At 53.1% G+C, this 57,671-nt stretch carries 50 protein-coding genes, 7 tRNA genes and 1 pseudogene (1 of these 58 running past the window's edge); 25 read left to right on the top strand and 33 right to left on the bottom strand.

Annotated features, from left to right (window positions below; all coding sequences use genetic code 11):
• The 4 genes from corC to miaB all read right to left on the bottom strand — a co-directional run.
• Positions 1–229 carry the 5' portion of a CNNM family magnesium/cobalt transport protein CorC gene (gene corC / locus HV041_RS13870; RefSeq protein ID WP_048212288.1) on the bottom strand. It extends 650 nt beyond the left edge of the window, so the window shows 229 of its 879 coding nt (coding positions 1–229); its start codon is at positions 227–229; its stop codon lies off the left edge, out of view.
• Positions 230–325: 96 nt separating this feature from the next.
• Complete coding sequence (gene ybeY, locus HV041_RS13865) at positions 326–793, bottom strand: rRNA maturation RNase YbeY (protein ID WP_121584360.1); 468 nt, start codon at positions 791–793, stop codon at positions 326–328.
• Positions 790–1,836 carry a PhoH family protein gene (locus HV041_RS13860; RefSeq protein ID WP_168216319.1) on the bottom strand — a complete coding sequence of 349 codons (1,047 nt, stop codon included), beginning with the start codon at positions 1,834–1,836 and terminating at the stop codon, positions 790–792. Before HV041_RS13860 ends, ybeY begins: the two co-directional genes overlap by 4 nt.
• Before the next feature lie 206 nt (positions 1,837–2,042).
• A complete protein-coding gene (gene miaB, locus HV041_RS13855) occupies positions 2,043–3,473 on the bottom strand; it encodes a tRNA (N6-isopentenyl adenosine(37)-C2)-methylthiotransferase MiaB (RefSeq protein ID WP_121584363.1) in 1,431 nt (476 codons plus the stop codon).
• Positions 3,474–3,618: 145 nt separating this feature from the next.
• Here miaB and ubiF point away from each other — a divergent pair, with 145 nt between their 5' ends.
• Positions 3,619–4,794 (top strand): 3-demethoxyubiquinol 3-hydroxylase, encoded by a 1,176-nt coding sequence (ubiF, locus tag HV041_RS13850; RefSeq protein WP_121584364.1) that lies wholly within the window; start codon positions 3,619–3,621, stop codon positions 4,792–4,794.
• A 121-nt stretch (positions 4,795–4,915) separates the two neighbouring features.
• Here ubiF and HV041_RS13845 read toward each other — a convergent pair.
• The 12 genes from HV041_RS13845 to nagB all read right to left on the bottom strand — a co-directional run bounded on the left by HV041_RS13845 (position 4,916) and on the right by nagB (position 11,969).
• Positions 4,916–4,990 (bottom strand) — tRNA-Gln (locus HV041_RS13845).
• A gap of 36 nt (positions 4,991–5,026) precedes the next feature.
• Positions 5,027–5,101 (bottom strand) — tRNA-Gln (locus HV041_RS13840).
• Positions 5,102–5,144: 43 nt separating this feature from the next.
• Positions 5,145–5,221 (bottom strand) — tRNA-Met (locus tag HV041_RS13835).
• A 21-nt stretch (positions 5,222–5,242) separates the two neighbouring features.
• Positions 5,243–5,317, bottom strand: a tRNA-Gln gene (locus tag HV041_RS13830).
• A 37-nt stretch (positions 5,318–5,354) separates the two neighbouring features.
• Positions 5,355–5,429 (bottom strand) — tRNA-Gln (locus HV041_RS13825).
• Between the two features lie 23 nt (positions 5,430–5,452).
• Positions 5,453–5,537: transfer RNA gene (locus HV041_RS13820), tRNA-Leu, on the bottom strand.
• Between the two features lie 8 nt (positions 5,538–5,545).
• Positions 5,546–5,622 (bottom strand) — tRNA-Met (locus HV041_RS13815).
• A 223-nt stretch (positions 5,623–5,845) separates the two neighbouring features.
• Positions 5,846–7,510: an asparagine synthase B gene (asnB, locus tag HV041_RS13810; RefSeq protein ID WP_003835552.1), complete on the bottom strand. Its 1,665-nt coding sequence runs from the start codon at positions 7,508–7,510 to the stop codon at positions 5,846–5,848.
• Between the two features lie 301 nt (positions 7,511–7,811).
• Positions 7,812–8,564: a ribonucleotide monophosphatase NagD gene (gene nagD, locus HV041_RS13805; protein WP_003022792.1), complete on the bottom strand. Its 753-nt coding sequence runs from the start codon at positions 8,562–8,564 to the stop codon at positions 7,812–7,814.
• Positions 8,565–8,730: 166 nt separating this feature from the next.
• Positions 8,731–9,951, bottom strand: a complete 1,221-nt coding sequence (locus tag HV041_RS13800) for an N-acetylglucosamine repressor (RefSeq protein ID WP_121584365.1) — start codon at positions 9,949–9,951, stop codon at positions 8,731–8,733.
• An 8-nt stretch (positions 9,952–9,959) separates the two neighbouring features.
• Positions 9,960–11,108, bottom strand: coding sequence for an N-acetylglucosamine-6-phosphate deacetylase (gene nagA, locus HV041_RS13795; RefSeq protein WP_061067522.1), 1,149 nt, complete (start codon positions 11,106–11,108; stop codon positions 9,960–9,962).
• 60 nt (positions 11,109–11,168) lie between these two features.
• A complete protein-coding gene (gene nagB / locus HV041_RS13790; protein WP_003022803.1) occupies positions 11,169–11,969 on the bottom strand; it encodes a glucosamine-6-phosphate deaminase in 801 nt (266 codons plus the stop codon).
• A gap of 350 nt (positions 11,970–12,319) precedes the next feature.
• On the opposite strand from nagB, the gene nagE reads away from it, so the two are divergent.
• The 4 genes from nagE to chiQ all read left to right on the top strand — a co-directional run bounded on the left by nagE (position 12,320) and on the right by chiQ (position 18,352).
• The gene (nagE, locus tag HV041_RS13785; protein ID WP_048212281.1) at positions 12,320–14,269 is read left to right on the top strand and encodes a PTS N-acetyl glucosamine transporter subunit IIABC; all 1,950 of its coding nucleotides are present in this window, start codon (positions 12,320–12,322) and stop codon (positions 14,267–14,269) included.
• Between the two features lie 187 nt (positions 14,270–14,456).
• The gene (gene glnS / locus HV041_RS13780; protein ID WP_119921950.1) at positions 14,457–16,124 is read left to right on the top strand and encodes a glutamine--tRNA ligase; all 1,668 of its coding nucleotides are present in this window, start codon (positions 14,457–14,459) and stop codon (positions 16,122–16,124) included.
• A gap of 439 nt (positions 16,125–16,563) precedes the next feature.
• Positions 16,564–17,970 (top strand): chitoporin, encoded by a 1,407-nt coding sequence (chiP, locus tag HV041_RS13775; protein WP_048212279.1) that lies wholly within the window; start codon positions 16,564–16,566, stop codon positions 17,968–17,970.
• 49 nt (positions 17,971–18,019) lie between these two features.
• On the top strand, positions 18,020–18,352 hold the full coding sequence (chiQ, locus tag HV041_RS13770) for a ChiQ/YbfN family lipoprotein (protein ID WP_005121405.1): 333 nt from the start codon (positions 18,020–18,022) through the stop codon (positions 18,350–18,352).
• Positions 18,353–18,403: 51 nt separating this feature from the next.
• On the opposite strand, the gene tcuB is transcribed toward chiQ, so the two are convergent.
• From tcuB to ybfF, 8 genes are all read right to left on the bottom strand, one after another.
• Positions 18,404–19,516 carry a tricarballylate utilization 4Fe-4S protein TcuB gene (tcuB, locus tag HV041_RS13765; protein WP_061067525.1) on the bottom strand — a complete coding sequence of 371 codons (1,113 nt, stop codon included), beginning with the start codon at positions 19,514–19,516 and terminating at the stop codon, positions 18,404–18,406.
• Positions 19,503–20,906, bottom strand: a complete 1,404-nt coding sequence (tcuA, locus tag HV041_RS13760) for an FAD-dependent tricarballylate dehydrogenase TcuA (protein ID WP_048212277.1) — start codon at positions 20,904–20,906, stop codon at positions 19,503–19,505. The genes tcuB and tcuA overlap by 14 nt, the downstream gene beginning before the upstream one ends.
• 97 nt (positions 20,907–21,003) lie before the next feature.
• A complete protein-coding gene (tcuR, locus tag HV041_RS13755) occupies positions 21,004–21,930 on the bottom strand; it encodes a tricarballylate utilization LysR family transcriptional regulator TcuR (RefSeq protein WP_182294232.1) in 927 nt (308 codons plus the stop codon).
• 128 nt (positions 21,931–22,058) lie between these two features.
• Positions 22,059–22,505: a ferric iron uptake transcriptional regulator gene (gene fur, locus HV041_RS13750; RefSeq protein ID WP_003022836.1), complete on the bottom strand. Its 447-nt coding sequence runs from the start codon at positions 22,503–22,505 to the stop codon at positions 22,059–22,061.
• Entirely contained in the window at positions 22,498–22,584 is an 87-nt protein-coding gene (locus tag HV041_RS13745; RefSeq protein WP_100247215.1) for a ryhB-regulated fur leader peptide, read from the bottom strand. The genes fur and HV041_RS13745 overlap by 8 nt, the downstream gene beginning before the upstream one ends.
• A 210-nt stretch (positions 22,585–22,794) precedes the next feature.
• Entirely contained in the window at positions 22,795–23,325 is a 531-nt protein-coding gene (gene fldA, locus HV041_RS13740) for a flavodoxin FldA (protein WP_003022839.1), read from the bottom strand.
• A gap of 155 nt (positions 23,326–23,480) precedes the next feature.
• The gene (gene ybfE / locus HV041_RS13735; RefSeq protein WP_005121400.1) at positions 23,481–23,768 is read right to left on the bottom strand and encodes a LexA regulated protein; all 288 of its coding nucleotides are present in this window, start codon (positions 23,766–23,768) and stop codon (positions 23,481–23,483) included.
• A gap of 128 nt (positions 23,769–23,896) precedes the next feature.
• Complete coding sequence (gene ybfF, locus HV041_RS13730) at positions 23,897–24,670, bottom strand: esterase (RefSeq protein WP_061068807.1); 774 nt, start codon at positions 24,668–24,670, stop codon at positions 23,897–23,899.
• A 196-nt stretch (positions 24,671–24,866) separates the two neighbouring features.
• Here ybfF and seqA point away from each other — a divergent pair, with 196 nt between their 5' ends.
• Complete coding sequence (gene seqA, locus HV041_RS13725) at positions 24,867–25,409, top strand: replication initiation negative regulator SeqA (protein ID WP_003022848.1); 543 nt, start codon at positions 24,867–24,869, stop codon at positions 25,407–25,409.
• A 24-nt stretch (positions 25,410–25,433) separates the two neighbouring features.
• On the top strand, positions 25,434–27,074 hold the full coding sequence (pgm, locus tag HV041_RS13720) for a phosphoglucomutase (alpha-D-glucose-1,6-bisphosphate-dependent) (RefSeq protein ID WP_048212274.1): 1,641 nt from the start codon (positions 25,434–25,436) through the stop codon (positions 27,072–27,074).
• 99 nt (positions 27,075–27,173) lie between these two features.
• Here pgm and kdpE read toward each other — a convergent pair whose 3' ends face one another.
• Genes kdpE through kdpF form a run of 6 tightly spaced genes read right to left on the bottom strand, consistent with a single transcriptional unit; the run spans position 27,174 to position 34,955 of the window.
• Positions 27,174–27,851 (bottom strand): two-component system response regulator KdpE, encoded by a 678-nt coding sequence (gene kdpE, locus HV041_RS13715; RefSeq protein ID WP_005121396.1) that lies wholly within the window; start codon positions 27,849–27,851, stop codon positions 27,174–27,176.
• A complete protein-coding gene (gene kdpD / locus HV041_RS13710; protein ID WP_048212273.1) occupies positions 27,848–30,532 on the bottom strand; it encodes a two-component system sensor histidine kinase KdpD in 2,685 nt (894 codons plus the stop codon). Before kdpD ends, kdpE begins: the two co-directional genes overlap by 4 nt.
• A gap of 10 nt (positions 30,533–30,542) precedes the next feature.
• Positions 30,543–31,109: a potassium-transporting ATPase subunit KdpC gene (kdpC, locus tag HV041_RS13705; protein ID WP_048212272.1), complete on the bottom strand. Its 567-nt coding sequence runs from the start codon at positions 31,107–31,109 to the stop codon at positions 30,543–30,545.
• A gap of 8 nt (positions 31,110–31,117) precedes the next feature.
• On the bottom strand, positions 31,118–33,166 hold the full coding sequence (kdpB, locus tag HV041_RS13700) for a potassium-transporting ATPase subunit KdpB (RefSeq protein ID WP_121584366.1): 2,049 nt from the start codon (positions 33,164–33,166) through the stop codon (positions 31,118–31,120).
• A 20-nt stretch (positions 33,167–33,186) separates the two neighbouring features.
• Positions 33,187–34,866, bottom strand: coding sequence for a potassium-transporting ATPase subunit KdpA (kdpA, locus tag HV041_RS13695; protein WP_121584367.1), 1,680 nt, complete (start codon positions 34,864–34,866; stop codon positions 33,187–33,189).
• The gene (kdpF, locus tag HV041_RS13690; RefSeq protein ID WP_001670793.1) at positions 34,866–34,955 is read right to left on the bottom strand and encodes a K(+)-transporting ATPase subunit F; all 90 of its coding nucleotides are present in this window, start codon (positions 34,953–34,955) and stop codon (positions 34,866–34,868) included. The genes kdpA and kdpF overlap by 1 nt, the downstream gene beginning before the upstream one ends.
• Positions 34,956–35,263: 308 nt before the next feature.
• Between kdpF and HV041_RS13685 the strand changes: the two genes are divergently transcribed.
• The 4 genes and pseudogenes from HV041_RS13685 to HV041_RS13670 all read left to right on the top strand — a co-directional run bounded on the left by HV041_RS13685 (position 35,264) and on the right by HV041_RS13670 (position 38,634).
• Complete coding sequence (locus HV041_RS13685) at positions 35,264–35,470, top strand: YbfA family protein (RefSeq protein ID WP_003022870.1); 207 nt, start codon at positions 35,264–35,266, stop codon at positions 35,468–35,470.
• Between the two features lie 97 nt (positions 35,471–35,567).
• The gene (locus tag HV041_RS13680; protein ID WP_048212269.1) at positions 35,568–36,122 is read left to right on the top strand and encodes a DUF1722 domain-containing protein; all 555 of its coding nucleotides are present in this window, start codon (positions 35,568–35,570) and stop codon (positions 36,120–36,122) included.
• An 18-nt stretch (positions 36,123–36,140) separates the two neighbouring features.
• Positions 36,141–37,559, top strand: a complete 1,419-nt coding sequence (phrB, locus tag HV041_RS13675; RefSeq protein ID WP_048212268.1) for a deoxyribodipyrimidine photo-lyase — start codon at positions 36,141–36,143, stop codon at positions 37,557–37,559.
• A gap of 160 nt (positions 37,560–37,719) precedes the next feature.
• Positions 37,720–38,634 (top strand): annotated as a pseudogene (locus HV041_RS13670) (Rpn family recombination-promoting nuclease/putative transposase).
• A 52-nt stretch (positions 38,635–38,686) separates the two neighbouring features.
• On the opposite strand, the gene dtpD reads toward HV041_RS13670, so the two are convergent.
• Positions 38,687–40,168: a dipeptide permease DtpD gene (gene dtpD, locus HV041_RS13665; protein WP_121584369.1), complete on the bottom strand. Its 1,482-nt coding sequence runs from the start codon at positions 40,166–40,168 to the stop codon at positions 38,687–38,689.
• Positions 40,169–40,457: 289 nt separating this feature from the next.
• On the opposite strand from dtpD, the gene ybgI reads away from it, so the two are divergent.
• Genes ybgI through nei form a run of 8 tightly spaced genes read left to right on the top strand, consistent with a single transcriptional unit; the run spans position 40,458 to position 46,751 of the window.
• Entirely contained in the window at positions 40,458–41,201 is a 744-nt protein-coding gene (ybgI, locus tag HV041_RS13660) for a radiation resistance protein YbgI (RefSeq protein ID WP_101742420.1), read from the top strand.
• 15 nt (positions 41,202–41,216) lie between these two features.
• Positions 41,217–41,873, top strand: a complete 657-nt coding sequence (gene pxpB, locus HV041_RS13655; RefSeq protein ID WP_048212264.1) for a 5-oxoprolinase subunit PxpB — start codon at positions 41,217–41,219, stop codon at positions 41,871–41,873.
• The gene (gene pxpC / locus HV041_RS13650; protein WP_061067535.1) at positions 41,867–42,799 is read left to right on the top strand and encodes a 5-oxoprolinase subunit PxpC; all 933 of its coding nucleotides are present in this window, start codon (positions 41,867–41,869) and stop codon (positions 42,797–42,799) included. The genes pxpB and pxpC overlap by 7 nt, the downstream gene beginning before the upstream one ends.
• Positions 42,789–43,523 carry a 5-oxoprolinase subunit PxpA gene (gene pxpA / locus HV041_RS13645; RefSeq protein ID WP_048212262.1) on the top strand — a complete coding sequence of 245 codons (735 nt, stop codon included), beginning with the start codon at positions 42,789–42,791 and terminating at the stop codon, positions 43,521–43,523. Before pxpC ends, pxpA begins: the two co-directional genes overlap by 11 nt.
• Before the next feature lie 53 nt (positions 43,524–43,576).
• Positions 43,577–44,299, top strand: a complete 723-nt coding sequence (locus HV041_RS13640; RefSeq protein ID WP_005122560.1) for a DUF969 domain-containing protein — start codon at positions 43,577–43,579, stop codon at positions 44,297–44,299.
• Complete coding sequence (locus tag HV041_RS13635; RefSeq protein WP_048212260.1) at positions 44,296–45,291, top strand: DUF979 domain-containing protein; 996 nt, start codon at positions 44,296–44,298, stop codon at positions 45,289–45,291. The genes HV041_RS13640 and HV041_RS13635 overlap by 4 nt, the downstream gene beginning before the upstream one ends.
• 9 nt (positions 45,292–45,300) lie before the next feature.
• The gene (gene pcp, locus HV041_RS13630; RefSeq protein ID WP_115600763.1) at positions 45,301–45,945 is read left to right on the top strand and encodes a pyroglutamyl-peptidase I; all 645 of its coding nucleotides are present in this window, start codon (positions 45,301–45,303) and stop codon (positions 45,943–45,945) included.
• Positions 45,946–45,959: 14 nt separating this feature from the next.
• Positions 45,960–46,751, top strand: a complete 792-nt coding sequence (gene nei / locus HV041_RS13625; RefSeq protein ID WP_121584370.1) for an endonuclease VIII — start codon at positions 45,960–45,962, stop codon at positions 46,749–46,751.
• On the opposite strand, the gene HV041_RS13620 is transcribed toward nei, so the two are convergent.
• Together HV041_RS13620 and HV041_RS13615 are read right to left on the bottom strand one after the other, a co-directional pair.
• On the bottom strand, positions 46,748–47,794 hold the full coding sequence (locus HV041_RS13620) for an AbrB family transcriptional regulator (RefSeq protein ID WP_121584371.1): 1,047 nt from the start codon (positions 47,792–47,794) through the stop codon (positions 46,748–46,750). The two genes, nei and HV041_RS13620, sit on opposite strands and share 4 nt — an antisense overlap.
• Before the next feature lie 174 nt (positions 47,795–47,968).
• Positions 47,969–49,252, bottom strand: coding sequence for a citrate synthase (locus tag HV041_RS13615; protein ID WP_048212256.1), 1,284 nt, complete (start codon positions 49,250–49,252; stop codon positions 47,969–47,971).
• A 697-nt stretch (positions 49,253–49,949) separates the two neighbouring features.
• Between HV041_RS13615 and sdhC the strand changes: the two genes are divergently transcribed.
• From sdhC to odhB, 6 genes are all read left to right on the top strand, one after another.
• The gene (gene sdhC / locus HV041_RS13610) at positions 49,950–50,354 is read left to right on the top strand and encodes a succinate dehydrogenase cytochrome b556 subunit (protein ID WP_003831406.1); all 405 of its coding nucleotides are present in this window, start codon (positions 49,950–49,952) and stop codon (positions 50,352–50,354) included.
• Complete coding sequence (gene sdhD, locus HV041_RS13605) at positions 50,348–50,695, top strand: succinate dehydrogenase membrane anchor subunit (RefSeq protein WP_061067540.1); 348 nt, start codon at positions 50,348–50,350, stop codon at positions 50,693–50,695. Before sdhC ends, sdhD begins: the two co-directional genes overlap by 7 nt.
• Entirely contained in the window at positions 50,695–52,461 is a 1,767-nt protein-coding gene (gene sdhA, locus HV041_RS13600) for a succinate dehydrogenase flavoprotein subunit (RefSeq protein WP_003022919.1), read from the top strand. The genes sdhD and sdhA overlap by 1 nt, the downstream gene beginning before the upstream one ends.
• A gap of 15 nt (positions 52,462–52,476) precedes the next feature.
• A complete protein-coding gene (sdhB, locus tag HV041_RS13595) occupies positions 52,477–53,193 on the top strand; it encodes a succinate dehydrogenase iron-sulfur subunit SdhB (RefSeq protein WP_032948848.1) in 717 nt (238 codons plus the stop codon).
• 364 nt (positions 53,194–53,557) lie between these two features.
• Entirely contained in the window at positions 53,558–56,359 is a 2,802-nt protein-coding gene (gene sucA, locus HV041_RS13590; RefSeq protein WP_048212254.1) for a 2-oxoglutarate dehydrogenase E1 component, read from the top strand.
• A gap of 14 nt (positions 56,360–56,373) precedes the next feature.
• Complete coding sequence (gene odhB, locus HV041_RS13585; RefSeq protein ID WP_003022925.1) at positions 56,374–57,597, top strand: 2-oxoglutarate dehydrogenase complex dihydrolipoyllysine-residue succinyltransferase; 1,224 nt, start codon at positions 56,374–56,376, stop codon at positions 57,595–57,597.
• The last annotated feature ends 74 nt before the right edge of the window (positions 57,598–57,671 follow it).

Below are 57,671 nucleotides of genomic sequence, written 5' to 3'. Positions count from 1 at the left end.
AGCGAGGGATCATAATGTCGCGTACGCGTTGGTCCGCAATATCCATCACCCCTTCGAGCATATCGCGCGTATCTTCATCGATAAGGTCGTTTTGCCCGGAATCACGGATCAGCTCCAACAGTTCGTCGCGGTTTTTCGGTTCACCGTGGAAAAGTTGGCTCAGTAACAGGGAAAAAAATCCCTTTTTGCTGTTTAAGGTGTCACTACTGTGTGAATTGTCGTCGCTCATGGCGTCGTATGGGTTCTCATGTTAGTTAACAGGTCGCTCAATGCGCGTAAACTCAGCGCACGGCTTTATGGGAAGCCCGGGCAGATGCCCGACGGCTTATTCCTTCTCGGCAATGTACGGATCCTCATAGCCCAGAGCAAGCATAATCTCTGTTTCGAGGGATTCCATCTCTTCCGCTTCATCGTCTTCGATATGGTCGTAGCCGAGCAAATGCAGGCTACCATGCACCACCATGTGCGCCCAGTGGGCTTCAAGCGGCTTACCTTGTTCCTGCGCTTCTTTCTCAACGACCTGACGGCAGATGATCAAATCACCCAGCAGCGGCATCTCAATGCTTGGCGGGGCTTCAAACGGGAAAGAGAGTACGTTGGTTGATTTATCTTTCCCGCGATAGGTCAGGTTCAGCTCGTGGCTTTCAGCATCGTCGACCAACCGAATCGTTACCTCTGACTCTTCCTGAAACTGCGGGATCACGGCATCCAGCCATCTCTGAAACTGACTTTCTGGTGGTAAGCCGGATTCGTTTTCGCATGCCAGCTGTAAATCGAGAATAACCTGACTCATTTTTGTTCCTGCTCCTGAGCTTCGCGCTTGCGTTCTGCCGCCAGCTCGGCTTTGCGTTTTTGTTCTGCTTCTTCCCAGGCTTCATACGCCGTGACGATACGGGCAACCACCGGATGGCGAACCACGTCTTCGCTATGGAAGAAATTAAAACTAATTTCGTCGACTTCAGCCAGCACTTCAATGGCATGACGCAGACCGGACTTGGTGCTGCGCGGCAGGTCAATCTGTGTGATATCGCCGGTGATAACCGCTTTGGAGTTAAAGCCGATACGAGTCAGGAACATTTTCATCTGTTCGATGGTGGTGTTCTGGCTCTCATCAAGAATGATAAACGCATCGTTTAACGTACGGCCACGCATATAGGCCAGCGGCGCAACTTCAATGACGTTACGTTCAATCAGCTTTTCAACCTTCTCAAAACCGAGCATTTCGAACAGCGCGTCATACAGCGGTCGTAAATAGGGATCGACTTTCTGGCTCAGATCGCCTGGCAGGAAACCCAGTTTTTCACCGGCTTCAACCGCTGGACGGGTTAGCAGAATACGGCGGATCTCCTGACGCTCTAGTGCATCGACCGCAGCGGCAACAGCCAGATACGTTTTACCTGTACCCGCAGGGCCAACACCAAAGGTGATGTCGTGGTCGAGGATATTCGCAATGTACTGTGCCTGATTCGGCGTGCGCGGTTTAATCACTCCGCGCTTGGTTTTGATATTCACCGCTTTGCCAAATTCCGGCACGCTGTCTGCGCTTTGCTCAAGCACACGCGCTTCTTTAATCGCAAGGTGAATTTGTTCTGGCTCGATGTTCTGTGTCTGGCCGCGCATTGGGGCCGTATCGACATACAGGCTGCGTAAAATATCTGCCGCAGCGGTGACGCAAATTGGGCGACCGGTCAGTTTAAAGTGGTTATCACGGCGGTTAATTTCGATGCCGAGGCGACGTTCCAGCTGTTTGATGTTGTCATCAAAGGGGCCGCAAAGGCTCAACAGGCGGGCGTTGTCTGCGGGTTCAAGGGTGATTTCGCGAGTGTCTATGTTCAAACTGTTCCTCTTATGCATGTCTCGCCGGACGCTGAACATTTACCGGCATCTAAGGAAATTATTCACGCCATGGGGGAAAGGCGCAAGCATTGCAGCAAATATGGGGATGCCAGGGCTGATTACAAGGCCCGCCGGGACAGCGAGCCCAGGATTGTAGGCCCGATAAGTGTAGCGGTATCGGGCCTTTTTTACGTCTTTCAGCAGGATTAAGGCTGATAAATACCCACGCCCAGATCGTTTTCTTTGCGGGTACGCGCAATGACCGACTCAGGGGATTCTGCGATGCGCAGGCCCATTTCGTCTTCGGTACGCACCACTTTGCCGCGCAGTGAGTTGGTCCAGACATCGGTAATTTCAACATCAACAAACTTACCGACCATATCCGGGGTACCTTCAAAGTTCACCACGCGGTTATTTTCGGTACGCCCTGACAGTTCCATCACGCTTTTCCGTGACGTACCTTCGACCAGAATGCGCTGGGTCGTGCCGACCATACGACGGCTCCAGGCCATGGCTTGCTGGTTAATACGCTCCTGCAGGATGTATAAACGCTGTTTTTTCTCTTCTTCCGGTACGTCGTCAACCATATCGGCGGCAGGGGTGCCAGGACGCGCAGAGAAGATAAAGCTGTAGCTCATGTCGAAATTGACATCAGCGATCAGCTTCATGGTCTGCTCGAAGTCCTGGGTGGTTTCACCCGGGAAGCCGACGATGAAGTCGGAGCTAATCTGGATATCCGGACGTGCTGCGCGCAGTTTACGGATGATTGCTTTGTATTCCAGCGCGGTATGGGTACGACCCATCAGGTTCAGTACACGATCCGAACCACTCTGTACCGGCAGGTGCAGGAAGCTCACCAGCTCTGGCGTATCGCGATAAACTTCAACGATATCATCGGTGAATTCGATCGGATGGCTGGTGGTAAAACGGATACGGTCAATGCCGTCGATCGCTGCGACCAGACGCAGCAGATCGGCGAACGAGCCGGTGGTGCCGTCGTAGTTTTCACCGCGCCAGGCGTTGACGTTTTGCCCCAACAGGTTTACTTCACGCACGCCTTGGGCTGCAAGCTGGGCGATTTCAAACAGAATATCATCCGCCGGACGGCTGACTTCCTCACCGCGGGTGTAGGGAACCACGCAGTAAGTACAATATTTATTGCAGCCTTCCATGATGGACACAAACGCGCTTGGCCCTTCAGCACGCGGTTCTGGCAGGCGGTCGAATTTTTCGATCTCCGGGAAACTGATATCAACTACCGGGCTACGGGTGGTGCTTCCACGCACTTTGTTGATCATTTCCGGCAGGCGATGCAGGGTTTGCGGCCCAAAAATAATATCGACGTAATGCGCGCGTTGGCGAATATGATCGCCTTCCTGAGACGCAACACAGCCACCAACACCAATGATGAGCTTGGGATTCTTCTCTTTTAACAGCTTCCAGCGACCTAATTGATGGAAGACTTTTTCCTGAGCCTTCTCGCGGATTGAGCAGGTATTCAGCAGCAGCACATCCGCTTCTTCCGCCACGTCGGTCAGTTGATACCCGTGAGTGGCATCCAGCAGATCGGCCATCTTCGATGAATCGTATTCGTTCATCTGACAGCCCCAGGTTTTAATATGGAGTTTTTTGGTCATCGACTTGCTCTTGCGAAATTGTGGCTGAAATGCAGGGCGCATAGTGTACTGCTTTGGCGCGGTTGTGACCAGTATGACGGATGTCAGCCTCAAGGGGTAAAAAATCCTGTAAACTTACACAATACATGTAACTGGAAAATTGACCATGACAAATCAACCAACGGAAATTGCCATTGTCGGCGGGGGGATGGTCGGCGGCGCGCTGGCGCTGGGACTGGCGCAGCATGGATTTTCGGTAACGGTGATTGAACATGCCGCTCCTGCGCCGTTTGTGGCTGATGGACAGCCGGATGTCAGAATTTCGGCCATTAGCTCCGCCTCCGTGTCGTTGCTGAAAGGGCTGGGCGTCTGGGATACGGTTCAGGGAATGCGTAGCCATCCTTACCGTCGACTGGAAACGTGGGAGTGGGAAAATGCCCATGTGATGTTTGATGCCGCCGAGCTTAAGCTGCCTTTACTGGGCTATATGGTGGAGAACACGGTCCTGCAACAGGCGCTCTGGCAGGCGCTGGAAGTTCATCCTGACGTGACGTTGCGCGTGCCCACCTCGCTGATTTCTTTACATCGACATAATGACCGGCATGAACTTGAGCTGGCAGACGGTGAAAAAATCAATGCGAAGCTGGTGATCGGTGCTGATGGTGCCAACTCTCAGGTACGCAAAATGGCCGGGATTGGCATCCATGCCTGGCAATACGCGCAATCTTGTATGCTGATAACTGTCCAGTGTGAAAACGCACCCGGAGACAGCACCTGGCAGCAGTTTACCCCTGACGGCCCGCGCGCGTTTTTACCGCTGTTTGATAACTGGGCCTCGCTGGTGTGGTACGACTCACCAGCTCGCATCCGCCAATTGCAAGCGCTAAATATGCCGCAACTGCAGGCGGAGATCGCTAAACATTTCCCTTCACGACTCGGCAGCGTTACGCCTGTGGCGGCGGGGGCATTCCCGCTTACGCGTCGTCACGCGCTGCAATATGTGCAACCGGGGCTGGCGCTGGTAGGTGATGCCGCGCATACCATTCACCCACTGGCGGGGCAGGGCGTTAATCTGGGTTTTCGTGATGTCGATGCGCTGATTGATGTTCTGGTGAGCGCCCGCAGCTATGGTGAGGCGTGGGCCAGTCAACCGGTACTGAAGCGTTATCAGAATCGTCGTATGACCGATAACTTCATTATGCAAAGTGGGATGGATTTGTTCTACGCCGGTTTTAGCAACAACCTGCAGCCGCTGCGCATCATGCGTAATCTCGGGCTTATGGCCGCAGAGCGCGCAGGTGTGCTGAAGCGTCAGGCGCTGAAGTATGCGTTAGGGCTGTAGCTCGAGTGGTGCCTGATGGCGCTACGCTTATCAGGCCCTACAAGTCATGTAGGTCGGGTAAGTCTTGCCATCACCCGGCGTTAGAAAAGCAAAAAGCTCGCCGAAGCGAGCTTTTTTAATATGGCTGGGGTACGAGGATTCGAACCTCGGAATGCTGGTATCAGAAACCAGAGCCTTACCGCTTGGCGATACCCCAACGGGTGCACCCACAGAGTGGACGACTTTTTGAAATTGGCTGGGGTACGAGGATTCGAACCTCGGAATGCTGGTATCAGAAACCAGAGCCTTACCGCTTGGCGATACCCCAACAATTTTTTGGATTTACCGAACGAGTCGATACGTCCTTAATATGGTGGCTACGACGGGATTCGAACCTGTGACCCCATCATTATGAGTGATGTGCTCTAACCAGCTGAGCTACGTAGCCTGATACTATCATATTCTTCGATGGCTGGGGTACCTGGATTCGAACCAGGGAATGCCGGTATCAAAAACCGGTGCCTTACCGCTTGGCGATACCCCAATGACCGTCGCGGTGAACCGCTATATCGAAGAAAAAATGGCTGGGGTACCTGGATTCGAACCAGGGAATGCCGGTATCAAAAACCGGTGCCTTACCGCTTGGCGATACCCCATCCGTGCAACGCTTACGGGTGAATGGTGCGGGAGGCGAGACTTGAACTCGCACACCTTGCGGCGCCAGAACCTAAATCTGGTGCGTCTACCAATTTCGCCACTCCCGCAAAAAAGATGGTGGCTACGACGGGATTCGAACCTGTGACCCCATCATTATGAGTGATGTGCTCTAACCAGCTGAGCTACGTAGCCATCTTTTTTTCGCGTAACCTTATCGGCGTTGCGGGGCGCATTATGCGTATTGAGCCTTGAAGCGTCAACCCCTTTTTCATTGAAAATAGCTGGAATGTGACTGTTTGGTTAGGTTGCGAACAGCATGACGCAATATTCGGCAATTATTAGTTATTAATTGTTTTTTAGCACAGAAAACAGACATAAAAAAAGAGCCCCGCAGGGCCCTTTTCTAAGGATTAACTTATTTATAAGCGGACTGGTGTACGCCAACCGCGCGACCAGACGGATCGTTCATGGTTTTAAACGCTTCATCCCATTCGATCGCTTTGGCGGAAGAACAGGCAACAGAAGGGCCGCCCGGAACACATTCCGCAGCGCTGGCAACCGGGAACAGTTCTTCGAAAATCTCACGATACAAATACGCTTCTTTCGACGATGGCGTGTTGTACGGGAAACGGAAGCTGGCGGTTTCCAGTTGTTGGTCGGAAACTTGCTCTGCAGCGACTTCTTTCAGCGTGTCAATCCAGCTGTAACCGACGCCGTCAGAGAACTGCTCTTTCTGCCGCCATGCGACGCTCGCTGGCAGGTAGGATTCAAAACATTCGCGCAGAACATGTTTTTCCATTTTGCCGTTGCCGCACATTTTATCCTGCGGGTTGATGCGCATCGCCACATCAAGGAATTTTTTGTCCAGGAAGGGCACGCGAGCCTCCACGCCCCAGGCTGACATGGCTTTGTTGGCACGCGCACAGTCGAACATGTGCAGCGCCTGCAGTTTACGCACGGTTTCTTCATGCAATTCTTTCGCGTCTGGCGCTTTGTGGAAGTAGAGATAACCGCCAAACACTTCGTCTGACCCTTCGCCCGACAGCACCATTTTAATGCCCATTGCTTTAATTTTGCGCGACATTAAGTACATCGGCGTCGAGGCACGAATGGTTGTAACATCGTAGGTTTCGATGTGATAAATCACGTCGCGGATAGCATCCAGACCTTCCTGCACGGTGAAGTGGATCTCGTGGTGCACGGTACCCAGATGGTTTGCTACTTCTTGTGCGGCTTTCAGATCCGGTGCGCCTTCGAGGCCGACGGCGAAGGAGTGCAACTGCGGCCACCAGGCTTCACTGCGTTCCTGATCTTCAACACGACGCGCGGCGTATTTTTTGGTGATTGCGGAAATGACCGAAGAATCCAGACCGCCGGACAGCAATACACCATAAGGAACATCTGACATCAGGTGGCTTTTCACCGCATCTTCCAGCGCCTGACGCAGCTCGTTTTTATCGGTAACGTTGTCTTTTACCGCATCGTATTCAAACCAGTCGCGCTGGTAGTACTGACGAATTTCGCCGTCTTTACTCCACAGATAGCTACCGGCCGGGAATTCTTTAATCGTACGGCAAACAGGAACCAGTGCTTTCATTTCAGACGCAACATAGAAGTTACCGTGTTCGTCGTAGCCCATATACAGTGGGATGATCCCGATGTGATCGCGGCCAATCAGGTAAGCGTCCTGCTCGCTGTCGTACAGCGCGAAGGCAAACATGCCTTGCAGGTCATCCAGGAACTCTGGGCCTTTTTCCTGATACAGCGCGAGGATAACTTCACAGTCGGAACCTGTCTGGAACTGATAGCGATCGCCGTATTCAGCGCGCAGCGCCTGGTGGTTATAAATTTCACCGTTAACCGCCAGGATATGCGTTTTCTTCACGTTGTACAGCGGCTGAGCACCGGCGTTGACGTCGACGATGGACAGACGTTCGTGTGCCAGAATGGCGTTATCACTGGCGTAAATACCCGACCAGTCCGGGCCGCGATGGCGCATCAGACGGGACAATTCCAGAGCCTTTTTACGCAGTTCAACTGCGTCTGTTTTAATATCGAATACGCCAAAAATAGAACACATAACCTTCTCCGTTAACCTGTTGCGTGATGCTTTTTAAGTTTGCTTGATAAAGAAAATGCCGCAAAGCCGCTGGGGGCGCAAGGAGTTTGGTGTGCTGAAAATAAAAAACTCAATGAGGATTGTTGAATGGTGAAAAAAGACTACGTAATGAGTGCATTTATTGATGGATCATCAATAATATGGCGATTTCATTAGATAGCGGGATTTCTGTGGGGCGAATAAGGCGCTTACACTGTCATCCGGCGTCCACTCCGCAATATTGCCGGATGGTGACGCGAGTGCGTCTTATCCGGCCTGGGGATTAAATCACATCAATCTCTGCAACGGAGGGGTAGATCCAGCTTGGTCTGAATGGCATGTTGTCAATATCGTCAAGCTTGGATACGCCAGACAGTACCAGGATAGTTTCCAGACCCGCCTGGAAGCCCGCCAGAATATCGGTACGCAGGTTGTCGCCAACGATAACCGTCTCTTCCGAGTGTGCCTGCATTTTGTTGAGCGCTGCGCGAATAATCCACGGGCTGGGTTTCCCCACATAAAACGGCTTACGGCCAGAGATTTTTTCGATACCGGCGCACAGCGCGCCGCAGGCAGGATAAAAGCCGCGACCGTGCGTATCCGGATTTGTGGCGATGAAACGCGCGCCGTTAGCCACAAAATAGGCTGCTTTATGCATCATGTCCCAGTTATAGGAACGCGTTTCGCCAACAATCACAAAATCCGGGTTCACGTCGGTAATGGTAAATCCGGCTTTATACAGTTCGTGAATTAACGCCCCTTCACCTACCACATAGGCCTTTTTTCCTTCCTGGCGACGAAGAAAATCAGCGGTAGCCATCGCAGAAGTATAAAAGACGCTATCAGGGACATTCACTCCCGCGGTGGCGAAGCGGTTGGCCAGATCTTGCCCGGTCTGTGAAGGGTAGTTAGTCAGCAAAACGAGCGGCAGACCTTTTTCCAGAATCCCGGTCAAAAATTCAGCCGCACCCGGTACGGCAACATTGTCGTGCATCAGCACGCCGTCAATATCACAAATTACATTCTTAATGGCCATGGACAATCCGACATTAAAAAAAGAAGGCATTACTATACACAAAATACACTACATCATTCGAGTTGCATCAAGGCGGCAAGTCTGCGAACCCCTGGCGCTTACTGAAGTAAGTGACCGGGGGGAGCAGATGCAGCTAACGCAGAGGCAGCCTGAAGGATGACGTGTATTAGCTTTCCAGCAAACGTTGCAGCAAAGTCCCGTTGAGCATCGCGCGCTTCACCAGCGCAAAGGCGCCAATGGCGGAACGATGATCCAGCGTGGAACGAACCACAGGTAAATTGTGGCGAAACGCCTTCAACGCCTGGGTGTTGATACAGCTTTCTATGGCAGGCAGCAGCACTTTATCCGCCTCGGTAATTTCGCCCGCAATGACGATTTTTTGCGGATTAAACAGGTTGATGGCGATAGCAATGGTTTTACCCAGATGGCGACCAACGTGCTCGATGACTTCTGCTGCCAGATTATCGCCCTTATTCGCTGCCCTGCAGATGGCTTTGATACTGCAGTCATCCAGCGTGAGCCGGCTTGGATAGCCCTGTTTTAGCAAGTTTTGTACGCGGTGTTCGATAGAGGCATTGGCCGCAATGGTTTCCAGACAGCCGAAATTACCGCAGTGACAGCGCTCACCCAGCGGTTCTACCTGAATATGACCAATCTCACCCACGTTGCCATTGCGGCCGATAAAAATGCGGCCATTGGAAATAATTCCCGCGCCAGTTCCGCGGTGAACACGCACCAAAATGGAGTCTTCGCAATCCTGACTTGCCCCGAAATAGTGCTCGGCCAGCGCCAGGCTGCGAATATCATGACCGACAAAGCAGGTGACCTTAAAGCGTTTTTCAAGTGCTTCGACCAGACCCCAGTTTTCAACCTGAATGTGTGGCATATAGCGGATAACGCCGCTTTCAGGATCGACAAGGCCTGGCAGGATGACAGAAATTGCGATCAACTCGCGGATTTTCCGCTGGCAACTGTCAATAAAGGTGGCAATCGTATTGAGCAGCGCATATTCCAGCGTTTCCTGGGTGCGCTCCGGGAGAGGGTAATGCTCTTCGGCGACCACTTTGCTGCTCATATCATAGAGCGTCAGCGTGGTGTCGTGGCGGCCAAGACGCACGCCAATTGCGTGGAAATTACGGGTTTCGGTGACGATGGAGATAGCGCGGCGGCCCCCGGTGGAGGCCTGCTGATCGACTTCTTTGATCAGCCCGCGTTCGATCAGTTGACGCGTAATTTTGGTTACGCTGGCGGGGGCAAGCTGGCTTTGCTCGGCAATCTGAATTCGCGAGATTGGCCCATGCTGGTCAATCAGGCGATAAACCGCCGCGCTGTTAAGCTGTTTTACGAGATCAACATTACCTATTTGAGCTTGTCCGCCTGGTGTCATTCTTTCTCTTACTCAGTAACGACCTCGTTGCCATTAACGATGGTCTTGATAATTTTAAAGTCGTGCGTGAACGCGGTCAGGTTGGCTACTTTGCCTGGCGCGATGCTGCCGAGTTGTTTGTCGACGCCAATGGCGCGAGCAGGGTAGAGCGTTGCCATGCGCAGGACTTCGTCCAGTGCGATACCGCAATGTTCAACCAGATTGCGTACACCTTCGATCATGGTTAATGATGAACCGCTCAGCGTGCCGTTCTCATCAACACACAGTCCATTGCGGTAGTATATTGTTTTACCAGCGAAAATGAACTGCTCAATGTTTGCCCCCGCCGGCGCGGTCGCGTCGGTGACCAGGCACAGCTTGTCGCCTTTCAGGCGTTTAGCATTGCGGATGTTGGCATAGTCAACATGCATGCCATCGGCGATGATACCGCAATAAATATCTGCCTCATCCAGAATCGCGCCTGCCAGACCTGGTTCGCGACCGGTAATATAAGGCATCGCGTTGAACAGATGTGTTGCAAAGGAAATGCCTGCACGGAAACCGATTTTTGCTTCCTTCAGCGTCGCGTTAGAGTGGCCCGCAGACACCACGATACCGGCATTCACCAGTTGGGTGATCACTTCGACAGGAACCATTTCAGGCGCCAGCGTCACTTTGGTGATGACATCCGCATTATCGCACAGGAAATCGACAAGTGCAGCGTCCGGTTGACGCACAAATCCCGGATTATGCGTACCTTTTTTCACCAGGTTCAGCCACGGACCTTCAAGGTGTAGCCCTAATGCTTGATTTGGATGCTTAGCGAGGTATTCACGCATGACGCGAACGCCCTGCTTCATCAGGTCATCGCTGGTGGTGATTAGCGTTGGCAGATAGTTGGTGCAGCCAGATTTTTCATTGGCTTTTTGCATGATTTCCAGCGTCTCAACGGTAACGGCTTCTGCCGTATCGTTAAACTGTACACCGCCACAGCCGTTTAACTGCACATCAATAAAACCGGGGGAGACAATGGCTCCATTCAGCGAGCGCTGTTCAATCCCTGACGGCAATTCAGACAGTGGGCAAACGCTATCGATCAGGCCATTGGCGACAACAATCGCATGGTCATCAAGAATTTCGTGACCGGTAAAAATCCGGCCCTGGGTTAAAGCATACATTCCGACCCCCGATTTCAAAAAAATGCCGCCCTGCACGTTTTCGACAGGGCGGAGACATCATTACAGACCTTTAATATTTTCCGCTTCTAACTCGTTAAAGTATTTCAGCGTCTTCACTTTCAGTTCCATAGTGGAAGGTTCATCGCAGACCACAACTGCTTTCGGATGAAGCTGCAGACAGCTGATGGTCCACATATGGTTAACGTTGCCTTCAACAGCCGCCTGCAGCGCCTGCGCTTTCTGGTGACCCAGCACCAGGATCATTACTTCTTCAGCATCCAACAGGGTGCCCACGCCTACGGTCAGTGCATATTTAGGCACCTGGCTTACGTCGCCGTCAAAGAAGCGTGAGTTTGCTACGCGGGTGTCGTGGGTCAACGTTTTGATACGGGTACGGGAAGCCAAAGAGGAAGCCGGTTCGTTGAACGCGATGTGACCATCGTTGCCTACACCGCCCATAAACAGATGGATTTTACCGTAAGAACGGATTTTCTCTTCATACTGACGGCATTCTGCATCAATATCCGGCGCGTTACCATTGAGGAGGTTGATGTTTTCTGCTGGAATATCAACATGATCAAAGAAGTTACGGTGCATAAAGCTGTGATAGCTTTCCGGATGTTCCTTCGGCAGGCCAACGTATTCGTCCATGTTGAAAGTGACAACATGTTTGAAGCTCACCTGGCCCGCTTTGTGCATTTCGACTAATGCTTTATAGGCAGTCAGCGGAGTGCCGCCAGTCGGCAGGCCCAGAACGAACGGACGATCTGCCGTTGGTTTGAACGCGTTAATGCGGTTAACGATATGGCGAGCAGCCCATTTGCCGACTTGTTCAGCGGTATTCAGGGGGATCAGTCTCATTCTTCACCTCAAATGTAAATGTAAGCAGTTGGCGGATTGAGTCTCTGTGCAGTATTAAGCGTAACCTGGTTTTGCATCGGTAAGGATCAATCCGTTTCGATTTTTTGAATGATAAAATAAGTTTTCGTAGTTAGCCAGTGTAAGGGAGGGTTAATAACGATATTTGGTGATTGGAATCACAAAAAACACGCTTTTAATTTGCGATACGAATTAATTTTTCACACACTCTGAATGTAGATGAATGGTTAATGTTGTTGTCCCAAAATCTCTTGCTGTTGCAGTTAGGAATGGTCGCACAATAAAAATATGGCTTCAAAGGAGCCTAATCGGGGTCTCGTAGGGGGAATAAAATGAATATTTTAGGTTTTTTCCAGCGGCTGGGTAGGGCGTTACAGCTCCCCATCGCGGTGCTGCCAGTCGCGGCACTGTTGCTGCGATTCGGCCAACCAGATTTACTGAACGTACCCTTCATCGCGCAAGCGGGTGGAGCTATCTTTGATAACCTCGCGTTAATTTTTGCTATCGGTGTGGCTTCCAGCTGGTCTAAAGACAGCGCGGGTGCGGCAGCGCTGGCAGGTGCGGTTGGTTATTTCATATTGACCAAAGCAATGGTTACCATTAACCCGGCGATCAACATGGGCGTGCTGGCGGGTATCATCACCGGTCTGGTCGGCGGTGCTGTGTATAACCGTTGGTCTGGCATCAAACTGCCTGATTTCCTGAGCTTCTTCGGCGGCAAACGTTTTGTACCCATCGCTACTGGCTTCTTCTGTTTGATACTGGCTGCTATCTTCGGCTACGTGTGGCCGCCGGTGCAGAATGCCATCCATGCGGGTGGTGAGTGGATCGTGGGCGCTGGCGCGCTGGGTTCTGGTATTTTTGGCTTCATCAACCGTCTGCTGATCCCAACAGGTCTGCATCAGGTGCTGAACACCATCGCCTGGTTCCAGATTGGCGAATTCACTAACGCTGCAGGTACCGTATTCCACGGTGATATCAACCGCTTCTACGCGGGTGACGGCACTGCGGGTATGTTCATGTCTGGCTTCTTCCCGATCATGATGTTTGGTCTGCCGGGTGCGGCTCTGGCGATGTACTTCGCCGCGCCGAAAGCGCGTCGTCCGATGGTCGGCGGTATGCTGCTGTCCGTTGCTATCACCGCATTCCTGACCGGTGTTACCGAGCCGCTGGAATTCCTGTTTATGTTCCTGGCTCCGTTGCTGTACCTCCTGCACGCCGTTCTGACGGGTATCAGCCTGTTCGTTGCGACGCTGTTGGGGATCCATGCGGGCTTCTCTTTCTCCGCAGGTGCTATCGACTACGTGTTGATGTACAACCTGCCGGCTGCAAGTAAGAACGTCTGGATGCTGGTCGCCATGGGTCTGGTGTTCTTCGTTATCTATTTTGTGTTGTTCAGCGCGGTTATTCGTTTGTTTAACCTGAAAACGCCGGGCCGCGAAGATAAAGAAGACGAGATTGTTACTGACGAAGCAAACAGCAATACCGAAGAAGGTTTAGCTCAACTGGCAACCAACTACATTGCTGCGGTTGGCGGTACGGATAACCTGAAAGCGATTGATGCCTGTATCACCCGTCTGCGTCTGACCGTTGGCGATTCTGCCCGCGTCAATGATGCGATGTGCAAACGCTTAGGCGCATCGGGTGTGGTTAAGCTGAACAAACAAACTATTCAGGTTATCGTGGGTGCGAAAGCTGAATCTATCGGCGACGAAATGAAGAAAGTTGTGGCACGCGGCCCGGTTGCGGCAGCGTCTACTGACAATGCCCCGACAGCGGCTGCCCCGATTGCAAAACCGCAGGCTGTCGCGAATGCGGTCACCATTGAAGCGCTGGTTTCTCCGATTACCGGTGATGTGGTTGCACTGGAGCAGGTGCCTGATGAAGCCTTCGCCAGCAAAGCAGTGGGTGACGGCGTGGCGGTAAAACCAACGGATAAAATCGTGGTTTCTCCGGCAGCGGGTACTATTGTGAAAATCTTCAACACCAACCATGCGTTCTGTCTGGAAACGGAAAAAGGCGCGGAAATCGTGGTCCATATGGGTATCGATACCGTGGCGCTGGAAGGTAAAGGCTTTAAGCGTCTGGTTGAAGAAGGTGCGGTTGTTGCAGCGGGTCAACCGATTCTGGAAATGGACCTGGAGTACCTGAACGCCAACGCACGTTCCATGATTAGCCCGGTTGTGTGCAGCAACAGCGATGATTTCGGTGCGCTGGTCATCAAAGCCGAAGGTCATGTGGTTGCCGGTCAGACACCGCTGTATGAGATTAAAGGTAAATAACTGCTCCTGAGTAAAGTGAGTTAAGTGCCTTAAGCGGCGGGGGAGATTCCTCCGCCGCTTTTTTTTGCAGCAAATACCCTCATATATCCTGTTGAAACACCTTTTTTGTGCAACTAATAGTTGTCTCCTGACGTCGCTTATAAGATCATGTTCCGTTATACGTTGTTTACGCTTTGAGGAATCCACGATGAGTGAGGCTGAAGCCCGCCCGAGTAACTTTATTCGTCAGATCATCGATGAAGATCTGGCCAGTGGTAAGCACACCACTATCCATACACGTTTTCCGCCGGAGCCAAATGGCTATCTGCACATTGGCCACGCGAAATCCATTTGTCTGAACTTTGGCATTGCGCAAGATTACCAGGGCCAGTGCAACCTGCGTTTTGATGATACGAACCCGGTTAAAGAAGATATCGAGTACGTTGAATCGATTAAAAACGACGTTGAATGGTTAGGTTTCCACTGGACTGGCGACATTCGCTACTCTTCGGATTACTTCGATCAGCTTCACGCCTATGCGGTAGAGCTTATTAATAAAGGCCTGGCGTACGTTGACGAACTGTCAGCGGAAGAAATTCGCGAATACCGTGGCACGCTGACTCAGCCAGGCAAAAACAGCCCGTACCGCGATCGTAGCGTTGAAGAAAACCTCGCGCTGTTTGAAAAAATGCGTACCGGTGGTTTTGAAGAAGGTAAAGCCTGCCTGCGTGCGAAAATCGATATGGCTTCGCCGTTTATCGTGATGCGCGATCCGGTGCTGTACCGTATTAAGTTCGCTGAACACCACCAGACCGGCAATAAGTGGTGCATCTACCCGATGTACGACTTTACCCACTGCATCAGCGATGCGCTGGAAGGCATCACGCATTCACTGTGTACGCTGGAGTTCCAGGATAACCGTCGTCTGTACGACTGGGTGCTGGACAACATCACCATTCCGGTTCATCCGCGTCAGTACGAATTCTCGCGCCTGAATCTGGAATACACCGTGATGTCCAAGCGCAAGCTGAACCTGCTGGTGACCGACAAGCACGTTGAAGGCTGGGATGACCCCCGTATGCCGACGATCTCTGGCCTGCGTCGTCGCGGTTACACCGCTGCCGCGATCCGTGAGTTCTGCAAACGCATTGGCGTGACCAAGCAGGACAACACTATTGAGATCGCTTCTCTGGAATCCTGTATCCGCGAAGATCTGAACGAAAACGCCCCGCGCGCGATGGCGGTTATCGATCCGGTGAAACTGGTTATCGAAAACTACCCGCAGGGCGAAAGCGAACTGGTCACCATGCCTAACCATCCGGGCAAGCCGGAAATGGGCAGCCGTGAAGTGCCGTTCAGCGGTGAAATCTGGATCGACAGGGCCGATTTCCGCGAAGAAGCGAACAAGCAGTACAAGCGTCTGGTGATGGGTAAAGAAGTCCGTCTGCGTAATGCTTACGTGATCAAAGCTGAGCGTGTCGAGAAAGATGCAGAAGGGAAGATCACCACCATTTTCTGCACCTACGATGCTGACACCCTGAGCAAAGATCCGGCCGATGGTCGTAAAGTTAAAGGCGTTATTCACTGGGTGAGCGCGTCCCATGCGCTACCGATTGAAATCCGTCTGTACGACCGTCTGTTTAGCGTGCCAAACCCGGGGGCAGCGGAAGACTTCCTGTCCGTTATTAACCCGGAATCGCTGGTTATTAAGCAGGGTTACGGTGAGCCTTCGCTACAGGCCGCTGTTGCTGGTAAAGCGTTCCAGTTCGAGCGTGAAGGGTATTTCTGCCTCGACAGCCGCTACGCAACAGCTGACAAATTGGTGTTTAACCGCACCGTGGGTCTGCGCGATACATGGGCTAAAGTAGGCGAATAAACCGTCGTTACGCATCATCTTTTCAAACGCCGCACTCTGCGGCGTTTTTTTTCGCCTGAAAATGGTTAGCAGACTCTATTTGCGCAGCGAAATAATTGTTATTCAGGAATGATTTTTGCCGTTTATATTTTTCTAACAAAAACCTTGTTTTATCAGCCACTCCGGACTGAAACCGATTTCATCTTTATGGAAAACAAGCCTTTTTTCAATTTTTCAACGCTTTTTTAACTCCCAATGAAAATGTAACAGAAAGCAATGAAATATGTGCGGTTGCTCATGTTCTTACATACTGGTTACAAAAAGAGATTGATAATTCGCGTCGCGAAAAATAGTCTATTCATTGTAGTCAATGAGGTTTTCTCAGCGCTACTTTTTTAATTTTTGCTTTTTCGCTGTCCGCTTTTATCGGCAGCATTTTTATGTCAAAGAGGATTAACATATGCGTACGTTTAGTGGCAAACGTAGTACGCTGGCGCTGGCTATCGCCGGTATCACAGCAATGTCGGGTTTTGTTGTCGCTCCACAGGTTCACGCCGAAGGTTTTATTGATGACTCTACCTTAACTGGCGGCATCTATTACTGGCAGCGTGAACGTGACCGTAAAGATGTGACCGACCACGACAAATACAAAACCAACCTTTCTCACTCCACCTGGAACGCTAACCTCGACTTCCAGTCCGGTTATGCGGCCGATATGTTTGGTATTGATATCGCAGCATTCACTGCTATTGAAATGAACGAAAGTAGCGAAAGCGGCCATCCAAACGAAATCGCATTCTCTTCAAAAAATAAAGGCTATGACGAAGATTACTCCGGCGATAAGAGCGGGATTAGCCTGTATAAAGCGGCAGCCAAATTCAAATTTGGCCCAACCTGGGCGCGCGCTGGTTATATTCAGCCAACCGGGCAAACTCTGCTGGCACCACACTGGAGCTTTATGCCTGGTACCTATCAGGGTGCTGAAGCCGGTGCCAACTTCGATTATGGCGATGCGGGTGCGCTGAGCTTCTCCTATATGTGGGCCAACGAATATAAAGCACCGTGGCATACCGAAGTCGATAAATTCTATCAGGCCGATAAAAAGACCAAAGTTGATTACCTCCATTCAATCGGCGCAAAGTATGACTTCAAAAATAACCTGCTGTTGGAAGCAGCATTCGGTCAGTCTGAAGGCTACGTCGATCAGTATTTCGCCAAAGCCAGCTACAAATTTGATTTAGGCGGTAACCCGTTTACCACCAGCTACCAGTTCTACGGTGCCCGCGATAAGGTTGATGACCGCACAGTTAACGACATTTATGATGGCACGGCCTGGCTGCAGGCACTGACCTTCGGCTACAAAGTGGCAGAAGTCGTTGATCTGCGACTGGAAGGGACCTGGGTTAAAGCTGACGGGCAGCAGGGCTACTTCCTGCAGCGTATGACCCCGACCTATGCGTCTTCAAACGGTCGTCTGGACGTTTGGTGGGATAACCGCTCTGACTTCAACGCCAACGGTGAAAAGGCCGTGTTCTTCGGCGCGATGTATGACCTGAAAAACTGGAACCTGCCTGGCTGGGCTGTGGGTGCATCATACGTTTACGCGTGGGATGCTAAACCGGCTACCTGGCAGCTCAACCCGGATGCGTACTACGACAAAAATCGTACTATTGAAGAGTCGTCTTACAGCCTGGATGCGGTCTATACCCTGCAGGATGGCCGTGCGAAGGGCACTATGTTTAAACTGCACTTCACCCAGTACGACAACCATTCAGATATTCCGAGCTGGGGCGGTGGTTACGGTAACATCTTCCAGGATGAGCGTGACGTGAAATTCATCGTTATTGCTCCGTTCACCATCTTCTAATGCCGACAGAGGCAGGCCGCAAGCCTGCCGTTTTGTTGAGGAATGTGTTATGAAAAAGCTGATACTCATCGCCGTCATGGCATCAGGGCTGGTTGCCTGCGCGCAATCACCCGCGCCGAAAGAAGATAGCCGTCTTAAGGAAGCCTATAGCGCGTGTATCAATACCGCGCAGGGTTCGCCGGAGAAAATCGAAGCCTGCCAAAGCGTGTTGAATGTGCTGAAGAAAGAAAAACAGCACCAGCAGTTTGCGAATGAAGAAAGCGTGCGCGTACTGGATTACCAGCAGTGTATCCAGGCAACGCGTACGGGTAACGATCAATCCGTTAAGGCCGATTGTGATAAGGTCTGGCAGGAAATTCGCAGTAATAATACGGCGAAATAAAACGTGGTATGAACAAGAACGGGCGGAGAGATTTCTTCGCCCGTTTGCATTTTAGCGTCGTTTCTCAATTGCCCACTTGAGTAATGCCGCACAACGGTAAAATCCGTGGGCAAATTTTCCGTATGGGATGGTCAGAAATAGCGCCATCACGACACCAAGATGAATAGCAAGCAAAATAGCCATCCCTGAGGTATCTCTGCCTGCCAACAACGCTAAGCCCGTCAGACTCGTCAGTAGCAGCAACAGGATAAAACCGCGATCCATCGGTTTTTGCCGTGCGTCGCCCTGTAGCGGTGAGCGCTTAAGGTTCAGCCATAACAAACCCGCTGGGCCGACAACCAGGCCAATGCCGCCTAATGTGCCCAGCATGACCGGAACGCTGAGGAACGGATAGGGCGCTTCTATGTCGGCAAAGTAGTGATAGCCCGTTGCCACCACGGTGGCGGCAAAGCAGAGCAGAAAACCGTAGAAGGTGAAGTGATGGAAACGGCGGCGCATCAGGGTGAAGGCATCATCTGCTTCGTTACACCCTTTGCCGTGCCCGCCATCGAGATATTTCAGCGTCAGCGCATTATGAGAGGCTTCAGCAATGTCAGAGGAACGCGGCATCCCCGGAGAAATCTCCCGCCAGAAGCGGATAACGCCCGCCATCAGCAGACCCATCGCCAGAATAAAGACTGAACCAAACATCCATGCCAGCAGGTTATGCGGGAAAATTTGGTAGAAATCTCCGGCCAGCGGGGGATGGAGTAACGTGCCTGTTAAACCTATAGCGAGGAGTAAAAACAGGATCAGACCGAAAACCAGCGACAGCGTCACGGTGACGCCTGCGCGACGATAAAGCGCGCCAAAGGCGGCGGGTTGCGCGTAGTGCTGATAGGTTTCCAGCCTTACTTCTGCCATTGCTTTCGGTACATTGATAGCAAATTCATGGGGCGGTGCGTATTGACACGCGTGCAGGCAGGCGCCGCAGTTATGGCACAAGTTGGCCAGATAGTTGATATCCGCTTTACCGAATTCCAGACGCTGAGTCATCGCCGGGAACACGGCGCAAAAACCCTCGCAATAGCGGCAGGCATTGCAGACTTGCATAACTCGTTCAACTTCCGCTTCCGGCTCGGTAAGCATTTTCGCTTCGATAATTAATTTCTCAAGCGGTTTCATGATGTGCCTCCTCACGTGCTGCCAGAGCGGCTTCTTTTCCGGCAATACGGCCAAAGGTGGTCCCAATCGACATGCCCACGCCTGCGGTGTAGCCCTTGCCCAGCACGTTGCCCGCCATCATCTCCCCGGCGACGAACAGATTGCGACTTGGACGCCCGGCAAAATGCACTGCGGCGTGTTCATTCACCTTTAACCCCAGGTAGGTGAAGGTGATCCCCGGACGTAAGGCATAGCCATAGTAAGGTGGCGTATCCAGTGGTCGCGCCCAATGTGTTTTTGCCGGTGTCAGATTTTGTGTTGCACAGTTATCAAGAGTGGTGTGGTCAAAGTGGCCTGGCAGGCAGGCGCTGTTGTACTGCATGACAGTATGGGTAAAGCGCTCAGTATCCAGTCCTAACTGACGTGCCAGCTCTGCTAACGTAGTGGCCTGTGCGCCAGGAAAAACCGGGGGCATGAAGTGACCGATGGCTTTACTGTCGATAATGGAGTAACCAATTTGCCCGGGCTGGTGGGCGACCAGACGTCCCCAGATGGCATAACGTTTGGGCCAGAAATCCTCGCCTTCATCATAAAATCGTTCTGCATCGCGGTTCACTACGATGCCAAGCGAAACACAGTCCACGCGGGTGCAAATCCCGCCGTCATATAAGGGGGCCCGGGCATCAATCGCCACGCAGTGTGACTGGGAGGGGTCGCCGATGATGTCCGCGCCGGCATCGATCATAAATTTGAGCAGTACGCCCTGATTAAAGCGCGTGCCGCGAATGAGGAAGTTATCCGCAGGCCATTCACCGCGGGCGTTCTCACCCCAGGCTTCTCTCAGCCATTCGCGGTTAGATTCAAACCCGCCAGCGGCAAGCACGCAGGTTTTTGCCGGAATGCGCTCTGCACCAGCCAGCGCCGCTACGAACTCGCCGTTGTGCAGTTCAAGCGCCTGTACCGGGGTGTTATAGCGGATTTGCACGCCTAACTTTTCTGCGCTGCGATAATAGGCATTCACCAGGGCTTTCCCGCCGCCCATAAAAAAGGCATTGGTTCGCGCCACGTGTAGAGCGCCAGAGAGTGGAGGTTGAAAATTGACGCCGTGCTGGCGCATCCAGTCGCGACACTGTGATGAGGTACGGATCACCAGCCGTGCCAGGACCTCGTTGGTATTACCTTCTGTTACACGCCAGAGGTCCTGCCAGAACTCCTCTTCTGGATAGCTCTCCACCAGTACATCCTGTGGCGCATCATGCATACAGCGTAAATTACGCGTGTGTTGGGAGTTTCCTCCGCGCCATTCACGCGGGGCTGCCTCAAGCAACAGTACCGAAGCGCCTTGCTCCCGGGCGGTTAAGGCGGCACATAGTGCAGCATTGCCGCCGCCAATCACCAGAACATCAACCATCGCATACTCCATTACCACTTAACCAATTGTTAAGTTTGTAATTAAAATGTATACGAGTAAGTTGTGTGGACGCTATGACGTGATGCTAAACAGCCCTTTAATTATTGTAAAGGATTGCACCTGGCCAGTGTCCAGATTCCACCAGTTGATGCATCACTTTGGCTAGTACCACACGGGCAGCGAGACCTGCTGGGGTGAGTTCATCGTCAGAAAGGCTGACCAAAAAGTTGGGGCGGCTAAGTATGGGATTATGGATGCCAATCACTCTTAATGTCTCTTTATCGAGATGGGAAATTGCCGCACCGGGCTGAAGTGTTGCACCGATTCCGCTGCGAACGGCGTGCATCAGTAGCGTCAGGCCGTCAATTTCTGTCGCGATCTCAATGTTCAGCGCATGCTCCTGGCTGATAGCATCCAGTCTGCCGCGCAGACCATGTCCTGGGCTTGGCATTATCAATGGAATACGTGCCAATTGGGCTGGAGCAATATTGTCATCGGTAATATCAGCCAGTAGGGCATGAGTACCAATTAAAAATAGCCGTTCTTCGAGAATCGGTCTGGCGCTCCAGCGCAGGATCTTTTCTTTTTGAAATACCACCGCCAGATCAATCTGGCGGGTATTAATCATTCGTTCCAGGTTACCAGAGAGGCTTTCCACCACATGCAGGCGGACATCACTATAGCTTTCCCGCATGGCGTTGATGAAAGGCATCCCAAGAACGGAAGCAGTACTGGGGGCCATGCCGACGCTGACGTGCCCGGAAAGTCTGGCCTCCCATGCGGCGAGGATCGCATCGTCTGCGTGACGGAGCGCCAGCTGTGCCTGGGCGTAAAATGCCAGTCCAGCGCTGGTGGGCGTCACGCCACGCGAGGTACGTTGCAGCAGACGTATGGCGAGTTCGTTTTCCAGGCGGGTCATTTGCTGGCTGAGCGCCGAAACACCGATACTGAGGTCGAGCGCCGCGCTACCCATGCTGCCGGTTTCTACAATGCGCACAAAATAACGTAGCTGGCGAAGTTCCATTTCGACTCTCCGGAAGGGACAATTGATTTTTACATTAAAGCAACACAAGAGTGGAGGGAAGGGGAAACACGCTGATAACGCGCATAAAAAAAGCCAACCGGATGGTTGGCTTTTCAGAGAGCATTACATTACTTGCCGTCGTGCGCGTGCTCATCTTCGCGGCAATCGCCTTCAGCGCAGTGACCGTACAGATAGAGGCTATGGTTAGTTAAACGAATGCCATGTTTAGCCGCAATCTCACGTTGACGCGCTTCGATGGAGTCATCGCTGAACTCGACCACTTTGCCGCAGTCAAGGCAAATCAGGTGATCGTGATGATGCTGTTGAGTCAGTTCGAAGACGGATTTACCACCTTCAAAATTATGGCGGGTCACGATACCGGCATCATCAAACTGGTTCAGCACGCGATACACGGTCGCCAGACCAATTTCTTCACCCATGTCGATCAGGCGTTTGTATAAGTCTTCCGCACTGACGTGATGGTTATCCGGTTCCTGAAGAACTTCCAGAATCTTTAAACGAGGAAGCGTTACTTTCAGGCCAGCCTTCTTTAATGCGGTATTGTTGTCAGTCATGCGGAATCTGTCCTGTAGCTAAACGGTTCACTTCATTAACAGAAGTGACAGAAATTGCACTTGAGATAATGCGTATCATTATAGAACTGCCATGCCTAAATGAAAACTGCAAGTCTCTGGCAAATATTGTTAATCAAAACGTGGTATCACCAACAAACACACTGTGCAATACCCGATTGGCATCCAGCCATTGTACAGGGTCAGGCGAAAAAGTTACAAATTTGTAGCAATTATTTTGATTGGTTCTATCTATTGATGCGGCGCAGATGAATATCTACGCCGCACGAAATCAGGCATTGATGATTTCGTCGAGGTGCAGCTCTTCAGAGATCTGCTTAACCCATTTTTCTACGCGTTCAGCGGTCAGTTCCGGCTGGCGATCTTCATCGATAGCCAGACCGACAAAGTGGTCGTCATCTGCCAGACCTTTAGACGCTTCAAAATGGTAACCCGCCGTTGGCCAGTGGCCGACGATGGTGGCGCCGCGCGGCTCAATGATGTCACGGATGGTGCCTAACGCATCACAGAAATATTCTGCGTAATCTTCCTGGTCGCCACAGCCGAACAATGCCACCAGTTTACCGTTAAAATCAATGTCTTCGAGAGTAGGGAAGAAGTCGTCCCAGTCGCACTGCGCTTCACCGTAGTACCAGGTTGGGATGCCGAGCAGCAGAATGTCATACCCTTCCAGGTCTTCTTTGCTGCTTTTTGCAATGTCATGTACATCGGCAACGTCTTTACCAAGCTGTTTTTGAATCATTTTTGCGATATTTTCGGTATTACCGGTGTCGCTGCCGAAAAAGATGCCAGTGATTGCCATGAGTAAAATAACCTCTTGAAACTTATTGAAATGGTGGTGGCGCATTGCCCACGGATAAGGGCAATCATAGCAGAACAGTCAGGCATGCGGAAACAGCAAACACGCAGGACTGCACTCTGTGCTACACGATTTATGATTTAGAGCAGAAATTCAGACTAAGCCTGACCGCGCAATGCGGTGAGTTGGTTCATCAGCATCTCTTCGATGAGTTCACTGCGACTCATGTTGCGTGCCTCGGCCAGCTCGTTCAGAGCGTCAACGGCATCGGCGTTCAGTTTCAGTTCGACACGCTTAAGCCCGCGAACTTTGTCGCGTTTAAGCTGATTACGTTTGTTAATACGTAACTGTTCATCACGCGAGAGCGGATTAGTTTTGGGTCGTCCCGGGCGACGCTCCTGCGCGAACAGATCTAATGTCGTACGGTCCGTTTGTTCTTTGGCCATGATCTTGGTGACTTCGGGGAAACAATCAGCCAGGCGTCCGCCCGGATGGATAGCGCGCCATAATACATCAGCAGGGGAGGCGCGCCAACGCCCACGCGCGTAATCACGCGCGGACGCTGAGTTTTTAATCAGTTAACCTGCTCGCTCAGATAACGACGGATGGCGCGCAGCACCGCATCGGGTTTTTCCGCATGTACCCAATGGCCTGCGCCGGCAATAACGTGTGCGCGGGCCTGCGGGAATTGCGCCAGCAGCTGTTCGCGATACGCTTCGGTCACATAAGGTGAATTACCGCCGGGGATAAACAGCGCCGGGTGTTCCCACGCCGGAATGGTCTCCCAACCGACGATATGAGGATATTGATCCCACAATACGGGAACGTTAAAGCGCCACTCGCCGTCAACAAAGGATTTCAGCAGAAACTGGATAACACCTTCCTCTTGCAGGTGCTGACGCATAACGCTCGCCGCCTGCTGGCGTGAGGACGCTTGTGCATCGGTTACGGCATTGATTGCCGCAAAAATCTCATCGTGGCGGCGAACATGGTAGTCAACGGGAGCAATGTCGATGGCGACCAGCCGTTCGACACGTTCAGGAGCCAGCGCAGTCAGCGCCATAACGGCTTTACCGCCCATCGAGTGGCCAATAAAGATCGCTTTTTCAATCTGCCTGGCGTCCAGCGTATCCAGCAGATCTTGCGCCATGGCCGGATAATTCATCTCAGGTGAACGAGGGGAGAGACCATGATTTCGCATATCAACCTGGATGATGTCGTGATCGGCCACGAGATCGCGTGCCAGGATCCCGAGGTTATCCAGACTGCCAAACAGGCCGTGAACCAGGACGATGGGAGAATTATTGTGCGGGTTTTGCGCAGATTGCGCTCGGATATTCAATTTCATGGCAAAGTTCTTTTTTTCACACTGACGGGTTAGGGTATCATGTTGACCATTCTGCCACATGGCTGCAACAACTACGGTTACTCCGAGTTTTGCTGGTCACCAGGCTTGACGCTATCCGCTGTTAGGATTTGCCTCTACACTACAGCGTGTAAAGTCCTGACAACTTGTATTCAGCCAAACATTGCACTGGATTAAGATGAAAACGATTGAAGTTGATGATGAACTCTATAGCTATATTGCCAGCCACACCAAGCATATTGGCGAGAGCGCATCCGACATTTTACGGCGTATGTTGAAATTTTCCGCCGCATCACAGCCTGTCACTCCGATAGTCAAAGAAGTCCGCGCTGTGCAACCTGTCGTGGAAGCCAAGCCGGTTAACCCCGTAAAAGATAAAGTGCGCGCGATGCGTGAACTGCTGCTGTCCGACGAATACGCGGAACAGAAGAAAGCAGTAAATCGCTTTATGCTGGTGCTGTCTACACTCTATTCACTGGATCAAAACGCGTTCGCCGAAGCAACGGAATCGTTGCATGGCCGTACGCGCGTTTATTTTGCAGCTGATGAACAGACGCTGCTGAAAAATGGTAATCAAACCAAACCGAAACACGTGCCAGGCACGCCGTACTGGGTGATCACCAACACTAATACCGGCCGTAAATGCAGCATGGTTGAACACATCATGCAGTCAATGCAATTCCCTGCGGAATTGATTGAAAAGGTTTGCGGAACAATTTAATCCTTGCATTAGAAGGACCAGGCAATGGCAATCCACAATCGTGCAGGTCAACCTGCGCAACAGAGTGATTTGATTAACGTCGCCCAACTGACGGCACAGTACTATGTACTGAAACCAACGGCAGGGAACGCTGAGCACGCTGTTAAGTTCGGTACGTCCGGACATCGCGGCAGTGCAGGTCGTCATAGTTTTAACGAGTCGCATATTCTGGCTATCGCCCAGGCGATTGCTGAAGAACGTGCGAAAAACGGGATTACTGGCCCGTGCTATGTGGGCAAGGATACCCACGCGCTGTCTGAACCGGCTTTTATCTCTGTACTGGAAGTGCTGGCGGCGAACGGCGTTGACGTCATCGTGCAGGAAAATAACGGCTTTACGCCAACCCCTGCTGTATCGAACGCTATCCTGGTCCATAACAAAAAAGGCGGCCCGCTGGCTGACGGCATTGTGATCACGCCGTCCCATAACCCACCAGAAGACGGCGGAATTAAATACAACCCGCCAAACGGTGGCCCGGCAGATACCAACGTCACCAAAGTCGTAGAAGACAGGGCTAATGCACTGTTGGCTGATGGTCTGAAAGGCGTGAAGCGTATTCCGCTGGATGCTGCGCTGGCGTCCGGTCATGTTAAAGAACAAGACCTGGTTCAACCCTTCGTGGAAGGGCTGGCAGATATCGTCGATATGGCGGCAATCCAGAAAGCGGGTCTGACGCTGGGCGTTGATCCACTGGGTGGTTCCGGTATCGAATACTGGAAACGTATCGCTCAGCACTACAACCTGAATCTGACCCTCGTTAACGATCAGGTCGACCAGACTTTCCGCTTTATGCATCTCGATAAAGACGGCGCCATTCGTATGGACTGTTCCTCCGAGTGCGCGATGGCCGGTCTGCTGGCGCTGCGTGACAAATTCGATTTGGCATTTGCCAATGACCCGGACTATGACCGCCACGGTATCGTAACACCGACTGGACTGATGAATCCGAACCACTATCTGGCGGTAGCGATCAACTACCTGTTCCAGCATCGTCCGCAGTGGGGCAAAGATGTTGCCGTCGGTAAGACGCTGGTGTCATCGGCGATGATTGACCGTGTAGTGAATGATTTAGGGCGTAAACTGGTTGAAGTGCCGGTTGGCTTTAAATGGTTTGTTGACGGTCTGTTTGACGGCAGTTTTGGCTTTGGTGGGGAAGAGAGCGCGGGGGCATCTTTCCTGCGTTTCGACGGTACACCGTGGTCAACCGACAAAGATGGCATCATCATGTGCCTGCTGGCAGCGGAAATTACGGCAGTGACAGGCAAGAACCCGCAAGAGCATTACAACGAACTGGCGGCGCGCTTTGGCGCACCGAGCTATAACCGAATTCAGGCTGGGGCCACCTCCGCGCAGAAAGCGGCGTTGTCTAAGCTCTCTCCGGAAATGGTGAGCGCCAGCACGCTGGCGGGCGACCCGATCACTGCGCGTCTGACGGCGGCACCGGGCAACGGCGCATCGATTGGCGGCCTGAAGGTGATGACCGATAACGGCTGGTTTGCTGCGCGTCCTTCTGGTACCGAAGATGCTTACAAGATCTACTGCGAAAGCTTCCTCGGTGAGGAACACCGCAAGCAGATCGAGAAAGAAGCGGTCGAGATTGTCAGCGAAGTGTTGAAAAACGCATAAATCACCTGCCGGATAAGACGCTAGCGTCGTCATCCGGTATGAATGATGAAAAAGCCGGATAGCGTATCAGCTGATCCGGCTTTTTTATTCAGTGCATATTCACGGCATAAACCGATAACCAATCCCGGTTTCGGTCAGAAAATGACGCGGACGTGCCGGGTCCAGTTCCAGCTTCTGGCGCAGGTGTCCCATATAAATACGCAGATAGTGACTGTGTTCGACGGCGTTTGGTCCCCAAACCTGATTCAATAACTGACGTTGCGTCAGCACCTTCCCGGCGTTATTCAGCAATACCGCTAACAGGCGAAACTCAATCGGCGTCAAATGAATTTCTTCGTCACCCCGGTGTACGAGGCGGGCGGCGATATCCACTTTAACATTAGAAAAATGCACGACCGGTTCGGGAGACGTCCCGCTGGCGTGGCGACGCAATGCCACACGCAATCGCGCCTGCAGCTCGCCAATACCAAAAGGTTTGCTGAGATAGTCATCGGCTCCGGCATCCAGCGCGGCGATTTTATCGCTTTCCTCACTGCGGGCTGAAAGCACAATCACCGGGATCGCGCTCCATTGACGCAGGTCGCGAATAAAATCAATGCCGTCGCCATCCGGCAGGCCGAGATCGAGAATGATGAGATCGGGTTTTCGCGTGGCGGCTTCCAGCAGACCACGTTGCAGCGTTTCCGCTTCAAATACACGTAGCCCATCGGCCTCCAGCGCGGTGCGTAGAAAGCGGCGAATGGCCTGTTCATCTTCAACAATCAGTACGTTCGTCACATATCCTCATGAAAATCTTCAAGTTCAGGGGGAATTTCCTGGGGCAGTGTAACACGAAAACATGCTCCTCCCTGCGCGCGATTGTGGACAGAAATAGTCCCGCCATGCACGTCTACAATGGCCTGACAAATTGCCAGCCCCAGCCCAACGCCTGGCACCGATGACTCTTTATTTCCCCGAGAAAATTTGTCAAAAACGCGCTGTTCCATACCCGATGGAACACCCGGCCCATTATCCCAGACGTCCAGTTGTAGGTGTTCGCCATCAACGCTGGCATCAATACCGATCTGCGCCTGTGGGCCCGCGTATTTGACGGCATTTTCCAGCAGATTAATCAGCACCCGTTCAAAGAGCGGGCCATCGACGTGAATCAATGTCAACGGTTCTGGTAACGACAGATTTATCGGGGCAGAGAGACCTGGCTCCAGCATCTGCAGGGCGCTGCCGACCACCTCTTCCAGCGTTAACCACTCCTTCTTAAGATTAAAGCCGCCAGACTGAATTCGCGCCATATCCAGCAGGTTATTAACCAGTCGGGTCGTGTTCAGGACGTGCTGGCGAATTTCGCTGGCCTGACGTGCGTGCGGCGATCCTTCGCTTGCCAGATCCAGCGTTAAGATTTCTGCCTGGCCGAACAACACCGTCAATGGCGTGCGCAAATCGTGGGACAGAGCAGCGAGCAGGGCGTTGCGAATACTTTCGCGCTCGCTGGCAAATCGGGCCTGCTCTTCGCTGGCGGTTAGCGTCAGGCGTTCCAGCGCACTGGCGACCAGTAAAGTGAAGGTTTCCAGCAGGCGTTGCTGTTCGGGGATCATCAACTGGCGTAAATTTCCCGGTTCCACGACCAGCAGCCCATGCGTTTTGTCGGCGCTTTTTAACGGTAAAATTTGATACGGCACGCCGGGTAAGGTGTCAGTGCCTGCGCCGGCGGGTTGCCCTTTATCAAAGCTCCATTGGGCAATAGCGTCATCCCAAGGCGTCATGCCCTGTTGATGGGTGAGAGGGGCCAGCTTACCGTTCTCGCCGGGCAGTAAAACCTGGCTGCGGGCCTGGAACGTTGAGGCAATAAACTGTTCGCTGGTGGCGGCGATATCCTGTTGGCTGCGCCCTACAGCCAGTGCTTTCGACATCTCATACAAATGACGCGTACGCTGTTCACGATAACGTGCAACCCGGGCCTGATAACGCACCCCGGCGGTCAGATTACCAATAACCAGACCTACCGTTAGCATCACGGCAAAGGTAAGCAGGTACTGGACGTCGGAAACGGCAAGCGTGCCGCGTGGCGCAATAAAGAAGAGATCAAAGCTGGCGACGTTGATAAACGTCGCCACCACCGACGGCCAGCGCCCGTAGAACAGGGCGATCACCACCACGCCCAGTAGATAGAGCATCACCAGGTTGGCTGCGTCAAATGCAACCAACCACTGCATGGCAATCAATGTCGTAACAGCACACAATGCAGCAGCGACCACACAACCCTGGATTTGTACCCGCCATTTATCCTTAAAGGTGCGGTTATCTGCGGTTTGCAGCACAGGGCGTGCAGGGGGCTCATCGAGGGCTACAATCATCAGATCGAGATCCGGTGCGCGATGGGCCAGCTTGTCAGCAAAGGAGTCGCTGCGCCACCAGCGACGCGTAGTTGGACGCCCGAGGACAATTTTCCCCAGATTATGCTCACGGGCATAGCGGATCACCGCTTTATCTTCGGCAGGGTCGGAGAGAGTGGCCGTTTCAGCCCCCAGTTCCTGTGCCAGTCGCAGCGCGCTTAAGATTGCCCGCCGCCGTTTTTCGGGTAGCCGGTGTAGCGCAGGTGTTTCAACATATACCGCATGCCAGACGCTACCCAGACGCGCCGCCAGGCGTGCAGCCGCTCGCACCAGTTTCTCGCTGCCGGTGTTGTGTCCAATACACAGTAAAATGGCATCGCGGGTATGCCAGACTTTTTCTTCTCCCGGACGCCCCCGCCAGGCACGCATCTGATCGTCCACCCGATCGGCGGTGCGTCGCAGAGCCAGTTCGCGCAGCGCTATCAAATTACCTTTGCGGAAGAAATGCTCGATTGCACGCTCTGCCTGACCGGCAATATAGACCTTGCCTTCGTTCAGGCGCTGACGCAAATCGTCGGGAGGGAGATCGACCAGTACCACGTCGTCAGCGGCATCGAAAAACGGGTCAGGAACGGTTTCGCGTACCTGAATACCGGTGACGCCGCTGACCACATCATTCAGGCTTTCCAGGTGCTGAACGTTAACGGTGGTAAAAACATCAATCCCGGCTTCCAGCAGTTCTTCAATATCCTGCCAGCGGCGGGGGTGGCGTGAGCCTGGCGCATTGCTGTGCGCCAGTTCGTCCATCAAAATCAGCGCCGGGCGGCGGGCGAGGGCGGCATCAAGATCGAACTCGCTGATATGCCGCCCACGGTGTGCCTGACGTTTCAACGGCAGCACGGTGAGACCGTCAAGCAGTGCGGCGGTCTCCTTGCGCCCGTGGGTTTCCACCACGCCAATCAGCACATCCAACCCCTGCGACCGCAGTCGCTGGGCCTCCGCCAGCATGGCCCAGGTTTTCCCCACGCCCGCACAGGCGCCGAAGAAAATTTTCAGTTTTCCCCGGTGCGGCGCGGTGGTCTGCTCCAGCAGGCGATCGGGGTTAGGACGTAGGGGTTCGCTATGCATGTCCTTTTTCTCAGTGCTTATCCAGCGCTAAATTAAGTTCTACCAGGTTAACTACCGGCTGGCCGATAAAACTGACCAGTGGCTTTTGCGTGTATTGTGCAACCAGGCGCGTGACCTCTTCAACGCTGAGGTTGCGAGCCTGCGCCACGCGGGGGATTTGCCAGGCCACCGCAGCTGGCGTCAGGTTGTTATCCAGCCCGCTGGCGGAAGCTGTTACCAGCTCTACCGGAACGGCAGGATTTGCCTGCGGGTTGGCGGCACGCAGCGCGGTAATCCGGCTTTGCAGCTGTTTATCCAGTTCCGGGTTGCTGGCTGCCAGATTACTGCCGCCTGAAGCCATTGGATTATAGGGCATTTCCGCTGTGGCTGAGGGGCGTCCATGAAAATAACCCGCGGCGGTAAAATTTTGCCCGATCAGTGCAGAACCGCGAATTATCTGACCCTCACGCAGAAGCGAACCGTTAGCCTGGTGGGGGAACCACCACTGCCCCAGCGCGGTGGTCAGCAGCGGATAAACACCGCCGGTGATAAGCATCAGGAAAAGCAATGTTGATAATGCAGGACGTAATCCACTCATCTGAAACCTCACACCAGACCCAGCAGGGTCAGCAGTAAATCAATTACTTTGATACCGATAAACGGCACAACCAGACCACCCAGACCATAGATCCACAAATTGCGGCGCAGCATCGCGGAAGCGGATAACGGCTTATAGCTCACGCCTTTCAGCGCCAGTGGGATCAGGAAGACGATGACCAGCGCATTGAAGATGACGGCGCTGAGGATCGCCGAATCCGGCGAATGCAGTCGCATGACGTTCAGTGCGTTAAGCTGCGGGTAAGTTGCGGCGAACGCAGCCGGGATGATGGCGAAATATTTCGCAACGTCGTTGGCGATACTAAAGGTGGTCAGCGACCCACGCGTCATCAGCATCTGTTTACCAATGTGCACCACTTCAATCAGTTTGGTGGGGTTGGAGTCGAGATCCACCATATTGCCCGCTTCTTTCGCTGCCTGGGTTCCGGAGTTCATGGCAACGGCAACATCGGCCTGCGCAAGGGCTGGAGCGTCGTTAGTTCCGTCTCCGGTCATCGCCACCAGACGACCTTCTGCCTGATACTGACGAATTAGCGCCAGCTTGGCTTCCGGTGTGGCTTCGGCTAAGAAGTCATCCACACCGGCCTCTGCGGCGATTGCTGCAGCAGTCAGACGGTTATCGCCGGTGATCATCACTGTTTTGATGCCCATTTTGCGCAGTTGGGCAAACCGTTCTTTAATCCCACCTTTTACGATATCTTTCAGGGCAATCACACCCAGTACGTGGGAGCCTTCGGCCACCACCAGCGGCGTTGCGCCAAGGCGAGCAACGTTTTCGACCTTCTGCTCCACATCGGCAGGGAAGTGGCCGCCGTTAGCTTCGACGTGACGACGAATGGCATCAACCGAGCCTTTGCGGATCATCCGGTTGTCGATGTTGATACCGCTCATCCGACTCTGCGCGGTAAACGGCACAAAGGTGGCATGGAGCGACTGTACGTCACGAATACGCAGGTTAAAGCGCTGTTTAGCCAGGACAACGATGCTGCGACCTTCCGGTGTTTCATCGGCCAGTGATGAAAGCTGCGCGGCATCGGCCAGCGTTTTTTCGTCCACGCCGTGGGCGGGCAGAAAATCAGAAGCCTGACGGTTACCCAGCGTGATGGTGCCGGTTTTATCCAGCAGCAGTACGTCCACATCACCAGCCGCTTCTACTGCACGTCCGCTGGTGGCAATGACGTTCGCACCCAACATGCGACTCATCCCGGCGACGCCAATCGCGGAGAGCAGACCACCGATCGTGGTGGGGATCAGACAGACCAACAGGGCAACCAGCACCGTGATGCTGACTGCACTGCCGCCCCAGGCAGAGAACGGCCACAACGTGGCGGTTGCCAGCAGAAAGACGATAGTCAGGGCAATCAGCAGGATCGTCAGCGCGATTTCATTGGGCGTTTTACGCCGCTGTGCGCCTTCGACCATGGCAATCATTCGGTCGAGGAATGTTTCTCCGGGGTTGACGCTACACGCGATCACCAGCCAGTCCGAGAGAATGCGTGTCCCGCCAGTGACGGAGGCAAAATCGCCGCCGGATTCACGGATTACAGGCGCGGATTCACCGGTAATGGCGCTTTCATCTACCGACGCGCCGCCTTCGATAACTTCGCCGTCACACGGGATAATATCGCCAGCTTCCACCAGCACGATATCCCCTTTACGTAACTCTTCGGCTGGCACGTGATCCATTTGCGCACCATATTTCGGTTCACGAAGTTTGCGGGCAAAGGCGGTTTTTTTAACCCCTTTCAGGCTGTTGGCCTGCGCTTTACTACGCCCTTCAGCCAGCGCTTCCGCAAAGTTAGCGAACAGAACAGTCACCCACAGCCAGAGGCTTATCGCGCCGGTAAACAGTGGATTACCTGATATATGGCCTGTCGCCATCGCCACCGTTAACAGGGTGGTCAGCAGGCTGCCCAGCCAGACGATAAACATCACCGGGTTACGCCACTGAGTATGTGGACTTAATTTTTTCACGGCGTCCATCAGCGCTTGTGCGACCAGAGAAGGTTCGAACAGCGCCAGTTGCTTGCGACTCATAGTCATGTGCTCCGCATCACTCAACGTAAAGAGAGGTATTCTGCTACCGGGCCAAGCGCCAGCGCAGGAACAAAGGTGAGGGCGCCAACCAGCAACACGGTACCGATCAACAACCCAACAAACAGCGCACCGTGGGTAGGTAGCGTGCCGGGACTTGCTGGCTGGCTCTTTTTACCAACAAGTGAACCGGCAATCGCCATCACCGGGATAATGACGCCGAAGCGGCCGAAGAACATGCATAAGGCCAGCAGGCAGTTCCAGAACGGGCTGTTGGCGCTTAACCCGGCGAAGGCGCTACCGTTGTTGTTCGAGGCGGACGACACGGCATACAGCACTTCGCTAAAACCATGCGGCCCGGGATTGAGCATGGCGCTACGCCCGGCATCGCTCATCATGGCTATCGCTGTCCCAAGCAGAACCAGCGCAGGGGTAACCAGAATCGCCAGCGCGGTCATTTTCATTTCACGGACATCGATTTTTTTACCCAGATACTCTGGTGTGCGGCCAATCATTAACCCGGCGATAAATACCGCCAGCAGCACGAACAGCAGCATGCCGTACAGCCCAGACCCCACGCCGCCGAACACCACTTCGCCAATCTGCATCAACCACATCGGTACCATGCCGCCCAGCGCAGTGAAGGAGTCGTGCATAGCAATGACTGCGCCACAGGATGCGGCCGTCGTGACGACCGCAAACAGGCTACTGACCAGCACGCCAAAGCGGCTCTCTTTACCTTCCATGTTGATATTGCTATCTGCGCCAAACGCCATCAGATGCGGGTTACCCTGCAGTTCGGCCCACATCACAACCGCCACGCAAACGACAAAAATAAGCGACATAGCCCACAGTAGAGTGCGTCCCTGTCGGCGATCGCCCACGACGTCGCCGAAGGCGAAACACAGCGCCGCGGGAATTAAAAAGATAGCCAGCATCTGTACCATGTTGGTCAGCGCGGTTGGGTTTTCAAACGGATGTGAGGAGTTGGCATTAAAAAAGCCGCCGCCGTTGGTACCGAGCATCTTAATGGCCTCTTGTGAGGCGACAGGTCCCATCGGCAGCAGTTGTTTTGCCCCTTCAAGCGTGGTGATCGCCTGATAAGGCAACAGGTTTTGCAGCGCACCTTGCTGGATGAAAAACAGCGCGATGAGCAGAGAAATCGGCAGTAATATCCACAGCGTAATGCGGACCAGATCTACCCAGGCATTCCCCAGCGTGTTCATACTCTGGCGCGTAAAGGCGCGAGCCAGGGCAAAGATCACCGCAATACCTGTCGCCGCAGACAGGAAATTCTGCACGGTCAGGCCGGCCATTTGGCTGAAGTAGCTTAAAGTGGTTTCGCCTGCATAGGACTGCCAGTTGGTATTGGTCACAAAACTAACAGCGGTATTGAGCGCGAGATCCCACGATAGCCCTGGCAACTGTTGCGGATTCAGCGGCAACAGGTTTTGTGCCATCAACATCGCAAACAGTATCAGCAGACCGAGGATATTCAGTGCGAGGATCGCCAGCAAATAGTGCAGCCAGGTCATTTCCTGCTGCGAAATACCCAGCCCACGCCACAGCACACGCTCAACGCCTGCAAGACCGGGTAAGGATGTGTTGTTGATAAGACGTGCCAGCCCAAAGCCCAGCGGCCTGGCGATAACAAACAGCACCAGCAGGAAACTGGCGATGAGTAAAAATCCTTGCGCTGCCATCAGAACGCCTCCGCATTAATCAAGGCATACACCAGATAACCCAGTAACAAAAAGACCAGCACAATGCCGGTTATCACGCCTGCACTCACAGTGCACCTCCAGTGGCATAAATGTGATAACCAGAGCGTAGGTTTTTGGTTGCAAAGATTTCGCAAAAATCTGCGGGCGGGGTGTAAAAAAAGTATAAAAATGGCAAAGACCATTATTTAACTAATGATTAGTATTTATTTAACCTTTATGTAACTTAATTACGAATTTAGGTTAAACGGAGCATCAATAGATAAAAATAAGTGGTCGGATGAGTAGCAAAATTACACACAAGGCGGTATTATTTTCATCAGTTAACCAAGTTTATTTTTCCGGTGCGATTCACCGAACAGATATATGGGAGAGGATTATGGACTTTTATAAAGAATATCCAGCACACATTGTTTTCTTGCGCCGTACCTTTGCCGTAGTGGCTGGTGTTCTGGCGCTGCCGGTCATGCTGTTCTGGAAAGACCGTGCCCGTTTTTACAGCTACCTGCATCGCGTCTGGTCGAAAACCAGTGATAAGCCGGTGTGGATGGAGCAGGCTGAAAAAGCCACCTGCGATTTCTACTAAGTTACCGTTCAGGCTCAAAAAAACCGCCAACAGCAATGTGGCGGTTTTTTTATACGTCGCAGTCTACACTTACCTGTGTAACGGATAAGGAGTGGCGATGAGCAAGAGAGTTCCTGTTGGTGTCCGCGCCTGTCTGACCGCAGAAGCGAACGATAAATTTCTGTTTGACGAGAATACGCTGGTACGTATTTATGCCTTGCATGAATTGCACCGACTGCGCCAGAGCGGATTATCACGTGGCGCATTGATTGATTTTCACACCCGTTACAAGCTGGTGTTACTGGCACACTCCCAACCGGAGTATCGTGAGCTCGGCCCTTTTGTTGCCGCAATCCACGAATGGGCAAGCCTCGATGCTTTTTATACGGAGTACCGTTTACGGTTGATTCATCTGTTGTTTAATAACGCGACCCGACGCAACCATACCAATGTCCTGATGCATGTGCAGGGCTATTTCCGTAACCAGCTCAATCTTCGTCAACGTCAGGAACTGACCTCAATAATCGATAACTATCGACGTGAGATGCAGCCGCTGCTTGCGCCATTGATGCTCCTCCAACACTATATGACGGAGCACCCGAACAGCTGGTTGTCCGGGCAACGTTACTTTGAACTCTGGCCTGCGATTCTGCGTTTACACGGCAAAGCTTAATTTTTATTTGGGAGTTTTATGACCACTCATCTGGTCTGGTTTCGGCGAGATTTACGTTTGCATGACAATCTTGCGCTGGCAGCGGCATGTCGGGATCGTTCGGCACGGGTATTGGCGTTATATATTGCCACGCCCGCACAGTGGAAAGCGCATGATATGTCACCGCGTCAGGCGGCGTTTGTCGGCAAGCAGTTGAATGCGCTGCAAACGGCGCTGGCAGAAAAAGGCATCCCGCTGCTGGTTTATGACGTCGGGGATTTCACAGCCAGCGTAGAGATAGTCAAAAATGTCTGCGCACAGCATGACGTTAGCCGACTGTTTTATAACTATCAGTACGAAATCAACGAACGCCAGCGCGATGCTCAGGTTGAAAAATCATTATCGCAGGTGGTCTGTGAGGGTTTTGACGATAGCGTAATCCTGGCACCGGGCGCGGTAATGACCGGGAATCATGAGATGTATAAAGTCTTTACACCGTTTAAAAATGCCTGGCTGAAGCGGTTAAAAGACAGTATCCCGGAGTGTGTTGCGGCACCAAAAGCCCGCGAAAGCGGCGCAATTCCCCCCCCATCAACGCCAATTACGCTCAATTATCCACAGCAGGATTTTGATGTGGCGCTTTTCCCTGTAGAAGAAAAATCGGTTATCGCGCAATTACGTCAGTTTTGCCAGCAGGGCGCGGCAGAATATGAGCAACAACGTGATTTCCCGGCAAATGAAGGCACCAGCCGGTTGTCGGCAAGCCTTGCCACCGGTGGGTTATCACCGCGCCAGTGTCTGCACCGTTTGTTAGTCGAGCAACCGCAGGCGCTAGAGGGAGGCGCCGGGAGCGTTTGGCTAAACGAGCTCATCTGGCGCGAATTTTACCGCCATCTACTGACGTACTATCCTGCACTGTGTCGGCATCAGCCCTTTATTCGCTGGACTGATCGTGTGCAATGGCAAAATAGCGTGACGCATCTTCAGGCATGGCAGACGGGAAATACAGGGTATCCAATCGTAGATGCGGCGATGCGCCAGCTTAACGGCACAGGGTGGATGCATAATCGTTTACGCATGATCGCGGCTAGCTTTTTGGTGAAAGACCTGCTGATCGACTGGCGAAAAGGCGAGCAGTATTTTATGTCACAGCTGATCGACGGTGATCTGGCGGCGAATAATGGTGGCTGGCAGTGGGCTGCTTCTACCGGAACGGATGCTGCGCCGTATTTCCGTATTTTTAACCCCACCACGCAGGGGGAGAAATTCGACCGTGACGGTGATTTTATCCGCCAATGGGTACCGGAATTACGCGATGTACCGGGAAAAGCCATTCACGAACCGTGGCCGTGGGCGGAGAAAATGCAGGTGACACTCAACTATCCTCGTCCGATTGTCGATCATAAGCAGGCAAGGTTAGCCACGCTGGCAGCCTATGAGGCGGCGCATAAAGGGTAAAGGCATGGTGGATTTTGCGTAATACCTTCCAACAGAATGAACATGTTGCAGTCGGGTGATTTTAGCGCTGAAGCGTGCGCTCAGTACCGTGAATACCCTGCTGCACAAGTTTTCTCTCAGCAGTAAATTTCCGTCATCTGAATGAAAATGACGGAAATTAATGACAACGCCAACGACCTCCACCCCGCATGATGCGGTGTTTAAAACGTTTTTACATCATCCCGAAACTGCACGAGATTTTCTCGACATTCACCTGCCAGCTGAACTGCGGATGCTTTGCGATTTGAATTCGCTGCAACTGGAGTCAGAAAGCTTTATTGAAGCGGATTTACGTTCGCGCTACTCCGACGTGCTCTGGTCTTTGCACACACGCAACGGTGACGGTTATGTCTATGTGGTGATAGAGCATCAAAGTTCAGCCGAGCCACATATGGCTTTTCGTCTGTTGCGTTATGCGCTGGCGGCGATGCAGCGCCATCTGGACGCAGGGCACAAGGAACTGCCGCTGGTGATACCGATGCTGTTTTATCATGGCTGTCGAAGCCCGTACCCGTATTCACTATGCTGGTTGGATGCGTTCGCCGATCCTGTGGCGGCCCGGCAACTTTATGCCAACACATTTCCGCTGGTGGATATCACGGTGGTGCCGGATGACGAAATCATGGAGCACAGGCGAATGGCGTTGTTGGAACTGATGCAAAAGCATATCCGCCAGCGGGATTTGATAGGGTTGGTAGAACAGCTGGCCTCACTGATCCTTACTGGATGTGCTAATGACACACAGCTCCAGGCGATGTTTAATTACATTCTGCAATCCGGTGATGAATCTCGCTTCAATGAGTTTTTGCAAGAGATGGCGCAACGGATCCCCCAACACAAGGAGCGGCTGATGACTATTGCAGAACGGTTACGGTTAGATGGATTACAGGAAGGATTACAACAGGGGTTACAATAAGGTAAACACGAAGCCGCATTGCGTATAGCGCAAACTATGCTGGCGCAGGGAATAGATCGCGAAATGGTGTTACTGGTTACAGGTCTGTCTGAAGAGGATTTAGCGGCAAAGAATTCGTAACCTGCTGATAAATAACGGGCCCGAGTGATATTACATCGTCGGGCCCGTAAACTCAGGACTTTACCGCGAGAGGACGGTTTTTAAATTTGAGTGATTGATATAACCAAATCAACAGCACCAGCGCCACACAGGCCAGCGCGCCCCAGGTAATTTCGCTAAAGACATCAATATAGGCGTTGATGGAATAGTTGATGGCACCGGAAGCATCAAACGCGCCCTGTGATGTCTGGTCAGCAATCACGCCTGCCAGGTAGTTGGCAATGGCCCCGGAAAGCAGCATATAGATACCGGTTAATACGCCGGTTACCCCTGGGATCTCAATGCGTGTAATTTGTGACATGGCGACAGGGTCGATAAACAGCTCGGCGAATCCCATAACGGCCAGCCCTAAAACCATCAGCGGCATGGAGGAGTGCCCATATGCCGCGGACCAGCGGGCGCTTAAGGTCAGAATACAGAAACCAGCACTCATTAACCCCAGACCGAGAGCAAACTTACCCCAGATACGAACGGTACGATTGCCACTCACGCTTTCTTTGACCACCCAGGCCAGCACGATGCCGCACAACATGACGGCGAAGGCGTTTACCGACTGGAACATAGCAGTAGGGACTGAATATCCCATCACGTCGCGATTAACAAAGCGGTCGATATACAAGCTGATGGAGCTACCACCCTGCTGTGCAAAGGCCCAGAACAACAAGCTGAAGAAGGTCAGCGTGACGATAAGCCCCAGCTCTTTACGCTGTTTCTGCGTTTGTGCCTGACGGTAAATTTTTGCCAGAACAGCCAAACCAATGACGGTGGCGACAATCAGCGCGTACACGGACCACTCTTTCCAGAACAGGACGGTAATTAAAAGCGGTGCGGCGACCAGCAGAACCAGCAGCCAGGCCCAGTTCGGCAGAATGAGCGATTTGGCACACAGCACGGCTTTGTTGACGCCGGTGGTGTGAGCGAAATGACGATTCCCGCATAAGAAAATGACCAGCCCGGCCAGCATACCGATAGCGGCCAGCGCAAAGCCCATTGCCCAACTGTACTCTTCCTGCACATAGCCGCAGGCGATAGGGGCAATAATTGAACCAATGTTTCCGGCGGCATAGAGCAGAGAGAACCCGCCGTCACGGCGCGGATCTTCTGGTTTATACAATTCACCCAGCAGGCAACTGATGTTGGATTTAAACAAACCGTAGCCACAGACAATAATGGCCAGAGATAAATAGAGAAACGCCGGAGCCATTTCACTGGCGCCCAGGACCAGATGTCCTACTGCCATCAAAAATGCGCCAATCATTACCGCCATGCGGTTACCGAGCACTTTATCCGCCAGGTATCCCCCGAGAATAGGCGTGACATACACCAGCGAACAGTAAGCACTGAACAGTTCATACGCATGATTATCGTTGTACTTAAGCTGGTTAGTGAGATACAGGATCAGCAGTGCACGCATGCCATAAAAACTGAAGTATTCCCAAATTTGCAGCGCGACGACGTAATAAATCGCGCGCGGCTGAGATGCTTGTTTATTCATTATTTTCTCGAAGTAAATGCCTCACGACGGGAGGAATGTGCCGTGTGAGTGTGTTTCCTTAAAGTTGTAACTTTGATACAGATCTGATTATTTTTGCAATATGCTGTCTGATTGCATAAATATACATGAATAAAATCTCATGGTGGTAAGCAATTTACGTTTACAGGCCGCGTGATTGTTTCTTGATGTGTCAGCGAAATGGCTATCGACGAACGGAGATGAGGACGCTATTTTAACTGAAGCTGTGTTGCTGATTGGGCAGGCAGAATTTATGACAACGAGGACGATGATGAAAAACACCGAGCTGGAACAACTGATTAACGACAAGCTGAACAGCGCAGCCATAAGCGACTATGCACCGAATGGTTTGCAGGTTGAGGGCAAAGAAACGGTGCAAAAAATCGTGACCGGCGTAACCGCAAGCCAGGCATTACTGGATGAGGCTGTTCGCCTTGGGGCCGATGCGGTCATCGTTCATCATGGTTATTTCTGGAAAGGCGAATCTCCGGTTATTCGTGGCATGAAGCGCCGGCGTCTGAAAACGCTGCTGGAAAATGACATCAACCTGTATGGCTGGCATCTGCCGTTGGATGCCCACCCCGAACTGGGGAATAACGCACAGCTGGCCGCGCTATTGGGGATCACGGTGATGGGGGAGATAGAGCCTCTGGTACCGTGGGGGGAACTCTCCATGCCGGTTCCTGGGCTGGAACTGGCATCCTGGATTGAAGCGCGTCTGGGACGTAAACCGTTATGGTGCGGTGATACCGGGCCTGAAAACGTTCAGCGTGTTGCCTGGTGTACCGGGGGCGGTCAAAGTTTCATTGATAGCGCAGCCCGCTTTGGTGTTGATGCCTTTATTACCGGGGAAGTTTCTGAACAAACCATTCACTCTGCCCGCGAGCAGGGACTGCATTTCTATGCTGCCGGTCACCATGCTACCGAACGCGGCGGTATTCGTGCATTGAGCGAATGGCTGAATGAAAATACCGATCTGGATGTGACGTTCGTCGACATCCCTAACCCAGCCTGATAAAGAGGGACGAAAGTGCAGCGAGCACGTTGTTATCTGTTAGGTGAAACCGCGGTGGTTCTGGAGCTGGAACCGCCGATTACGCTGGCAACTCAGAAACGCATCTGGCGTCTGGCCCAGCGTCTGGCTGATGCTCCGAATGTACTTGAAGCCATTCCGGGGATGAACAATATCACGGTGATCCTGAATTCCCCGCAGACGCTGGCGCTGGATGCCATTGAACGCCTGCAACGTTGGTGGGAAGAGAGCGAGGCGATGGAGCCGGATTCGCGCTTTGTCGAAATCCCCGTTATCTATGGTGGCGAATACGGGCCCGATCTGGCCGAAGTCGCCCGGCACAGTGGTTTGAGCGACAAGCAGGTCGTTGAATTGCATGCGTCAGTTGATTATGTCGTCTGGTTTTTAGGGTTTCAGCCGGGATTTCCCTATCTTGGGAGCTTACCGGAACCATTGCATACACCAAGACGAGCCGAACCGCGCTTACTTGTTCCGGCAGGGGCGGTGGGGATCGGCGGGTCACAAACCGGTATCTACCCGATTGCAACGCCCGGCGGGTGGCAACTGATAGGACGTACCGCCGTTAAGCTTTTTGATCCGCAGCGCGAGGAGCCGATTCTGTTACGGGCTGGAGATACTGTACGTTTTGTCCCGCAGAAGGAGGGCGTATGTTAAACATCATTCGTGCTGGCCTGTACACCTCCGTACAGGATGGGGGGCGTCATGGCTTTCGTCAGTCAGGGATAAGTCACTGCGGCGCGTTGGACAAACCGGCATTGAACGTCGCTAATCTGCTGGTAGGAAATGATGCGAATGCTGCCGCGCTGGAAGTCACGTTGGGTCAGTTGGTGGTGGAGTTTGACGCGGATGGTTGGTTTGCCTTGACCGGCGCGGGATGCGAAGCGCATTTGGATCGTACTCCGGTATGGAGCGGTTGGCGGTTGCCGGTTAAAGCCGGACAACGCCTGTCATTAAAACACCCGCATCATGGTATGCGCAGCTACCTGGCGGTGGCGGGCGGTATTGATGTTCCCGACGTTATGGGATCGCGCAGTACCGATTTGAAAGTTGGTATTGGCGGGTTTGAAGGACGTTTGTTACGTGATGGCGATAAGTTGGCGATTGGCGTTTCAACACGACAATTCAATGGCCCACAAGGGGTAAAACAGTTGATGTGGGGCAACCACATTCGTGCGCTGCCCGGACCTGAATATCAGGAATTTGACGAGGCATCGCAGGCATCGTTCTGGCGATCGCCGTGGCGACTGAGCCCACAGAGTAACCGTATGGGGTATCGCCTGCAGGGGCAGCCACTGACACGCGCGACAGACCGCGAGATGTTGTCACACGGTTTGCTCCCCGGCGTGGTACAGGTCCCGCATAACGGGCAGCCAATTGTACTGATGAACGATGCCCAGACCACGGGCGGATATCCGCGTATCGCCTGTATCATCGAGGCGGATATGTATCACCTTGCGCAGATCCCTCTTGGACAACCGATTCACTTTGTTCAGTGCTCGCTGGAAGAGGCGTTGAAGGCGCGTCACGATCAGCAGCGCTATCTGGAACAATTAGCATGGCGACTTAACGATGAAAATTGATTTGAATGCAGATCTCGGCGAAGGCTGTGCGAACGACGCGATGCTGCTCCAACTGGTGTCATCGGCCAATATTGCCTGTGGGTTTCACGCCGGTGATGCGCAGACCATGCTCTTAAGCGTGCGCGAAGCGCTAAAAAATGGCGTGGCAATAGGCGCGCATCCGAGCTTTCCGGATCGGGAAAATTTTGGTCGTAGCGCCATGACCCTGCCTGTGGAAACGGTTTATGCGCAAACGCTGTATCAAATTGGTGCGCTGGCGACCATCACGCGCGCTGAGGGCGGCGTGATGCGTCATGTCAAACCGCACGGCATGCTTTATAACCAGGCCGCAAAAGATCCTGTGCTGGCCGATGCGATAGCCAGAGCGGTTTATGCCTGCGATCCGTCATTGATACTGGTAGGGCTGGCGGGAAGTGAGTTGATCCGTGCCGGAGAACATTATGGCCTGGTGACGCGTCAGGAGGTTTTTGCAGATCGGGGGTATCAGGCTGATGGTAGTCTGGTTCCGCGTAGTCAGCCAGGTGCACTGATCGAAGACGAAGAGCAGGCGCTGGCGCAAACGTTAGAAATGGTGCAGTCCGGGAGAGTAAAAAGTCACAGTGGAACATGGGCAAGCGTAACCGCGCAGACGGTATGCATTCACGGGGATGGTGAGCACGCACTCGCTTTTGCCCGTCGTTTGCGCAGCGCCTTTAATGCCTGCAATATTCAAATTAGCGCGTAAGTTTATTCATACAAAACAATAATATATTACACAACAACATAAGGGATTTAACTATGGGAGAGGCTATTTCTCTCTGGCCATTGACGGGTATCGCCGTCATCGTGGTCGGATTTCTTTTACGTTTTAACCCGGTATTGGTGGTTATCGTTGCCGGGATCGTCACCGGGCTGGCAGCGCATATGCCAATCGCCACTATTCTCGAAAAGCTGGGTGAAGGCTTTCTCAACACCCGCAACCTGCCGTTTATCCTGCTGATTCCGCTGGCAGTCATTGGTCTGCTGGAACGTCACGGTCTGAAAGAGCGTGCCCAGGCGTGGATCGCGAAAATCCGCAGCGCCACCAGTGGTCGTCTGCTCATTGTCTATCTGTTTATTCGTGAAGCGACCGCCGCGCTGGGCTTGACCAGCCTGGGTGGGCATCCTCAGATGGTACGTCCGTTATTAGCCCCGATGGCTGAAGGAGCAGCGGAGAAAAACCACGGGGAATTGCCGGGGGCCGTGCGTTATCGCCTGCGTGCAATGTCTGCGGCGACTGACAACGTTGGTCTGTTTTTCGGTGAAGACATCTTCGTTGCCTTTGGGGCAATCATTTTCATGCACAACTTTATGCTGGAGTCCGGTGGGATCCAGACCGAGCCACTGCATATTGCTTTGTGGGGGATCCCAACGGCAATTTGCGCCTTCTTGATCCACGGTACGCGCTTGTGGCGTCTGGATAACTATCTGCAGCGTGAGGTGGCGAAAGCCAATGCGGCAGCGAAAGGAGCAGCGCAATGAATTTTCAGCAAAGCTATCTCTACTGGCTGGCGGGTGCGGTACTGTTGATTGTGGCGGTGATGTCATGGCAGGACAAAGCGAACCCACGCCGTCTGAGCACGGGGCTGTTTTGGGGACTGTATGGTGTGCTGTTCCTGCTTGGCGACTGGACGTACTCGCTGTTTGGCGACAAACGTACGGTACATATTGCGGTCGGCATTGCGGTGGTCGTCCTGGCGCTGATTGCCGGGTTTGGCGGCGTGAAGCTGGGCAGCTACCATCAGCGTACACAACAACAGCGTGAAGAAAGCGCCAGTCGACTGGGTAATCGCCTGTTTTTCCCGGCGCTGGCTATTCCGGTGGTGACCGTTATCGGTGTACTGATGTTTAATCATATTCCGGGCTTGCAGGATGCGCTGTTTGGGCCAGGGAATCACGCCACACTGGTCACGCTCTTTTCGATGACCGCAGGTTCGCTGATTGGTCTGGCAATGGCGATAAAAATGACCCATGAGCGTGTCCATCAGCCCATTCAGGAAGCCCGTCGTCTGCTGGACTCCATCGGTTGGGCGTTCATCCTGCCGCAAATTCTGGCGACGCTCGGGCTGCTGTTTACGGCTGCAGGGGTGGGCAGCGGCATTTCATACCTGACCCAGGAATACCTCGCGGTAGATAGCCGTTTTATCGCCGTGGCGGTGTACACCATCGGCATGGCATTGCTGACCATGGTGATGGGCAATGCGTTTGCTGCTTTCCCGATTGTGACCGCCGGAATCGGTATTCCGATTCTTGTGTTGCAGCATGGTGGTAATCCCGCGGTGATGGCGGCTATTGGCATGTTCTCCGGTTATTGCGGAACCTTAATGACGCCGATGGCAGCGAACTTTAACATCGTGCCTGCAGCCCTGCTGGAGTTACCGGATAAAAATGCCGTGATTAAAGCGCAGGTGCCAACCGGCATACTGTTGTTGCTGGTTAACGTGTTCCTGATGTATTTCCTGATGTTCTTGTAAGGGGGAAGGATGAAAACGGTCTTAATCACCGGATTTGAACCCTTTGGCGGCGAGTCAGTTAACCCTTCCTGGGAAGTGGTCTCCGGGCTCGACAATGCTATCATCGCCGGGTGCCGCGTCGTTGCGCGTCAGCTACCGTGTGTGTTTGGCGAGTCTCTGGCCGTACTTAATGCCGCGATTGACGCGCTGTCACCGTCGTTGGTGCTGGCGGTGGGGCAGGCAGGAGGTCGTACCGATATTACCGTTGAGCGTGTGGCGATCAACGTGGACGATGCGCGTATCGCGGACAATCAAGGTCAACAACCGGTAGATGTGCCGATTGTCGCCGAGGGCCCGGCAGCATGGTTTAGCACGCTGCCGATCAAAGCGATGGTTATGGCGATGCGCAACGCGGGAATTCCGGCCTCGGTTTCCCAGACCGCTGGCACTTTCGTGTGTAACCACGTGATGTATGGCCTGCTGCATAAACTACGCGACGCCCCGGCAGTGAAGGGCGGTTTTATCCATATTCCTTATCTGCCACAACAGGCCGCCGCGCACCCCGGAGCGCCAAGTATGGCGAGCGAAACGGTGCGCCGGGCGCTGGAAATTGCCATTGACACTGCATTGCAGGTGGACAGCGATATTGCGGTGACGGGCGGTGCAACACACTAACAAAGGACAGTATTATGCCTGAAGGCCCGGAGATCCGCCGCGCGGCGGATAACCTGGAGGCGGCAGTCAAAGGCAAACCCCTGACGGATGTCTGGTTTGCCTTTGAGCAGTTAAAACCGTATCAATCCCAACTCATCGGGCAGAGTGTTACCCAGCTTGAAACGCGGGGGAAAGCCTTGCTGACCCATTTTTCCAATGGCCTGACGCTGTACAGCCACAATCAGCTTTACGGCGTGTGGCGAGTGGTCGATACCGGCAACATTCCGCAAACCACGCGGGTGCTGCGCATCAGGCTGCAAACAGAGGATAAAACTATCCTGCTGTATAGCGCGTCTGATATCGAGATGCTGACGCCAGAGCAGCTTATCACCCATCCGTTCCTGCAGCGGGTTGGGCCTGACGTACTGGATGTACGTTTAACGCCCGATGACGTTAAAGCACGTCTGCTTTCATCCCGTTTTCGTAATCGCCAGTTTTCCGGTCTGTTGTTGGATCAGGCATTTCTCGCGGGATTAGGTAACTATCTGCGGGTAGAAATTCTCTGGCAGGTGGGGTTGACCGGGCAACATAAAGCGTCACAGATTAGCGATGAACAGTTGGATGCACTGGCGCATGCGCTGCTTGATATTCCTCGTCTGTCCTACAACACCCGTGGGCTGGCGGATGAGAACAAGCATCACGGGGCGCTGTTTCGCTTTAAGGTTTTTCACCGGGACGGAGAAGCCTGTGAGCGCTGTGGTGGGATCATCGAGAAAACGACACTTTCCTCGCGACCGTTTTACTGGTGTCCGGGCTGCCAGCATTAGGTAGGCTGTCTTGGCGCATGCGCTGAGATAAACCGCGCCACCGCCGGACCGGTCAATAAGATACTGAACAGCCGCAGGGTTTGCATTGCCATGATTAGCGCCATATCGGCGTGGCTGCCTGCGGCAATTACCGCGACGGAATCCACGCCACCTGGGCTGGTCGCCAGATAGGCGGTGAGAAAATCGATTTGCATGTAATGCGCCAGACCCCAGGCCATAGCGGCGCAGATCGCCATCAGTGAAAAAATGGACAACAGGATCTGCGGCAAAGGGCGCAGCGCCATTAAAAAGATCTGCTTGTCAAAACCCAGGCCGATTTGCCAGCCGATGGCCATATACGCTATCGCCAGTAGCCATTCCGGCAGTTCGATTACCATCACACCACCTGCGTTCAGCAATGCCCCCGCCAGCATCGGCAGCAACATGACGCCAGAGGGAATACGCAGTAAGCGCCCGGCTATACCGGCAACTGCGGCCAGCAGTATGGTGCTCAACAGATTAATACTCAGCGGTGGAAACCAGACGATTTGCTGACCTACCGTTTGTGCCTGATCGCCCATGACAAATCGGGTTACCAGCGCGGCAGCGCCGACCACCAACAGTACCCGCAGATACTGCATAAAGGCAACCAGGCGGATGTCAGCGCCATAATCCTGCGCCATCGCAACCATCGCGGCTGCCCCACCAGGTGATGAACCCCACGCGCCGGTGTTCCCTGGCAGCTTGCTGTAGCGAACCAGCAGCCAGCCGATTACCGCGCTGCTAATGAGGGTTACCAGCAGGATGACAATTACCATCGGCCAGTGTACCGCAAGCGTGGTTAAAATAGATCCTGTGAGGTTTTGCGCAATCATACAGCCGAGAACGGCCTGCGCGGCAAGAAATGTGCAGCGGGGAGGGTGCAGGGAGATCCCGCGCATACTGAAAATGATACCGACGATCATCGAACCGAGCAGCAAGGGTCCTGGGAGATGTATCAACAGGAAGAACAGGGAAAGAAGGAGCGATAGCAGAAACAACAGGCTCCACTGTAAAACAGGCATCCCATGCTCCTGAGTTAAATGACGGAATTCTCAGTAAATCATAGAGAAAGCGTGATGAGAATAAAATAATGTGGATCAATAAAAACAGGCCGGACTCTGGCTTCAACGCCTTGTCCGGCCTGGGAGAGTTGATTGCTGTAAGCCGGACAGGCGCTAACGCTATCCGGCAGACAATTAACGCTTAATATCAGACTTAAAATCACGCTTGTCGTAGCCGGTGTACAGCTGACGTGGACGCGCGATCTTCATGCCATCGGTGTGCATTTCGTTCCAGTGCGCAATCCAGCCAACGGTGCGCGCCATGGCGAAGATAACGGTGAACATAGAAGACGGAATACCCATCGCTTTCAGGATGATGCCGGAGTAGAAGTCGACGTTCGGGTAGAGTTTCTTCTCGATGAAGTACGGGTCGTTGAGCGCAATATGCTCAAGCTCCATGGCCACTTCCAGCAGATCGTCTTTGGTGCCCAGCTCTTTCAGCACTTCGTGACAGGTTTCACGCATCACGGTGGCGCGCGGGTCATAGTTTTTATAAACACGGTGACCAAAGCCCATCAGGCGGAAAGAATCATTCTTGTCTTTCGCGCGGCGAACAAATTCCGGAATGTGTTTAACGGAGCTGATTTCTTCCAGCATTTTCAGCGCAGCTTCGTTTGCGCCGCCGTGCGCCGGTCCCCACAGGGAAGCAATACCGGCAGCGATGCAGGCAAACGGGTTAGCGCCAGAAGAACCCGCGGTACGTACGGTAGATGTTGAGGCGTTCTGTTCGTGGTCGGCGTGCAGGATCAGGATACGGTCCATGGCGCGTTCCAGAATCGGATTCACTTCGTATTTTTCGCACGGCGTGGAGAACATCATGTTCAGGAAGTTACCGGCGTAGGAGAGGTCGTTACGCGGGTATACGAACGGCTGTCCGATGGAGTATTTGTAGCACATCGCGGCCATGGTCGGCATTTTGGACAGCAGACGGAAAGCGGCGATTTCGCGGTGACGCGGATTATTCACATCCAGCGAATCGTGGTAGAACGCAGCCAGCGCCCCGGTTACACCGCACATAACGGCCATCGGGTGAGAGTCGCGGCGGAAACCGTGGAACAGACGAGTGATCTGCTCGTGGATCATGGTATGGCGAGTGACCGTGGTTTTGAACTCGTCGTACTCTTCCTGTGACGGTTTTTCACCGTATAGCAGGATATAACACACTTCCAGATAGTTGGACTCGGTCGCCAACTGGTCAATCGGGAAGCCGCGATGCAGCAAAATACCTTCGTCACCATCGATGAACGTAATTTTGGATTCGCAGGATGCGGTAGAGGTGAAACCTGGGTCAAAAGTGAACATCCCTTTTGAACCGAGACTACGAATATCAATAACATCTTGACCGAGCGTACCTTTCAGCACATCCAGTTCAATAGCAGCGTCACCATTTAGAGTGATTTTTGCTTTAGTATCAGCCATTTACGGTCTCCTTAGCGCCTTATTGCTTAAGACTGCCGGAACTCACATTTGCCTTCGTACATCAATGAACCGTTACCAGTTTGTTATTTGGCTCGCCGCTCTGCGAAAGAGGGGATGACCTGGGTACAGAGCTATGGGCGCTTGCAGGTAAAACGGTTTTTTCATGGCGAATAAACTGCAAATCAAGAACTTAGCAATCCGAATTATTAAACCTGTCTATCACTAATAACTGTCCTGACGGTATTGGTCAATACTTCCACACTGTTGCATAACTAAATCTCCGGTGAAAGAGTGACCCCATAACTTTTACGCATTATATGCTTTTTCTGGTGTCGTTTGTAACAACTTTGTTTAATGATTGTCAAATCAGATGATTAAAAATTAAAATAATGTTGTTATCGTGACCTATGTCACTGTTCGGGATAAAACCCGACAAACTATATGTAGGTTAATTGTAATGATTTTGTGAACGTCCTATACTGCCGCCAGGTCTCCGGAATACCCTGCAATCCCGAGCCAACCAGCGTTGTAACGTGTCGTTTTAGCATCTGGAAGCAGTGTTTTATATGACGCGTAGTTATAGTAAGGACGCTGTCTGACCCGCACGCAGACCGGAGGAAGGAAATCCCGTCGTCTTTCAGGCTACAGGTGTCTTCATCTTCTGTACCCGAAGTCCAAAGGGAATAATAAGAACAGCATGTGGGCGTTATTCATGATAAGAAATGTGAAAAAACAAAGACCTGTCAATCTGGATCTACAAACGATCCGGTTCCCAATCACGGCGATAGCGTCCATTCTCCATCGCGTATCCGGAGTGATCACCTTCGTGGCGGTCGGGATTCTGTTGTGGTTATTGGGTACCAGCCTTTCCTCCCCTGAAGGTTTCCTCACCGCGTCATCCATTATGAATAACTTCTTTGTGGAGTTAATTCTGTGGGGGATCCTGATTGCGCTGGCCTATCACGCCGTTATGGGCATTCGCCATCTGTTAATGGATTTTGGCTATATCGAAGAAACCCTCGAAGCAGGGACACGCTCCGCCAAAATTTGTTTCGTTATTATTGTCGTGCTTTCACTTCTCGCAGGAGTCCTCGTATGGTAAGCAACGCCTCCGCATTAGGACGCAATGGCGTACATGACTTCATTCTGGTTCGTGCTACCGCTATCGTTCTGACGTTATACATCATCTATATGGTCGGCTTCTTCGCCACCAGCGGCGAGCTGACGTTTGAAATCTGGACCGGTTTCTTCTCATCGGCATTCACCAAAGTCTTCACCCTGCTGGCACTTTTCTCCATCTTGATTCATGCCTGGATCGGCATGTGGCAGGTGTTGACCGACTACGTTAAACCTCTGGCTGTGCGCCTGATTCTGCAACTGGCTATCGTCGTTGCGCTGGTGGTTTACGTCATTTATGGATTTGTTGTGGTGTGGGGTGTGTAATGAAACTGCCAGTCAGAGAATTTGATGCTGTTGTGATTGGTGCCGGCGGCGCAGGTATGCGCGCGGCGCTGCAAATTTCCCAGAGCGGTCAGACCTGTGCACTGCTCTCCAAAGTGTTCCCAACCCGTTCCCATACCGTATCTGCGCAGGGTGGCATCACCGTGGCGCTCGGTAATACCCATGAAGATAACTGGGAATGGCACATGTACGACACTGTCAAAGGGTCGGACTACATTGGTGACCAGGACGCTATTGAATATATGTGTAAAACCGGTCCGGAAGCGATTCTGGAGCTGGATCACATGGGGCTGCCGTTCTCTCGCCTCGATAATGGCACCATTTATCAACGTCCGTTTGGCGGCCAGTCGAAGAACTTCGGCGGTGAGCAGGCGGCACGTACCGCAGCGGCGGCAGACCGTACCGGTCATGCGCTGTTGCACACGCTGTACCAGCAGAACCTGAAAAACCACACCACCATCTTCTCCGAGTGGTATGCGCTGGATCTGGTAAAAAATGCTGATGGCGCGATTGTCGGTTGTACCGCGCTGTGTATCGAAACCGGTGAAGTGGTTTACTTCAAAGCCCGCGCCACCGTGCTGGCGACCGGCGGTGCTGGCCGTATTTATCAGTCCACTACTAATGCCCACATCAACACCGGTGACGGCGTGGGTATGGCTATCCGCGCCGGTGTTCCGGTGCAGGATATGGAGATGTGGCAGTTCCACCCAACCGGTATCGCCGGCGCGGGTGTTCTGGTAACAGAGGGTTGCCGTGGTGAAGGTGGCTACCTGCTGAACAAACACGGCGAGCGCTTTATGGAGCGTTATGCGCCGAACGCGAAAGACCTGGCGGGTCGTGACGTGGTGGCGCGTTCCATCATGATCGAAATCCGTGAAGGTCGCGGTTGCGACGGCCCATGGGGTCCGCACGCCAAGCTGAAACTCGACCACCTGGGTAAAGAAGTACTGGAATCCCGTCTGCCGGGCATTCTCGAACTGTCTCGCACCTTCGCTCACGTTGATCCGGTGAAAGAGCCGATCCCGGTTATCCCAACCTGCCACTATATGATGGGCGGTATTCCGACCAAAGTCACCGGCCAGGCGTTGACCGTAAACGAGCAGGGCGAAGATGTGGTGATCCCTGGGCTGTTCGCAGTAGGTGAAATTGCCTGCGTATCCGTTCACGGCGCCAACCGCCTGGGCGGCAACTCGCTGCTGGACCTGGTGGTGTTTGGTCGTGCGGTGGGTTTGCATCTGCAAGAATCTATCGCCGAGCAGGGTGACCTGCTGGATGCGACCGAAGATGAAATCGATGCTTCTCTGGCGCGTCTGAACCGCTGGAACGGTAACCGCAACGGTGAAGACCCGGTGGCCATTCGCAAAGCGCTGCAAGAATGTATGCAGCATAACTTCTCGGTATTCCGCGAAGGCGATGCGATGGCGAAAGGTCTGGAAGAGCTGAAAGCGATTCGCGAGCGTCTGAAAAATGCCCGTCTGGACGATACCTCCAGCGAGTTCAACACCCAGCGCGTTGAGTGCCTGGAGCTGGACAACCTGATGGAGACCGCGTACGCCACCGCAGTATCTGCAAACTTCCGTACTGAAAGCCGTGGCGCGCATAGCCGCTTCGACTTCCCGGAACGTGATGATGAAAACTGGCTGTGCCATTCCCTGTACCTGCCAGAATCGGAATCCATGACACGACGTCAGGTCAATATGGAACCGAAGCTGCGCCCGGCATTCCCGCCGAAGATTCGTACTTATTAATGCGGAGACAGGACAATGAAACTCGAGTTTTCAGTTTATCGCTATAACCCGGATGTTGACGACGCTCCGCACATGCAGGATTACACCCTGGAGGCGGAAGAAGGGCGCGACATGATGCTGCTGGATGCGTTGATGCAGCTGAAAGAAAAAGATCCGTCGCTGTCGTTTCGTCGCTCCTGCCGTGAAGGGGTCTGCGGCTCCGACGGTCTGAACATGAACGGTAAAAATGGACTGGCCTGTATCACACCTATTTCTGCGCTGAATCAGCCGGGCAAGAAAATTGTCATTCGCCCGCTGCCGGGCTTACCGGTTGTGCGCGATTTGGTGGTAGACATGGGGCAATTCTACGCACAGTATGAGAAGATTAAACCTTACTTGTTGAATAATGGGAAAAATCCGCCGGCTCGTGAGCATTTACAAATGCCTGAGCAGCGTGAGAAGCTCGATGGGCTGTATGAATGTATTTTGTGTGCATGCTGCTCAACGTCTTGCCCGTCATTCTGGTGGAATCCGGACAAGTTTATTGGCCCGGCAGGCCTGCTGGCCGCGTATCGCTTCTTAATTGATAGCCGCGATACCGAGACCGACAGCCGCCTGGAAGGTTTAAGTGACGCTTTCAGCGTATTCCGCTGCCATAGCATCATGAACTGCGTCAGCGTATGTCCTAAAGGGCTGAACCCGACGCGCGCCATCGGCCATATTAAGTCGATGCTGCTCAAACGTAGTGCATAAATAGTTGTTGTTGCCGGGGAAGTGATTCCCCGGTAGTGCAGGAAACCTCTAAAAACTGCCACATTGATAGCAATAATCGTAGCCTGAACAGCGACGATTATTAGACAGTTTTTAAAGGTTCCTTAGCGGACGCAGAAAACACGACAGTCCGCAACAAGTGAACCCCGGCACGCACATCGGTGTGCGTGGTAGTATCCACGGCGAAATACTCGTCATAGATCACGTTGCATGTGCGTTGGCTGCACTTGCTCACCCCGGTCACTTACTGGATGTAAGCTCCCAGGGATTCGCAAGCTTGCCGCCTTCCTGAAACGTGATCTATTTAGAGTATTAAATAAGCAGAAAAGATGCTTAAGGGATCACGATGCAGAACAGCGCTTTGAAAGCCTGGTTGGACTCTTCTTACCTCTCTGGTTCTAACCAGAGCTGGATAGAACAGCTCTATGAAGACTTCTTAACCGACCCTGACTCGGTAGATGCTAACTGGCGTTCGACGTTCCAGCAGTTACCTGGTACCGGAGTCAAACCGGATCAACTCCACTCAAAAACACGTGATTATTTCCGTCGGCAGGCGTTGATTACCCCACGTTACTCTTCTTCTATTTCCGACCCTGATGCCAATGTGAAGCAGGTTAAAGTCCTGCAGCTCATTAACGCCTACCGTTTCCGCGGTCATCAGCATGCGAATCTCGATCCGCTGGGACTGTGGCAGCAAGAAAATGTGGCCGATCTGGATCCGTCCTTCCACGATCTGACCGATGCGGATTTCCAGGAAAGCTTTAACGTAGGTTCTTTTGCCGGCGGCAAAGACACGATGAAGCTGAGCGACCTGGTTGTCGCGCTGAAACAAACTTACTGCGGCCCGATTGGCGCCGAGTATATGCACATCACCAGCACCGAAGAAAAACGCTGGCTTCAACAGCGTATTGAGTCTGGCCGTGCCGCGTTCAGTAGTGAAGAGAAGAAACGCTTCCTCAGCGAACTGACGGCAGCGGAAGGTCTGGAACGCTACCTGGGTGCGAAGTTCCCGGGCGCAAAACGCTTCTCGCTGGAAGGTGGAGATGCGTTAATCCCAATGCTCAAAGAGATGATCCGCCACGCCGGTAACAGCGGTACCCGTGAAGTGGTGCTGGGTATGGCGCACCGTGGTCGTCTGAACGTTCTGGTTAACGTACTGGGCAAACGCCCGCAGGAACTGTTCGACGAATTTGCGGGTAAACATAAAGAACACCTCGGCACCGGTGACGTGAAGTACCACATGGGCTTCTCGTCTGATATCGAAACCGAAGGCGGTCTGGTACACCTGGCGCTGGCGTTTAACCCGTCGCACCTGGAAATCGTTAGCCCGGTGGTTATCGGTTCCGTGCGTGCACGTCTGGATCGTCTGGACGAGCCGAGCAGTAATAAAGTCCTGCCAATCACCATTCACGGTGACGCGGCAGTTACCGGGCAGGGCGTGGTTCAGGAAACCCTGAACATGTCGAAAGCGCGTGGTTACGAAGTGGGCGGTACCGTGCGTATCGTCATCAACAACCAGGTGGGCTTCACCACGTCTAACCCGCTGGATGCGCGTTCTACCCCGTACTGCACCGACATCGGTAAGATGGTTCAGGCGCCGATTTTCCACGTTAATGCGGATGACCCGGAAGCGGTCGCTTTCGTGACGCGTCTGGCGCTGGATTTCCGTAACACCTTCAAACGCGATGTGTTCATCGATCTGGTGTGCTACCGCCGTCACGGCCACAACGAAGCCGACGAGCCGAGCGCAACTCAGCCGCTGATGTATCAAAAAATCAAAAAGCATCCGACCCCGCGTAAAATCTACGCTGACAAGCTGGAAGCGGACAAAGTCGCCACGCTGGAAGATGCGACCGAAATGGTCAATCTGTATCGTGACGCACTGGATGCTGGCGAATGCGTGGTGAAAGAGTGGCGTCCAATGAACATGCACTCCTTCACCTGGTCGCCATACCTCAACCACGAGTGGGACGAAAACTACCCGAACAAGGTTGAAATGAAGCGTCTGCAGGAGCTGGCAAAACGCATCAGCACCGTGCCTGAAGCCGTTGAAATGCAGTCGCGCGTCGCCAAAATTTACGGTGACCGTCAGGCCATGGCCGCAGGCGAGAAGCTGTTCGACTGGGGTGGCGCAGAGAATCTGGCTTATGCCACGCTGGTTGACGAAGGCATTCCGGTACGTTTATCGGGTGAAGACTCCGGTCGCGGAACCTTCTTCCACCGCCACGCGGTGATTCATAACCAGGCGAACGGTTCAACCTACACGCCGCTGCAGCATGTGCATAACGGCCAGGGCACGTTCCGCGTATGGGACTCCGTGCTGTCTGAAGAAGCGGTACTGGCGTTCGAGTATGGTTATGCCACGGCAGAGCCACGCACGCTGACCATCTGGGAAGCGCAGTTCGGCGACTTTGCCAACGGTGCGCAGGTGGTTATCGACCAGTTCATCTCTTCCGGCGAGCAGAAGTGGGGCCGTATGTGCGGTCTGGTTATGCTGCTGCCGCACGGCTATGAAGGTCAGGGTCCGGAGCACTCCTCTGCACGTCTGGAACGTTATCTGCAACTTTGCGCTGAGCAAAACATGCAGGTTTGCGTCCCGTCCACCCCGGCACAGGTTTACCACATGCTGCGTCGTCAGGCGCTGCGTGGGATGCGTCGTCCGCTGGTGGTGATGTCACCGAAGTCGCTGCTGCGTCATCCGCTGGCAGTGTCTACGCTGGACGAACTGGCAAATGGCACCTTCCTGCCAGCCATTGGCGAAGTCGATGAACTTGATCCGAAAGGCGTGAAGCGTGTCGTGATGTGTTCTGGTAAGGTTTATTACGACCTGCTGGAGCAACGCCGCAAGAATGGCCAAAAAGATGTTGCCATTGTGCGCATCGAACAGCTCTATCCGTTCCCGCATAAAGCGGTGCAGGAAGCGCTGAAACCGTTTGCTCATGTACATGATTTTGTCTGGTGCCAGGAAGAGCCGCTCAACCAGGGCGCATGGTACTGCAGCCAGCATCATTTCCGTGAAGTAATTCCATTTGGGTCAGCTCTGCGTTATGCAGGTCGCCCGGCCTCTGCCTCTCCGGCAGTAGGGTATATGTCCGTTCACCAGAAGCAGCAACAAGATCTGGTTAATGACGCGCTGAACGTCGATTAAATAAAGGATAAATAATGAGTAGCGTAGATATTCTTGTTCCCGACCTGCCTGAATCCGTAGCGGATGCAACGGTTGCAACCTGGCACAAAAAACCGGGCGATGCAGTACGTCGTGATGAAGTACTGGTAGAAATCGAAACTGACAAAGTGGTACTGGAAGTACCGGCATCAGCGGACGGTATTCTTGATGCGGTTCTGGAAGATGAAGGGACAACCGTCACTTCTCGCCAGATCCTTGGTCGCCTGCGTGAAGGCAACAGCACCGGTAAAGAAACCAGCGCTAAGTCTGAAGAAAAAGATTCTACTCCGGCACAGCGCCAGCAGGCGTCTCTTGCTGAGCAGAACAACGATGCCCTGAGTCCGGCGATCCGTCGCCTGCTGGGTGAGCATAACCTCGAAGCCAGCGCTATCAACGGCACTGGCGTCGGCGGTCGTATTACGCGTGAAGATGTTGAAAAGCATCTGGCTAAAGCACCGGCGGCGAAAGCCGAAGCCAAAGCGCCGGCCGCTGCGCCTGCGCCACAGGCTCAACTGGGCGCGCGTGGTGAAAAACGTGTTCCGATGACCCGTCTGCGCAAACGCGTAGCTGAGCGTCTGCTGGAAGCGAAAAATTCCACCGCCATGCTGACCACGTTTAACGAAGTCAACATGAAGCCAATCATGGACCTGCGTAAGCAATACGGTGATGCGTTCGAGAAACGCCACGGTATCCGTCTGGGCTTTATGTCTTTCTACGTGAAAGCGGTTGTTGAAGCGCTGAAACGCTATCCGGAAGTGAACGCGTCCATCGACGGCGATGACGTGGTTTATCACAACTACTTTGATGTCAGCATGGCGGTCTCCACGCCACGTGGTCTGGTAACGCCGGTCCTGCGCGATGTGGATCTGCTGGGTATGGCAGACATCGAGAAAAATATTAAAGAACTGGCAGTCAAAGGTCGCGACGGCAAGCTGACGGTTGAAGATCTGACGGGCGGTAACTTCACCATCACTAACGGTGGTGTGTTCGGTTCCCTGATGTCCACGCCGATCATCAACCCACCGCAGAGCGCTATCCTGGGTATGCATGCCATCAAAGACAGGCCGATGGCGGTAGACGGCAAGGTTGAAATCCTGCCGATGATGTATCTGGCGCTGTCTTATGACCACCGTCTGATCGATGGTCGTGAGTCAGTAGGCTTCCTGGTAACCATTAAAGAGTTGCTGGAAGATCCAACGCGTCTGCTGCTGGACGTGTAGTTAATAAGAGTATCACCTTCCCCGTAGGTCTGGATGCTTATCAGACCTACGGGTAAAAGATAACGATTACCTGA

The sequence above is a fragment of the Citrobacter sp. RHBSTW-00029 genome (assembly GCF_014104295.1).
GTDB lineage: Bacteria > Pseudomonadota > Gammaproteobacteria > Enterobacterales > Enterobacteriaceae > Citrobacter > Citrobacter youngae.
The sequence above is the reverse complement of the archived record's forward strand: the minus strand, read 5'-3'. Positions and strand labels throughout refer to the sequence as shown.

Bases quoted from the DNA above. Each gene is read 5' to 3' on its own strand.
- ybeY (WP_121584360.1), bottom strand. From the start codon at position 793: ATGAGTCAGGTTATTCTCGATTTACAGCTGGCATGCGAAAACGAATCC.
- miaB (WP_121584363.1), bottom strand. From the start codon at position 3,473: ATGACCAAAAAACTCCATATTAAAACCTGGGGCTGTCAGATGAACGAA.
- ubiF (WP_121584364.1), top strand. From the start codon at position 3,619: ATGACAAATCAACCAACGGAAATTGCCATTGTCGGCGGGGGGATGGTC.
- asnB (WP_003835552.1), bottom strand. From the start codon at position 7,510: ATGTGTTCTATTTTTGGCGTATTCGATATTAAAACAGACGCAGTTGAA.
- nagD (WP_003022792.1), bottom strand. From the start codon at position 8,564: ATGGCCATTAAGAATGTAATTTGTGATATTGACGGCGTGCTGATGCAC.
- HV041_RS13800 (WP_121584365.1), bottom strand. From the start codon at position 9,951: ATGACACCAGGCGGACAAGCTCAAATAGGTAATGTTGATCTCGTAAAA.
- nagA (WP_061067522.1), bottom strand. From the start codon at position 11,108: ATGTATGCTTTAACCCAGGGCCGGATTTTTACCGGTCACGAAATTCTT.
- nagB (WP_003022803.1), bottom strand. From the start codon at position 11,969: ATGAGACTGATCCCCCTGAATACCGCTGAACAAGTCGGCAAATGGGCT.
- nagE (WP_048212281.1), top strand. From the start codon at position 12,320: ATGAATATTTTAGGTTTTTTCCAGCGGCTGGGTAGGGCGTTACAGCTC.
- glnS (WP_119921950.1), top strand. From the start codon at position 14,457: ATGAGTGAGGCTGAAGCCCGCCCGAGTAACTTTATTCGTCAGATCATC.
- chiP (WP_048212279.1), top strand. From the start codon at position 16,564: ATGCGTACGTTTAGTGGCAAACGTAGTACGCTGGCGCTGGCTATCGCC.
- chiQ (WP_005121405.1), top strand. From the start codon at position 18,020: ATGAAAAAGCTGATACTCATCGCCGTCATGGCATCAGGGCTGGTTGCC.
- tcuB (WP_061067525.1), bottom strand. From the start codon at position 19,516: ATGAAACCGCTTGAGAAATTAATTATCGAAGCGAAAATGCTTACCGAG.
- tcuA (WP_048212277.1), bottom strand. From the start codon at position 20,906: ATGGTTGATGTTCTGGTGATTGGCGGCGGCAATGCTGCACTATGTGCC.
- tcuR (WP_182294232.1), bottom strand. From the start codon at position 21,930: ATGGAACTTCGCCAGCTACGTTATTTTGTGCGCATTGTAGAAACCGGC.
- fur (WP_003022836.1), bottom strand. From the start codon at position 22,505: ATGACTGACAACAATACCGCATTAAAGAAGGCTGGCCTGAAAGTAACG.
- HV041_RS13745 (WP_100247215.1), bottom strand. From the start codon at position 22,584: ATGATACGCATTATCTCAAGTGCAATTTCTGTCACTTCTGTTAATGAA.
- fldA (WP_003022839.1), bottom strand. From the start codon at position 23,325: ATGGCAATCACTGGCATCTTTTTCGGCAGCGACACCGGTAATACCGAA.
- ybfE (WP_005121400.1), bottom strand. From the start codon at position 23,768: ATGGCCAAAGAACAAACGGACCGTACGACATTAGATCTGTTCGCGCAG.
- ybfF (WP_061068807.1), bottom strand. From the start codon at position 24,670: ATGAAATTGAATATCCGAGCGCAATCTGCGCAAAACCCGCACAATAAT.
- seqA (WP_003022848.1), top strand. From the start codon at position 24,867: ATGAAAACGATTGAAGTTGATGATGAACTCTATAGCTATATTGCCAGC.
- pgm (WP_048212274.1), top strand. From the start codon at position 25,434: ATGGCAATCCACAATCGTGCAGGTCAACCTGCGCAACAGAGTGATTTG.
- kdpD (WP_048212273.1), bottom strand. From the start codon at position 30,532: ATGCATAGCGAACCCCTACGTCCTAACCCCGATCGCCTGCTGGAGCAG.
- kdpC (WP_048212272.1), bottom strand. From the start codon at position 31,109: ATGAGTGGATTACGTCCTGCATTATCAACATTGCTTTTCCTGATGCTT.
- kdpB (WP_121584366.1), bottom strand. From the start codon at position 33,166: ATGAGTCGCAAGCAACTGGCGCTGTTCGAACCTTCTCTGGTCGCACAA.
- kdpA (WP_121584367.1), bottom strand. From the start codon at position 34,866: ATGGCAGCGCAAGGATTTTTACTCATCGCCAGTTTCCTGCTGGTGCTG.
- HV041_RS13685 (WP_003022870.1), top strand. From the start codon at position 35,264: ATGGACTTTTATAAAGAATATCCAGCACACATTGTTTTCTTGCGCCGT.
- HV041_RS13680 (WP_048212269.1), top strand. From the start codon at position 35,568: ATGAGCAAGAGAGTTCCTGTTGGTGTCCGCGCCTGTCTGACCGCAGAA.
- phrB (WP_048212268.1), top strand. From the start codon at position 36,141: ATGACCACTCATCTGGTCTGGTTTCGGCGAGATTTACGTTTGCATGAC.
- dtpD (WP_121584369.1), bottom strand. From the start codon at position 40,168: ATGAATAAACAAGCATCTCAGCCGCGCGCGATTTATTACGTCGTCGCG.
- ybgI (WP_101742420.1), top strand. From the start codon at position 40,458: ATGAAAAACACCGAGCTGGAACAACTGATTAACGACAAGCTGAACAGC.
- pxpC (WP_061067535.1), top strand. From the start codon at position 41,867: ATGTTAAACATCATTCGTGCTGGCCTGTACACCTCCGTACAGGATGGG.
- pxpA (WP_048212262.1), top strand. From the start codon at position 42,789: ATGAAAATTGATTTGAATGCAGATCTCGGCGAAGGCTGTGCGAACGAC.
- HV041_RS13640 (WP_005122560.1), top strand. From the start codon at position 43,577: ATGGGAGAGGCTATTTCTCTCTGGCCATTGACGGGTATCGCCGTCATC.
- HV041_RS13635 (WP_048212260.1), top strand. From the start codon at position 44,296: ATGAATTTTCAGCAAAGCTATCTCTACTGGCTGGCGGGTGCGGTACTG.
- pcp (WP_115600763.1), top strand. From the start codon at position 45,301: ATGAAAACGGTCTTAATCACCGGATTTGAACCCTTTGGCGGCGAGTCA.
- nei (WP_121584370.1), top strand. From the start codon at position 45,960: ATGCCTGAAGGCCCGGAGATCCGCCGCGCGGCGGATAACCTGGAGGCG.
- HV041_RS13620 (WP_121584371.1), bottom strand. From the start codon at position 47,794: ATGCCTGTTTTACAGTGGAGCCTGTTGTTTCTGCTATCGCTCCTTCTT.
- HV041_RS13615 (WP_048212256.1), bottom strand. From the start codon at position 49,252: ATGGCTGATACTAAAGCAAAAATCACTCTAAATGGTGACGCTGCTATT.
- sdhC (WP_003831406.1), top strand. From the start codon at position 49,950: ATGTGGGCGTTATTCATGATAAGAAATGTGAAAAAACAAAGACCTGTC.
- sdhD (WP_061067540.1), top strand. From the start codon at position 50,348: ATGGTAAGCAACGCCTCCGCATTAGGACGCAATGGCGTACATGACTTC.
- sdhA (WP_003022919.1), top strand. From the start codon at position 50,695: ATGAAACTGCCAGTCAGAGAATTTGATGCTGTTGTGATTGGTGCCGGC.
- sdhB (WP_032948848.1), top strand. From the start codon at position 52,477: ATGAAACTCGAGTTTTCAGTTTATCGCTATAACCCGGATGTTGACGAC.
- sucA (WP_048212254.1), top strand. From the start codon at position 53,558: ATGCAGAACAGCGCTTTGAAAGCCTGGTTGGACTCTTCTTACCTCTCT.
- odhB (WP_003022925.1), top strand. From the start codon at position 56,374: ATGAGTAGCGTAGATATTCTTGTTCCCGACCTGCCTGAATCCGTAGCG.